This is a genomic window from Ralstonia sp. 22111 (genome assembly GCF_052045895.1).
Classification (GTDB): domain Bacteria; phylum Pseudomonadota; class Gammaproteobacteria; order Burkholderiales; family Burkholderiaceae; genus Ralstonia; species Ralstonia wenshanensis.
In genome coordinates, this window is sequence record NZ_JBQEPR010000012.1 from 57,355 (window position 1) to 115,025 (window position 57,671).

Below are 57,671 nucleotides of genomic sequence, written 5' to 3' on the forward strand. Positions count from 1 at the left end.
GGTCGACCAATGTCTACAGCTGGGACGCAACCCGCCAACTTTACGTTGCTGCAATGGCTGCCGGATCCGCGCTGGATACGATTAGCGCAAGCGGGACGGGGGCGTCAGCGGTCTACACCTGGACAGATGGTGCCACTGGGAGCACGGAGACGTACCAGGGCAGTGGAGCTGGCTTGCTCTTGTCCTCCGCCGATCTGAGCGGCAATACGCTGACCTACACCTACGATGCCAACAATCGGCTGATCGGTACGACAAACGCGGACGGCGAATCGATCAACTACACGTATTCGCCGGACGGTCTCCTCACAGCTGTCAGCACAACGCTGCAGTCGGGACAGGTCCTCTCCGAGGTGTCTTACACCTACGATGCGCTCAACCGGCTTCAAACCGTCAGCGTCAATCTGAACCCGACGGGCGACGTGCCCGGCGGCAGTGACGTGCTGGCAACGTACGTCACGACCTACAGCTACGATGGTGCAAGCACACGCGTGACGGGCGTGTCGCAGAGCGATGGCAGCAGCCTCGCTCTTACGTATGCGCTTGTCAATGGCGACTATCGTGTTGCCACCATGACCGACGGAGATGGTGGAGTCACGACGTTCTCCTACGACACGACCACCAATAGCACCACGGTGACGGATCCGCTGGGGGTGTCGACGGCCTATCAATACGACGCCAAGGGTCAACTCACGCAGATGCGTAGTGGTGTGACGGCAGCCAATTCTGCCGGTCTCACGCAGTTGAACTATACCTACAACGCGATCGGTGACGTTGCGACGGTAACGGATGGACTTGGCAACACGGTTACCTTTGAGTACGACGCGAACGGCAATCTCACAAGCCGGGTCGATAGCGCTGGCGACACACAGACGCGCACCTACAACGATCAGAATCAGGTTCTGACGGCAACGGTATATGCGACGCCCGCGAGCGGCGCGGTTGCTGCAAGCCAAGCACAAACGACGCGCTACGTGTACGACGCAGGTAACAAGAATCTGCTGCGCTTCACCATCAGCGCTGATGGTCGCGTTACTGAATACCGATACAACAGCCAGGGCCTGCGGATGGCTGCCATCGCGTACTCCGCAGCGACGTACGACACTTTGGCTCTCGCGCAGACTGCATCGCCAACCGAGGCGCAGATGCAGAGCTGGGCATCGGGCCAAGACCTGACGCAAAGCCAGCGCACCGACCTTGCGTACGATTTCCGGGGGCAGTTGCAGAGCACTTCCACCTACGCCAGCGTCGACGCTGCGGGCAATGGGGTGGCCAGCACTGCGGCGGTCACGCAGTACATCTATGACCAACGAGGTCTGCTGCTGCAAACCATGAGCCCGGACGGCCAGACCGTTAGCCAGGCGATTTACGATGGCTTGGGCCGCGTTGTATCGTCAACGACACGGTCCGCGGACGGCAGTCTTTCGGCTACGACGCTGACGCAGTATGACGATGCCAACGCCAGGACCAAGGTGACACTCGCCAACGGTCTGGCAACGACTTCGATCTACGACAGGGCGGGACGCCTGATCAGCGTGGTCCAGTCGTCATCTGCCGGTGATTTGCGCACGACGAACTACCTTTACGATGCGAACGGTCATCTGGTGATGACCCAGGATTCCACCTATCTGTACAGCTGGTTTTTGTACGATGCAGCAGGTCGCAAGGTCGCCGACATCGATGCAAACGGCAAGCTGACCGAGTACGTCTACAACGCGGACAATCAGCTTACCGAGACGATTGGCTACGCCACACGGGTTGACGTTACTAAGCTGGTCGATCCAGCTGGCCATCCAACGACAGCCTATAACGGCAATCCTGAAGCTGCACCTGCAGGCGTCACTCCTGTGACGCTGGATTCGATTCGGCCCGCTGCCAACGGTCAGGATGCACGTTCCTGGAACTTCTACGACACCGCCGGGCGTGTAGCCTGGCAAGTCGATGCGCTTGGAAATGTCACGCAGACGCAGTACGACGGCGCATCGCGCGTAGTTGCGGTGACGCAGTTTGCGACGGCGGTCGATACCAGCCAACTGGGCAACGGCACCAATGTTACGTTGGCGCTCGCAGGTAGCCCGAATGTAGGACAGCCGGGGGTTGTTGCCGTCAACCAGAATGCAGCAGACCGCAGCATCACGCGCATCTACGACAACGACGGTCTGTTGCGCGCCACCATTGACGGTGAAGGCTATCTGACGGAGGTGCGCTACAACGCCGCTGGGCAGCCGGTACAGACTATCGCCTATGCCAGCAAGGTGCCAGGCTTCACCGATGCAGCGAGTATTGCCGACGCCGTGGTTGCTGCACGCAACAGCGAATCACTTGCAGGTCTGCTGCCTGTTTCCAGCGCCACTGACATCTCGTCCTACGTCTTCTACAACGACCGCGGCCAAGTGGTAGGGGCGGTTGATGGCGATGGCTATCTGACCGAGACCGTCTACGACGCCAATGGCAACGTTGTGCAAACCATCCGCTACGCGAACATAGCCAATGGTCCCGTTACGATTGCGTCAACGCTGGTCAGCCTGCGCCCGGCGTCGAACTCGGAAGATCACGTTACCACCAGTACCTGGGACGCTCTCGGCCGCTTGGCGAGCCAGACCAATGCCGAAGGTACCATCACCCAGTACGGGTACGACAGTGTTGGTCACCTGATCAGCACCACGACGGCGCTGAATACCGCCGATCAACGTACCGTGCTGGCTCGCTATGACGTGCAAGGGCGCGTTGTGGCCGAACTCAGTGGTGTGGGGGCCGCACTCATCACCGGCAATCAGACACAGGCGCAGATCGATGCGATCTGGCAGCAATACGGCACCACATACACCTATGACGCAGTTGGGCGGCGCACCAGCCAAACGGATGCCAACGGCAATCGCACGGTGTTCTTCTACGACGATGTCGGTCGTCTGCGCTATACCGTCAACGCGGTCGGCAACGTCACAGAGAACAAGTATGACGCGCTGGGCCACTTGCTGTGCACCATCCAGTATGACAACTCGCTTGACTCGGTCACGTTGGCTGCGTTGCGGGGAGGGATACTGTCAGCCGTCGCGAATCAACCCGCAGCCGCAGCGCTTGATAGCGCGATGTGGGCTGGGGGCAGCAACAACAGCATTACCCAGTTCTGGTATGACGCCGATGGGGAGTTGATCCAGACGCAGGATGCGCTGGGTGGCCCCACCACGTTCAGCTACGACGCCTTCGGCGATCGAACTTCTACTACGCAGTTTATTGATGGCGCCAAGAGTGCGACCAAGACCAGTACGTTTGACCGTCGAGGCTTGCAAGTCGGTACGCTTGCGGATGCGGGTGACTGGAACTCTGCCTCTAGCGCGCAATACGATGCGTTCGGGCGTCTGGTAAGTTCGACCGATGCGAATGGGAACGTTGTTCAGCGACAATACGACCAGCTTGGTCGGCTGGTGAGTGTCACAGACCCCACTGGTGCCACGCGCGGTAGCACCTACGATGCCTTCGGTAGGGTGTTGACGCAAACCGATGCGCTGGGCAACAAGACAACATACAGCTACAACACAGCCCAGCGCAGCTTCACGGTGACCTCGCCGGACGGCGTCAGCATGACGACCGTGCAAAACGCCGAGGGCCAGACTGCCAGCGTGACGGATGGCAATGGGAATACGACCGCGTACGCGTATGACCAAGATGGCAACCTGCTGTCCACCACCACACCGCTGACCGTAACGGCCAATCAGTACGACGCGGCTGATCGGCTGATCCAGACCACCGATGCCAACGGCAATCAGGTGGCTTACACCTATGACGCGGCCAACCGGCTGCTCAGCCGGACGCTCGACCCCAACGGCCTGCATCTCGTTACCACGTACCAGTACGATTCCAAGGGACACCAGATCAGCACGACCGATGCCAATGGCATCGTTACCCAGACCACTTATGACCTGGCAGGCCAGGTCGTCAGCCAGACCGTCGACCCCAACGGCCTGAACCTCACCACGACTTACGCTTACGACCAGCGCGGCGAGTTGCTTACAGTGGTGAGCCCTGGCGGCACCACGACCCAATACGTATACGACAATCAGGGGCGTCGCACGCAAACCATTGCGGACCCGAATGGTCTGCATCTGGTGACTGGCTACACCTATGACAACGACGGCAATGTCGTTGCCAGGACTGACCCGCAAGGCAACGTCACGCGCTACGCATATGACGCGGACAATCGTGTTGTGTACGCGGTGGATGGTGTTGGTAACATCACACACACCACCTATGACGCCAACGGGCGCGTTGCCTCGCAAATGCGCTATGTGGTGCCCATCGACCTGACTGGTTTGGGCAACAGTGTCAGCGTCGCCGTGCTGGACAGCCGCGTGGCAGCCATCGCCGACGCCGACATGAACTACATGGCCGGCTGGGATGCTGTCCAATACAACGTCTACAACGCGAGCGGGCAGTTGACGTACAGCGTAGATGGCTTGGGCGATGTCACCAAGCTGGTCTATGACGGCAACGGCAATGTTGTCGATCGTGTCAGCTATGCAAATCAAGTTGATCTGACGTCCTGGACGCCGGGTACTGTGCCGTCGGTCGTTTCCGACCCGTCGCAAGACAGGGAGGTGCGCACTGCCTACGACGCCCTTAATCGTGCTGTTTACACGCTCAGCAGTACAGGCGATGGCAGCCAGGTTTCGGTGGTCGCGCAGACGTATGACAGCGTGGGCAATGTCGTTGGTCGTACGGCGTATGCCAATACAATTCCGGTCAGCACGCCGGCGACGGTTGGGGCGGTTGCCGCAGCGCTTGGCTCAGTTGCGGGGTCGCCTTCAGATGCCAGCGTGCGGAATGTCTTTGACGCAGCCAATCGGTTGATTTGGAGTGCAGACGGCACCGGTGCCGTGACCCAGCGCGTGTACGACGCGGCTGGCAATCTGGTCAAGTTGGTAGCCTATGCGACGCCGGTTGCGTCCGGGGCCGCACTTTCCAGCGTGGCGCCGAGCGGTGCAGATCGGGTCACTCTGATGGCCTATGATGATGCCGATCGGTTGACCTATACCGTTGACGCGTTGGGCAACGTGACGCAGGTGGTGTATGACGCAAACAGCAATGTCGTTGCGCATATCGCCTATGCCAACCCGGTCGCAGCGCCTACGGCATCTAGTGCGACGACAAGCGCTGCGGCTCTGGCTGCAGCCATCGTTTCGGATGCCAGCGCGGATCGTATAACGCGTGCGGCTTTCGATTTGGCGAACCGTCAGATCCTCACCGTTGATGCAAGCGGGGCGGTGACGCAGGCTACTTATGATGCGGATGGTCGAGTAATTGCCACCACTGCCTTCGCTAACCGTATCGCTACCGCATCCCTGCCGACCAGCGCAGGGGTTGAGGCTATTCAAGCACTGTTGACGCCGGACGCCTCCGCAGACCGCACCACGCTGAGCGCGTTCGATGCAGCAGGGAATAAGGTATACAGCGTCGACGCGCTGGGTTACGTCACGCAGAATGTCTTCGACGGGGTGGGGCAACTCGTCGCCACGACGTTGTATGCCCAGCAAACCACTGGCCTGACGGTGGGGGCTGACGCGAGCGTCATTGCCGCCGCCGTGGTGGCAAACGGGAACGCAGACGAAACCAATGCCTTCAGCTACGACGCAGCGGGCAATCTGCAGGATTCCACCGACGCGGAGAACAGTTACGAGGAATACAGCTACAACGGTCTCGGGGAAAAAGTGTCGTTCCGTAACAAGAGCGGCAAGCAGTGGACGTATACCTACGACGCGGCAGGGCGTCTGAGCAGCGAAACTACGCCCTCCGTTGGTGTGACGACGTTGGGCCGCGATGCAAATGGCAATCTGGTGCTGAGCGGCATGTTCGTGGACTGGATGAACGGTGGCCGCTTTGGCCAGGGTAGTATGCCCGGAGACGGCTCCGACGCTTCCGCTCTGGGCACTACGGTTTTCGTCAACCTCGTTACGAGCTTCACGTACGATGCGTTGGGCAACCTGACTGCTCGCACCGAGGCGGCCGGCACCAGCAGCGAACGCACCACGCGTTATGAGTACGACGCGCTGGGCCGGCAGACCAAGACAATCTACCCACCTGTGGGCGTGTACAACGCCAGCGACCTCAATAACCTGACGACGGACGGCGCAGGCGCTGGCGCGCGGTCCGAAACAGTGCAGACGCTGTCCACGCAGGTTGTCTATGACGCCTTCGGCGATGCGGTCGCCAACATCGATGTGGCCGGCAACGTCAGCACAAAAGCCTACGACAACCTTGGCCGTGTTAGCTACGACGTGGATGCGCTGGGCTATGTCACAGGGTATCAGCGCGATGCCTTTGGTGACGTCACGGCACTGACTCGGTACGCCAATGCCGTTGGAGTGAACGCCGGAGTGACGGCTTCTGGCGCCAATGTGCCGACGGCAACCCAGGTGGCACAAGCTTTGGTGCCTGGCGGGGCAGACCGCACTATCGCGACCCAATATGACCAATTGGGCCGGGCCACGCAGGTCACGCAGCCTGCAACGTGGGTCAACAACGGTGCCGGCCAAGGGTATGTGGCAGCGGCGGTGACGCGCAATGCCTACAATGCCTTTGGCCAAGTGGTGCAGGCGTCGGTGCTCGATGACGCGGCCAATGATGTCTGGGCCACCACCACAAACTACTACGACCAGCGCGGCCAGCAGATCGGCACGGTCGATGCTCTGGGTTACGTCACCACTCAGGATTTTGATGCGGCTGGCAACATTGTCAGCCAGACCCAATATGCGCAAGCCGTGGTGGGTTGGACCACGGCTGCGCTACCTGTCCCGGCCACCAGCGTTGATGATCGGACGGTGCTCTACACCTACGACGCGTTGAACCAGAAGACGAGTATGACGCGGGTAGGTGTCGAGCATTCCACTGTGCAGGCGACGGGTCCTGATGGTCAGCCTGCTGTGGGAACGAGCCGCTCGGATGTGACCACATGGTATAGCTACGATGCTGTTGGAAACCTCACGAAGGTGACTGATCCGCTGGGCAACACCACAAGTACCTACTACGACGCGCTTGGCCGCACGCTGATGGTGGTGGCGCCGCAACGTATGCTGTTCTCTGACTCCAGCTCGGATTCGTCCAATCCGACAGTGGGCTGGAGCTCGGCTTCACCGATTACCGTGTTTGAGCACGATGCCTTTGGCGACGTGGTGTCTCAGACAGAGTTCGAGAATGGCGTCGATACCAACTCGTACTATGGTGGCTCGTATGATGCGATTGTGATGAGCCTGTACTCGGGTGCCAGTGACCGGACGACGCTGACGCAGTACGACAGTCACGGTAAGGCTACGGAGACGACGGATGCCAATGGCCACAGCGTCTATATGTCGTATGACGCATCGGGGCATCTAGCCAAGACCTGGCAGACGATCACGGGCAACGATGGTGTGGGCCACACGCTGTACACCGCCTTCCAGTACGACGCGTTGGGCCAGCAGACGGCCATCATCACGCCGGCATCCACCAGCGTGGTGAACGGTGGCAACATCGTGACGGAGAGTCAGCAACAGGCCGGCTCCGTCACCACTGGCATGGCGTATAACGCCTTCGGTGAGGTGGTTGCGCAGGGAACCTTCACCACGGGCACGGGCCCGCAATATCAGGCCTACTTCAACTACGACAACGCTGGCCGCCTGTGGCGTACCAACAGTGGCGACGGCAATGTCAAAGTCATGTTGTATGACTTGCAAGGCCGGCAAACTGCACAGATTTCGAGCGCGGGCAGTACAGACCTGTCGCAGTTTGGCAGTGCGCAAAGCGTCGATCAGCAGGGCAGCAACGGGCTACGCCGCAACGACAGCCAACTGGATCTCTTGGGCCGTGCCACGCAGCAAACGCTGGCAGTGCGCTACGACAGCACCGACGCAGGTGCCTACCGCCCAGTGGTGTACCAGACCTTCGATCGCTGGGGCAACGTCATCACGCAGAGTGATGTTCGCAACGCGGCGTGGGTTACGCACTTCGAGTACAACGCCAACAATCAGGTTGTGCGCAAGACGCAGCCCGACGGCAACGGCAACTGGAGCAGCGAGAGCCCGGTCACGCAGATCTACTACGACGCGTTGGGGCGGCAGGTGGCTGTGCAGGATGCCAACGGCAACATCAACGGCCAAGTGTGGGATGGCGCCGGTCAGCTCGTGCAGGAACTACACGCCGACGGCGGCGTGGTGCAGCACGATTACGATGCGTTTGGCGACGAACTGCTATTGACCGACGCGCTCGGCAACATGACCGAGTACGGCTACGACCACCTGGGCCGCAAAACATCAATCACGTCCGGCAACATCACCAAAACCGGGGTTGTTGATTACCAATACACATCAAGTACATCGGCGCCGGTCGCTACGTACACGGTCGGCGCGGACAATTCCGTATCTCAGACCGCCAGCAAGTCACTAGTCACCACGCAGACGTATGACGAGTTAGGACACAAGCTCACTCAGACCGACGGTACGGGTGTCACCATGTTGTACACCTATGACCTGCGCGGCAACGTGGTTGGCGTAACGGATGCCGGCGGTACCAGCCGCACCGCTACCTTCAACGCCCAGGGCAAACAGACAGGCGCGCAAGATGCCAACGGCAAGCTGGCTACCTGGACCTACGATTCGTTCGGTCAATTGACGGGCCACACCGACATTGGTGGCGCCAGCTACCAGTTCGGCTATGACGCTGCGCGGCAACTAGTCGGCCAAACCAACAGCAGAGGACAGAACTTGGCGTACCACTACGACGCCGCTGGCCAGCTGATCGAGATCGACGACAACTCCCCACTCAACCAGCAGACCTATTACGCCTACAACGCCGCCGGTCAGCATGTGCGAGAGCAAACAGTGCAGGGCGGTGTTACCTACCAGAACCAGCTCGTCGCGTACGACACGCTGGGGCGTCTCGCCCATGTGGAAGGTATGGACGGCGTCAACCTGGATATCAGCTACGACAAGGTCGGCAATAAGCTACGCCAGACCACTACGTACAACACCGAGAGCCAGCGCACGGTGGCCGACTACGGCCAGGTGCTGCGGACCGACGAATCGGGCAACCCAGTGCTCGATGACTCGGGGAACCCCATCTACGACACCGTGCAGATTGGCAGCCACGTCGTGTATGACGCCGCGGCACATACGCAGGACCAGTGGTTCGCATATGACGCCATGAACCGCCAGATTCTGGTGGACGGCGCAGTCAACGGCAACGCGGGGGATCTGAACAACATCACGGCTGGCCAGGGCCACATCTTGTCGTACGACAAGAACGGTAACCGTGTCTCAGACGAGAGCTGGGGTACGTCTGTGGTGCCCGAATACAGCCAGAACACGGATGAATCGGGCGACCCGGTGGGTGACCCGTATCTGGCGGGGTACACTACGCGCACCGGGTTGACGACCACCTGGTACGGCTACGACAATCAGAATCGACTGTCCACGGTTTCGATTGGGGCCTACGGCCAGCAGCAGACGGGTACTGTGCAAGTGCCGAAACTCGACGCGTCCGGCAACCCCGTGCTGGATGAGTCCGGTAACCCGGTCACCATCACCAAGCCGGTATTCAGCGAAGTTGCGCTGGACCAAGCACACGCCGTCACGTTGGATGTGCGGCGGTACGACGGTGCCAACCGAGTGGTCTCCAGTGGCCCGGTGGGACTGCCGCCCGACGGCACGGGCGTGGCAAGCGGCACCATCGTGTCGAGCGGCAACACTGGCACGCTGCACGCGTCATATATTGAAGCACTGGCTGGCAGCAACACCAACCAGCCTGGCAGCACGGCCACCGTCACGCGCTATGACCCCGCAGGGCGGGTGCTGAGCCAGCACGTTGTCAACGAGGTGGACAGTACCCGCAGTTACGACGTCAGCTACCAGAAGACGGTGGTGACGGGCACGCACACGGTGCAGACTCCGATCCTGGACGAGTCCGGCAACCCGGTGCTCGATGAATCGGGCAACCCGACCTATACCACCCAAACGATCACTGACACGGCGGAAGTGTCCACCTACGACGCCGCCGGCAATGTACTGGGCTACCGCGTCACGCAAAACGGCACCACCACCGACTACACCTATAGCCAAGCACTGTACGAGGGCTACCAGGAAGGTGGCGTGAGTGCATCGAGCAGCGACGGTAGCAGCGGTAGCACGGCAGAGCAATACGACGCGAATGGCTTCCTTATTGGCCTGAGCGACAGCACCAAGGGTGCCAACAACCGCAGCTTCGTCAATGACGCCAACGGCCACATTCTGCAGAAAAACCAGCAAGGCAACCTGCTGAACCAGTTGGTGGTCAACGGCCAGGTGATGGGCACCTACGGCGTAGGAACGGACGCAGTGACGCCCACCAATGGTGACGGCGATCCGAACTACGTCACCCAAGGCAATTTTGATCTGGGTTACCAGCCGGTGACGAACAGCTACCCGGCGGCTGCCACAGGGCAATACCCGGTCAAGAGCGGCGACACGCTGCAGAGCATCGCGCAGGCTGCGTATGGCGACAGCCAGCTTTGGTACCAGATTGCGCAGGCCAACGGCTTGAGTGGTAACTCGGACCTGCGGGTTGGACAGATCATCAATATCCCGACGCGGGTGGGGGGTACGCACAACACGGCCAACACCTTTGCACCGTACGACCCGAGCAAGGTGGAGGGCAGCACCAGCCCGAACCTGCCGGCGCCGGCAGGCGACGGTGGTGATGATTGCGGGGCCCTGGGCATCATCATCACGATCATCGTGGTGGTGGTGACGGTGATCGCCCAGCAGTACGAGGCGCTGCCGGCTGAGGTTGGTTCGGAAACGGCCGCGGGCGGCGCGGCGGAGGTTGGCGCAGGAGGGGTGGCGGATGCAGGCGCTGCAGCCGAGGCCTCATCAAGCAGCCTCGGCAGTCTCGCGCTCCAAGGCGCAGTCAGGTCGATCGCCTTCCAGGCTTTAGGCAATCTCACCGGCGTGCAACACGGCTTCGACTGGAAGTCGGTTGCGCTGAGTGCGGTGAGCGCAGGCGTTGGCGCGGGTGTGAGTACGGTTGCCGGCAATGCCGTCGTCGGTGCCGCTCTGACCAGCGTTGTGACGCAGGGCATAGGCGTCGCGACTGGATTGCAGCACAGCTTCAGTTGGCAAGGAGTTGCGGCGGCGGCGGGCGCGGCGGTAGGGTCGGCAACGACTGCTGGACTGAACGCTGCCAGTGGCGGAGCCATTGAGGCGACGTCATCGGGAAGGTTTGTTGAAGGCATGTTGAGCGGTGTTGCTGCTGGCGCGACCACGGCGGCGATGCGCGGCGGACGCGTGGATATGCTCTCTGTGGCCACGGATGCGTTTGGCAATGCGCTGGGCAGTAGCCTTGCACAGGCTAATAGCGCGCCCGCGTCGCAGGCGTGGGATGGCCAACTGTACGGCTCGGCACCTAGCTACAACTATCTCGACAAAACGCCGGTTACTGGGATGTTCGTCGGGGCCGACAACACGGCAGTGCAATCGGCCTTGGGCGATGCGCCCGCTGGGTTGGTATCAGGAACGACCGTTGCAGGTATGAGCAGCATCTCTGCAGTTGCTGCAGCTCTCACCTCTACTGGTGGGGCGCCGTACGATTCCATTGCGACACAAGCAGCGAACGCATTGACTGCGTCCGGGCAACAGGGCGTGAATTCCGATGGAGGAGACGGTGGAGCTGCGGTTGTACATCTATTGCTGCCGGAAAGGGTGGTGACGCCCAATGGCTCGTACACCGTCAATCCTTTGACGGATGGTGCTGAAGTTGTGTCTCCGGGCTATGTGTCCGACGATGTGCGGACTTCGCTCAGCCATGTGTTTCGCGATGAAGTGCCTGATGGAGTTTACTCCGGGCTGGGGTTCGCCAGAAGCAACGCTGCACCCAGCGCTGCTGCGCCGATAGAGCCGCCAAGTGCCGCTGGCATCTATGACGAATTTGGCATTCTGACCAACCCGGACGCTGCCCCAATCGCGAACACATTGGGAGACGGATCGATCAGGTTTGGACAGTGGGCCGGCAGCGATGTAAGTGCCTTGGTGGCGCTCAAGCAAAGCGCGGGCACTTATACCAACTATATGGCCAAGAATCTGGACAGCATCGGACTGAACGGATTGGCCAGTCTGTACCGTTGGCAAGGTAACCTGACGCAGTCCATGGTGCCGACGACGCCGTTGGAGACTGTTGCTACCGTTGTCCCGTTTGCCGGGGAGGTTGGCCCGGCACTTCGACAAGGCATCACCGCGGCTCGCAACTTAGGTTTGGGGCTGGAAGCAGCACTTACCAGGCCGCTGAGCGGTCCGAGCACTACATTGCGCTATCAGCAGGGGATGGTGAGGCTGGGTGGGGAAGCTGATAGTACGGCGCTACGAGAGCCACTCGTCAGCACTGGTAATCCGCTCCTGCAACCGGCTGATCAGCCGCTATTGCTGACGTATACTCCGACAACAAACACGTTGTCTCAGATTCGGAACATGTCGGGGCCGGCTCGCTGGCAAGCGGCGGAGCAGTACGGTCAAGAGCTATATGGCTCGTCCGGTCAACAGTATTTCCCTGTGCCGGCAGGAGAGTTCAATGGGGAGCAAATCGTAGGCTCGGGTGGGCGTTATGTTGATGCTCCCGTACAGACGGAGGTCGCTGGGGTTACTGGAGTTCAGGCCAACGAAATCAAGATGTATAAGCAGTGGACGACGATCAACGGCCAGCCAACGCAACAATTTGTTCCATTGACTGAGCAGATACAACAGCAAGCTCTTAAAGATAGTTGGCTACAAACGAATGTTCGCGGCTATCAGCCAAATTGGCTCTTCCTGGACGCGCCTCCTTCGCCTGAGCTTTCACAGTACCTGACGGGCAAGGGCATTCCGCATGTGATTTACCATTGATGGTGTGCAATGACATCTGAAGAGATGCTTCTCTTAGAGAAGCGAAGAGCAGGATTTCAGCAGTTCTATCAAGAACTAATGCCTGTGCTGGTGGACTTTGCCGAGAAGCTGGGTATTAGCCCGGCACATGAGATTCTCAGGCATGCCGACCAGTTCGTGCCGTACTTGGACAAGGCGCTGCAATCGATGGCGGTAGCTGACGCGCAAGATAGGTCTTGGCTGCTTACCCGGATGGGGTACTTCATCGGCGAATATTTTGTGCAGAAGTATGGCGGCTGCTGGTACGTGAACGACATTCAAGGATCACGCTATTTTGGTCGTTACGTCGTGGGGCGGTTTGCCCGCCTCAACAGCTCGACTCCGATGCTTGATCCGTTCCTGGTCGCGCAGGACTACGTTGATGCCCCTGTTCCGAGATACTTGGAGAAGTGTTTAACGGAAGTCGACGTCGAGTTGGTGCAGGTGTCGAAAGGGAATCCTAGTTCCTAAGGTAAGCCTAATGTCTCGGGTGCGCTGGTGCCGCCCGATTTAGGTCCTTCACAGTCGGGTGCCGGTACAAGGCCGAGATCCAAAAAAATCCTCTGCGCCACCTCGCGGCGCACGTCCTCGTTCTCGTGCATTTGCTTGATTCGACCTGCCCCCGGAGATTAGTACTGAGCGTGCGCAAGCGGCGACGCAAGCGCATTGCTGCGGTCGAGCGCAAGCCGCTACCGATGCCAACGGGTCCGAACCAGAGCTGGTCGATGGACTTCGTGTCCGACGGGCTGGCCTATGGTCGTCGGTTCCGCTGCCTGAACGTGGTCGACGATTACACGCGCGAGTGCGTGGCCATCAATGTTGATATCTCGTTGCCGGGCTTGCGGATGAAGCAAGTGCTTGAACGGCTGAAGGAGATGCGAGGCTTGCCCGCGTCCATCACGGTGGACAACGGTCCGGAGTTCGCTGGTACTGGTCGCCACTGTGCGGGCTGGTATCGCAACTTCGTTGTTGGGTTCGCGTTGCTTGGAGAGGGGGCGCTTCGACGGAAGAGGGGCGTTGGGGGCAACTTCTGACTATGCCGACGGAGGGCTATCTAGAGGGGCCGGGTGGGCCAATTCCGCTTTGAGACATCGAATGGGTTGAAGTATCCACGAGCCTCATCAAGGACGGCATCGCGGGACGGCCCCGGGAGATGGTCGATGTAAAGGACGAGATCCTTGCGGCCTTACGTGGAACGCAGCTCAGTTGGGAGCTTCGTGAGAGCATGTGGTCGAGGGCAGGGGTCTTCGAGAATGAGCCCGTGCAAGTCGTCCGTATGGCGAACCCGTTCGGGCCGACGCTAAGGCCGTAACCCGAATAGGGCGCAGTGCGCAGCTCTATTTCGTCCATAGAGAATGACGTTGAGCATAGATGATCGAAGAAAGAATTTTTCAACAAGGGGTCTACCCATGCTAAGAACTAGCGCAATCGCAGTCCTCTGCACCATGCTTTTCGGTTGCGCAACCTCCGGCCGAATCGGCGAACTCCCGGCAATCGCCACCGGCGCGCCATCATCGCCGCTGGTGCTCATTCGCACGAGCAGCCTGGTCGGTGCGACGAATAGCTACTACGTTGCGCTTGACGGTAAGGATGTCTTTAGTATTCGCTCCGGCGAGAACACGCAGTTTCCGATTCCGGCGGGCGAGCACACAGTATCCGTGAAGTGTTTTGGAGGTTGGTCCCCGACGTGGAAAGAGGACGGCAAGCAATTTGTCGCAGTGGGCGGCCAAGCGAACTATTTCGAGATCAGTCCAAATATGACGTGCGCGAAGATCGAGCAGGTATCTCCTGAAAGCGCGAAGAAAAAACTTGCAGCGACAAAGATCATTAGTTCGGCGACTATGTCTAGCAAGTAGTTGATCGACAGGAGGCTCCACTAGGCGGCAACAAGGCAGGGCTCTCCATGCAGAAATGCCTTGGCGCGATGTGATCTAGGTAACTATCCGCTGCCGGCGACCAAGACTGCTGCAAATGCTCAGCCGGTCGCAAGCTCCACAACACACTAGTATTTCTTTAGGATGAAATGCGGGAAGGCGCCCGTTGGTACACAGGGCTGCCGGACTGCGTTCGCAGTCCGGCCAAGGATCGCGTGATAGGTGCCTATGGCGGCCGCCCGTGTGCCGCCATTCTGCCTAGTAGCGACGCAAGCCTTGTTCAACCGGGCGATTTATTTGTTGTCTGACGATTCTGGGCACTGTGTACCGTTTCTTGGTTTTGCCGATGCGTTGCGAAAATCTCGCCCAGCATCGCACCATAGACTTTCGGATGCACTACCGGATTGCTATTCATCTCCAGCAACCACAAGCGATCGTGGGCGTCTAGCACAGCATCCACTGTGAATAGTGTGTTGGCCCGCATCTGCTCGGGAACGCCGAGGTGCAGGATGCGTCCGATCTGCTGTGTTTGCGCTCGCGTGGCAGAGGCTGCATGTGAGAAGGATTCTTGATCTCGCAAAACAATGGGGTCGTAGGCCGATACGTGACGGAAATCGATCTGGGCTGCGGCCCCATCAGGCAAGATCGAGTCCGGTGTCAGGCGCTGCCAGTGCAGCACCCCTTGGGCGCTAGAAAGATCGTGTGCACGCTCAAAGGTGCCTCGCGGCTTGCTTGCGATTTCTTGCAGCGTTCGGCGGCCGTCGCCGTATAGCTTGGGTGGCGAGAACGCTTCCATTGCGTATGGCGCGCCGCTCCAATACCAGATCTTGGTGCTGCGCCCGATCACATATTCTTCGAAGTATTCGCCGTCGGCCAACGTACTGGCCACTTGATCGTATTCGTCTGCGCGAAACGGGCCGCGGATGCCTTGGCCAAACGAACCACGCGTGGGTTTGATGACGAAGTTCTCAGCTTGGCAGGCGCCGTCGAACCAGTGACGAGGCGTGGGCAATCCGTGCGTTGTTGCGTATTGCTTGAATGCCAGCTTCTCGGACGATAACTGCCAGCGCTTGGTGCTGTAGGGCAGCCATCCAACGAAACCACACTCTTGGTCGTGGTAGCTGCTGGTGTATCCCCATCGCCCGTTGATGAGTGCTACGAACCGCGGATTCATCAGTAGGTTGAGGCCATCTTTTTTCACCCCGAGAGAAAATGAGTCGGGGTACAAGATGGTGGAAGCTTGGTTGGCACGTGCCCACTTGGTGATGGGTTTCAAGTGCTCAAGGATCTGAGTAAAAAAGAACATGCTGTAGGCGTCTTGTAGCCGGGGTGGCGAGTATGTCAGTTAAATCGCAGCGAAGATTGCGACACTGCGTGCGGACGGTTAATCTTTGAACGCTGCTCGTTATAGAGTGTCGATTTGAATCACCCGCCATCCCAGTTTATGAACAGCCGCGCGTCTGGTATCGATGTCATTGATGACTTTTTCTCCTCGGAGCAACTCACGGAACTGCTTGATGTGGTTCAGTGGTTGCCCGCGTACTACATTAACCGCCAGGACCATGTGAAGGGTGCCCCAAGGTACGACATCCACTGGACATATCCTTTGGTCGAGCGTGATGACGCGCTCGAAGTGGATCGTGAACCGGAGCTGCGCGCGCTCGACGAAACACTGCATCCTATTGTTGAACTGTGGGACAGGCTAAAGGAAGTGCTGGGCGCATCGCCGATGCTCTATGAATGCATGCTGACGGCTAACCCTTACGGCTTGGAGGGCCGGCCGCACTATGATTGTCCCGACCCGGCGAAGCGGCCGAGCCACGTGACGATGCTCGTGTACTGCAATCGGGAGTGGGATTTGGCGTGGGGCGGTGAGACTGTGGTGTGCGATGAGCAGGGCGAAATTGCACGAGCGGTTTTGCCCAAACCTGGCCGAATCTCGATTCTTCTGGGCGATCCCTACCACGTGGCACGTGGTGTTTCGCGTTTCTGCTTGGCGGATCGTCGTGTCTTGACCTACAAAGCTTGGCTGCGATAGATCGCGGCAACCGAAGCATGAGGGAAGCGCAAACGGGTCGCTCCGTTCACGCTCCCGATTGACTGGTGTTACATCACGCAGTGCCGCCGTCAGAACTACCGCCGCTACCGAGCGGTACGCCAGGCTTGTGCGGCAGCCGGATACGCCGATTGGCCGACCACGGATCGCTCTTCGCTTTGAGTGTTACTGCTCGATGCGAGTTTTTCATCGGAGCGCGAGAATCCGCGTCCGCTAACGACAGATCGGTCTTGGTGTTTTCCTTCATGGCAAGCTCCTAGTTAAGGAAAGGGGTGAGGAAATTTGGAACTCGGGTGGACCTTGTCAAGCATGCCCTTCGGCTCGAGTCCATAACCGAATGACAGAGGGATCAGTTGCGGGATCAAGGCCTTGCACACGCGGATAACAGTGCGGCCCTGGTCGATATAAGGACGTTCTGGCGTGATATCGAAGAAGACGGGTGAGCGGTCTTCTTCGGCGAGCTTGCTGTATAGCTCGTCGATTGACGCGGGTGCCGTTTGCGCAACAGATGCAAAGTCCACACTGCGTTGAGCATGGAGAACGCCATCAGCCCGCCGGAAATAGCGCTTCTGGCCATATAGATTGGCGTGGTCAACCGGCTCGCGAACAGTCTCTGGCTTGGCTTTGTCTTTAAAGCCCTCATTGAGGTGCGCGAATACCAGCGTTTCGACCTCGCCTAAGGCAGAGTTCACGGCCGCTGCGGTGTCGAGCCCGCTGCCGCCGCCTACGGCAGTGAACCCCTGCTCTTCATGCTGGGCCCACGCCAAGAAGCAGGGGACATAGGGCGACTCCAGCCACAAAATTCCCGCTCGGCATCCCGCGTCCTGCATTGACGCAAGCCGTTGCTGAATTGATGCAGGGAGCGTATCGGGGATGACAGCAGTACCCGGTTGCTGTGTGAACCAGTGACGCATGATCGCATCGCGCTCGATTAGCTCGAGTGTTGCCCTCGCTTTGGCTTCATCCCAATCTGTGTGCGCTGCACATCCCGACGAGGTTGGAGCGGTAATCTTGGGGCCCAATACACCCTCATGCCGAACAGATTGGCGAGGGTGGACAAGGTCAGAAACGACGCGAACCTGCTCGCCGGTGGCTTGTCGGACCCCGGTGACCCATGCATACGATTGGTTCGTGTCAAAGGCCTGAAACGGAAACGATGGGGATTGCAGCTGCGTTTTGCTATACCGCACGAAACTGTCGGGGGAGAGCGCGTTGGCAACGGAGCCGATTTTCCCGAACACGAGAGGACTGGACTCGCGGAAGCCTTGGCGCTCTACCGCTTCTGCGGCTGATTTGATGTACGCCATCCAGGGATCAGTATCGCGTCCCCAGGTGGGCTCCCCATTATCATTGCCTTCGATGCGCGCGCGCCCGAGAAAGAAAGGCATGGTGAACAGCTCAGAACGTGATTCGGACCAACCGAACTCAATTTGGCGGCATCCGTCGGCCAACGCAAGCTGTGCTTCCGATGTGGCAACGCCGAAGATTGCAGAGCCCAGAACGACTTCGCCTTCCAGGCGGCAGAGTGCCTCAACGACCGATTCCTGATAGCCACCAAACGTTAGAAAGCCCAGTCCGAGTTTGGGGGCTACCAATCCGCCATTGTGTAGTGCGGCACCTGCCTCACAAAAAAGGTATTGCAGTGCTCGGTTGCGATAACGTATAGCGCCGACTGTCGCATCGCCGGAAAGGAAGACAGCGCCCGCCGCGAACGTCAGGAACCACGGTTTAATAAACGCACGCGGAAGTAGGGCGGCGTCGTCGGAAATGGCTTCGAAGTGAATCGTCTTCCGAGTGGGGAAGTGCACGCGATACACGCCGGGCTCAAGCGGGCCGGCCGGTTCGCGCAGCACGACAAACAATTTGAGCAAATGCATTGCACCGGCCGATGCCACTGTACGACGTGCAATAGACGAGCCGAGCCGCTCATGATGTGTCGAAACCACCCCGCACATCGACCACAGCATCGATTTCAGTGCCTCGAACGAAACGGGGCCGCCGGAGAAGGTGTGAGCGGAGACGCGCGATTCGAACAGTTCGTCCAGTGGGGTGACCCCTACCTTCTCGAACGCTGCGGTATCGTCATTGCGATCTGGCGAAAAGCGCCGAGCAATTCGTCCGGTCAGTGCCGACTGCGCCGACTTCCCGTAGGGGTTAAGTTGGCGAGAGAAGCGCAGTGCTGTTTTGCAAAAGTCATTGGCGTCAATCAGGACGCCCGCCTCGAAAAGGAACGACATGAAGCGCTCAAGCTCCTCCCGGTTCTTGGCGGCCGAGACATCCTCCAGGACTTCCTTCTTTGTGCGCGTTCCATCACATAGCCTCGTAATCTGTCGAAACAGACGACGTTCTGCCTGGATCGTGATGTCCCCATCGGGCAGATGCAGCGATAACTGATTTCCGTTGATTACGCAGGGGCCGCTCAGGATGGGGCTGATGCGGTCCGGGTCATCTAGGGTTGCGAGTATTTCAGCGGGAATCGAGGAGGAGAACTGATGCGGGTTCACACGAACGTCCTTGCGGCTTTTGGGTGGAGCGGCGGGATGTTTCGCTGCTTTCCCACCACGTCTACGAACTTATCCGCAGAATTCTGAATTTGTTTAGTGCGAAAGGGGCGATATTCGGTACTTGTCCAAGCAGCGGCGCCGATGAGCGCTGGAAAGAACAGGCACCGTAAGAACAGGCCGTTTGGGCCTATACCAAGAGGGAGTGCCGCTCAGAAGAGAGCTAGGCATGATTTCCGCGACTCGCCTATTGACGACCTGGTGGTCGACGTATCCCATCATCCATGTCCTGGTGGCCCAACCGTGACAGTCGACTAGGCAGTTCAACTGGTCCCCCGCAAATCCAGGCTCCCTGCTTCTGTCGCGGAACAGTCGACGTGACGCCCGACACGGGGCTGTGACTGACAGCGCTGCGTGGACGCGTTTAAAGGTGTGCTTGGTAAGACGCCTCGACGGACTTTATTTTCATCCGACAGACTTTATTTTTACGGATCACCAGCAAGCCATCCCGGATCCCGCTACAATATCGTTGACACATCAATCGTTGATGTATCATTTGTATTCCGCCCCGTCGCCATGGCCGTCCACACCGCGCTCCCGCATTCCCATACCCAGGTTCTGCCGTTCAAGGAATCGCTCTTGGCGATGATCGGCATCTGCTTCGTCGTCGTTCTGGTCGCCTTCGATCAGACCGTGGTGGGCACCGCGTTGCCGACCGTGGTGGCCGAACTCAAGGGCTTTGAGCTGTACGCGTGGGTGGCGACGTCGTATCTCCTGACCTCCGTTGTGACGGTGCCGATCTTTGGGCGCCTGGGCGATTTTTACGGTCGCAAGCCGTTTGTGATTGCCTCCATCGTGGTGTTCACGCTGGCGTCGGTCATGTGCGGCATGGCGGGCAGCATGACGTTCCTGGTGTGGTCGCGGGCGCTGCAGGGCATTGGCGGCGGCATGCTGGTCGGCACGGCTTACGCGTGCATCCCCGATCTCTTTCCCGATGCGCGTGTACGTTTGCGCTGGCAGGTGATGCTGAGCGCGTCGTTTGGCATTGCCAACGCCATCGGCCCGACGCTGGGCGGGTGGATGACGCAGGCGTTCGGCTGGCGGTCGGTGTTTTACGTGAACATTCCGTTCGGCGTGCTGGGGCTGTGGTTTGCCTGGCGCTTCCTGCCGCATCTTCGCCAGAACGTGCATACCGGGCGTATCCGGCTGGACTGGCAGGGCGCGGTGCTGATCACGGTGGCGCTTGGGGCCCTGCAGTTGTTCGTGGAATGGCTGCCGCGGCATGGCCTGTCGCTGCCGCTCTTCGGTTGGCCGGTGCTGTCGGCTGCGGCGTTCGTAACGCTGTGGTGGTGGGAGCAGCGTGCCGAACAACCGCTGCTGCCGTTCGACATGCTGCGCAATCCGGCGCTGGCTGCGCTCTTCATGCTGGCGTTGCTGTCGGGCTTTTCGATGTTTGCGGTGCTGTTCTATGCGCCGTTGCTGTTCCAGGGCGGGTTTGGCATGTCGCCGCAGCAAGCCGGCCTGGTGATCACGCCGCTCGTGGTTTGCATCACGCTGGGCAGCATCATCAACGGGCGCATTGTCACGCGCATTCCCAAGCCCAACGCCATGCTGTATGCCGGCTTCGCGCTGCTGACCGTGGCGGTGGCCGGCATGTCGGTGTCGTCCAAGGGCATGCCGCATGCGGTGCTGACGCTGCTGATGCTGCTGGCCGGTCTGGGCCTCGGTTTCGTGCTGCCCAATCTGACCGTGTTTGCGCAGCAGACGGCCGGCCGTGCGCATCTGGGCATTGCCACGGCGCTGCTGCAATCGCTGCGCATGGTGGGCGGCATGGTGGGCACGGCGCTAGTTGGCACGTTGGTGAGCGAGCGCTATGCCTCGGGCGTTGCCAATGCACTGAGGGCCGACAGTGCGATGCAGTGGCTGCGCCAGCTTGCCGATCCCGAAATTCTCATCGATCATGACGCGCAAGCCGCCTTGCTCTCGCAGTTGCATGCCGCCGGCCACGATGGGGCGGCGCTGCTCGAAGCCGCGCGACATGTGCTGGTGAGTGCCATCCATATCGGCCTGATCGTGGCGACGGTGGTGGCGCTGATTGGCCTCTGGTATGTGCGCCGCGTGCCGCCCGTGGTGCTGCATCATGTCGAGCCCGTGCAACATACGGAATAGGCGAGACACGCCGGAGCGGTTAGGATGCGCGGTTCCCCAGCAATCTCAGCCCTGATCGATGACCTCTGAACGCGAACGCTTCGCCGTCATGCACCAGTTCGGCCGCACCTATCGTGCGTTCATGGCCGCCTTCGAGGCGCATGTCGGCCAGCCCATGCCGCGCTGGCGCATCCTGCTGGCGCTGCACGACAACACCGGCGGCGGCATGGCCCAGAAGCAGCTGGCCGAGCGCCTGCAGATGGACCCCGGCGCGCTCACCCGCCAGCTCAAGGTGCTGGAGCAGCTCGGCTGGATTGAACGCACAACGGATGCGCGCGACAACCGCCTGACCAACGTGTCGCTGTCAGACGCCGGCTTGGCCATCGTGCTCGAATGCATGCCGCGCCGCATCGCCTTCATCAATGCCACGCTCGACGGGCTGCCGGACGATCTCGTTCACGCGCTGTCCGAAGCGCTGGCGCAAATCGAAACCCGCCTGGCCGAAGTGCCGGCGCTGGCCGCCGCGGCCTCCACCGCATCCGATATCAAGACCGCAGATCGCCCCGCAGACCGTTAATGCGCGCCGAATGTGTTCCGGAGACAACCATGTCCATGGTGATCAACAGCGCGCTGTATCGAAACGGCAAGCGCGAGCGTGACCTGTCCGTCGAGGCTATCAGCGACGTGCTGCACACGCCGGGCTCGTTTGTCTGGCTGGGCCTGCATGAGCCCGACAACGCGATGCTCGACCTCGTGCAGGAGGAGTTCGGTCTGCACGATCTCGCCATTGAAGATGCCCGCAACGCGCACCAGCGGCCCAAGTTGGAGGTCTACGGCGACGTGCTCTTCATCGTGCTGAACACCGCGCAGATGGAAAACGGCAACGTCGTCTTTGGTGAGACGCACCTCTTTGTCGGTCGGGACTTTCTTGTCTCGGTGCGGCATGGGCCGTCAGCGTCGTACTCGCCGGTGCGCGAGCGCTGCGAGCGCACGCCACAACTGCTGGCCAAAGGCGCACCGTTTGCGCTGTATGCGGTGATGGACTTTGTGGTCGACAACTATCAGCCCGTGCTGGAACGCCTGCAGGAAGAGTTCGAGCACATCGAAAGCCAGATCTTTGGCGACACGTTCGACCGCGCAGCCATCGAGCGGCTCTATACGCTCAAGCGCCAGCTTCTGCGCCTGCGCAATGCTGCGCTGCCGGTGGAAGACATCGCTGGTCAGCTCGTGCGCCTGCACGAAGACGTGGTGCCCAAAGAGCTGCGCGCGTATTTTCGCGATATCGCCGATCATGCGCACCGCGCGGTCGGCGCACTCGATGTGATTCGCGAAATGCTGACCACGGCCATCTCCGTGAACGTGGCGCTGGTGTCAGTCACGCAGAACGACATTGTGAAGCGCCTGGCGGGGTGGGGCGCTATTCTGGCAATTCCGACCGTGGTGTTCAGCAACTACGGCATGAACTTCAAGGGCATGCCGGAGCTGGAGCATCCGGCGGGGTATCCCATCGTGCTGGCGTGCACGGCCACCGCTTGCGTGTGGCTCTATCGCAAGCTGCGCAAGTCGGGCTGGATCTAGGAGACAAGAGATGGCGCGCTGCTGCTGGGCGGGCGAAGACCCGCTGATGATCGCGTATCACGACACCGAGTGGGGCGTGCCCTCGCACGATGATCGCCACCTTTACGAGATGCTCATTCTCGAAGGTGCGCAGGCCGGGCTGTCGTGGCAGACCATTCTTCGCAAGCGGGCGCGGTACCAGGAGGTGTTCGAGGGGTTTGATGCGGCACGCGTGGCGCGCTTCACGCCAGCGCGCATCGAAAAGCTGCTCGCTGATCCGGGCATCGTGCGTAATCGCGCCAAGGTCGAAGGCGCGGTCATCAATGCGCGGAAGGTGCTGGAGCTTCAGGAAGAAATGGGTTCGCTCGATGCATTCCTGTGGTCGTTTGTCGATGGCAAGACCATCGTCAACCGCTGGGACAGCTACCGCGACGCACCCGCTGCGACCGACGCTTCCAAGGCGATGAGCAAGGCGCTGGTCAAGCGCGGTTTCAAGTTTGTCGGCCCGACCATCTGCTACGCCTTCATGCAGGCCACCGGCATGGTCGATGACCACGAAGCCGGGTGCTTTCGCGCTGGGAAGGCATAACGCTCAAGGGCGCTTCTTGATCCGGCGATTGTCCGTTATTCTCGCCAGTCCCAACATTGACGGAGTCGTTCTTCATGTCGCTGAATTTTCTTGGCATTGCCGGCAGCCTGCGCCGCAAATCCACCAACCAAGGCCTGCTGCGTGCCGCGTCCGCCCGTCTGCCCGCCGGCGTTGAAATGGACCTGGCCGACCTGACCGATATTCCGTTCTACAACGCCGACATCACGGACAAGCCCGCTTCGGTGGTGCGCGTGCTCGAACAGATCGGGCGTGCCGATGCACTGGTGCTGGCCTGCCCTGAATACAACTACTCGCTGGCGCCGGCGCTGAAGAACATTCTGGACTGGGCCTCGCGCGAGCCCAACAATGCGCTGCTGGCAGGCAAGCCCGTCGCGATCCTGGGTGCGGGCGGCGGCATGGGCACGTCGCGCGCGCAGTACCACCTGCGTCAGGTGTGCGTGTATCTGGACCTGCATCCGCTGAACAAGCCGGAAGTGTTTGCCAACGCGTTTGCTGGCGGCTTCTCTGCTGATGGCGATCTCACAGACGAGCGCATCGCCGGCCTGATCACCGAGCAGATGCAGGCGCTGGCCAACTGGACGTTGAAGCACAAGGCTTGAAAGACGGCTTGCAGTAGATGAGTTACTCGCCGGCGTGCAGCGTGCGGTTGCGCCCGGCGAGGGAACCTGCCACAAGCGAGGCCAGCGCAATCGCGCTGAACAGCCAGCCCATCACGGCCCAGCTGCCTGTCAGATCGTGCAGCACGCCCATGAGATACGGCCCCGCAGCGGCCATGGTGTAGCCAATGCCCTGAGTCATCGCTGACAGGCTTGCCGCCACGCGCGCATCGGCCGAGCGCAGCACGATCAGCGACAGCGCCACGCTGAAGTTGCCGCCCTGGCCAAGCCCCAGCAACACCGCCCACCACCACAGCGTTGACAGCGGTGCATAGAGGCAGCCGATCAGGCCGGCCCAGCACATCAGCATCATCAGGAACACGGCGGGGCGTTGATCGCGCCCGAGCCGCGCCACGAACGGCCCGCCCAGCGCAGTGATGAGCTGCACAAGAATCGACACCGCCACCACCACGCCCGACTGCACGGCGGATAGCCCGCGGTCTTGCAGGATCACGGGCAGCCAGCCAAACACGCAATACGCCAGCGACGATTGCAGCCCCATGTAGAACGTCACCTGCCAGGCGATCGGTTTGTCCCACAGCGACACACGCTGCAGCCGAGTAGCCGCGCCCTTGCCGTGCGCATGCCGCATGTGCGGCCACCAGCCGACAAAAGCCAGCAGCGCGGGCAGGGCCCAGAACGCCAGCGCGGGCTGCCAGCCGCCCAGCCACGCCGAAAGCGGCGCGCTTGCCCCTGCCGCCACCGCGGCACCAAAGCACAGCGCCATGGTGTAGACGCCGGTCATCAGGTCAGCCTGGCGGCCGAAGTCACGCTTGACGATGCCCGGAAACAGAATGCCCGTCACACCAATGCAGGCGCCCGCCGCCAGCGTCCCGATGAACAGCGGCGCAACGCCGCCTGCGCTGCGCAAGGCAATGCCAGCCGCCAGCGCAATGAGCAGGCCGCCCACGGCGCGTTCTGCACCAAAGCGCCGAGCCAACACCGCGGCTGCTGGCGCAAACAAGCCCAGGCACAGCACGGGCAGCGTCGTCAGCAACCCTGCCGTGGCGCCCGACAGCCCCGTGCCGGCTGTCACTTGTTTCAACACTGGCGACAGGCTCGATAGCGCAGGCCGCAGGTTCACGCCCACCAGCACCAGCCCGACAACGAGCAGGATCAGCGCGCCGGGCGAACGGCGGTCTGCTGCGTCATGCGCGGCAGGAGAGGGCGAGGCGTGTGGACGTTGGGACATGGCAGAACAGGCGTGCGGGCGAGCTGACGATTGTAGGGCGCGCGCCGGATTGGTGCATGCGCGCAGTCCAATGCCAATGATGCCGACGACGCTATTCAGCAGCGCTGAGTCGCGTAGCGAGGTCGGCCAGCACGTCTGCGGAAGGTGCGCCGCGCTCGGCTGCCAATGCCAGTGCACGCCTTGTGAGTGCCGTGTACAGCGCGGCGTGATCGGCGCCCAGTGCTTCGAGCGCTTGCAGATGTTTGGCGATGACGCCGCCGTCTCCGCGCGAGACCGGGCCCGCCAATGCGCCCGCCAGGCCACGTGCGCGTGCCGCGGCCAGCGTGCCGTCCACCAGCGGCCACATGGCAGCCACGGCCGCATCTCGGTCGATGCCCGCGGCCTCCCACAACGTGGCGGCTTCCTGCAGCGCGCACAGCAGGAAGCTGGCAGCGTAATTGGCACCGGCGTGATACAGGGCACGTTGCCCGGCACGCACCTTCAACGGCGTGCAGCCGAGCCGCAGTGCAAAGCTGGCGAGCACCGCGTCGTGCGGCGCATCGGCATCAATGGCGATGGACGCCCCGCCCAGACGTTCGGCATCGTCCGGCAAACCGGCAAACAGAAACAGCGGGTGAAAGCTGGCGGTATCCGCGCCGGCTTGGCGGGCGGCATCCAGCATGTCGCGCTCGCCGGCGCCGCTGCAGTGGAGCACGAGTTGGCCGGGTCGCCAGCGCACGTTGCCCACCACGTCCGGAATGGCGTCATCCGGCACGGTCACAAACACCCAATCGGCGGCATCCGCCACGCCTTGCGGGTCGACCGCCTTGGCCCCGGTGGCTTGCGCGAGCCACGCGACGGGTGAGCTTGAGCGGTTGGCAACCGCCACGGTGCGTACACCTGCGCTGTGCGCCCGAGTGGCCAATGCCCGCGCCAGCCGCCCTGCGCCGATCCAGCCCACGGAGACTGGCGTTTCGATTGCAATAGACGTCATGGCAAACCTCGATTTTTCATGGTCCGCATCTTATAGCGAAGCCACTTCTGTAAGCCGCGTTGCGCCAATCAGGCGGTTGGGCGGTACGGCCGGTAAACTGCACGCCTTTGCCGGCAGCGTTGGGCCGGGCGTGAACAATCGGTTTTCTTCAGGCGGACATGTCAGTGCAGGCAGGCGTTATGCAAAGCAAAAGTCGGGCAACCCTCATCGGGCTTATTGCGGTGCTGTTATGGAGTTCGATCGTCGGGTTGATCCGGGGCGTGAGCCAGCATCTGGGGGCCGTAGGTGGCGCTGCCATGATCTATACCGTCGCGTCGGTGCTGTTGGTATTGACCGTTGGCTTCAATAACTTGAAGACGTTTCCGCGGCGGTATCTGCTGTGGGGCAGCCTCTTGTTCGTGTCGTACGAGCTGTGCCTCTCGCTATCGATCGGCTATGCCAACAGCGGGCGGCAGGCGATCGAGGTCGGAATGGTCAATTACCTGTGGCCGACGTTCACGATGCTGTCGGCCATTGCCTTCAACAAACAGCGGGCGAATGCGCTGATCGTGCCGGGTGTCCTGATGTCCATCCTCGGGATTTGCTTCGTGCTTGGCGGTGATCAAGGGCTCGATATCGCCGGCATGGCCGAGAACGTCAAGGACAACCCGCTCAGTTACGGATTGGCGTTCACGGGCGCGGTGATCTGGGCGGCGTATTGCACGGTCACCAGCCGCATCGCCGAGGGCAAGAACGGCGCAACGCTGTTTTTCATCCTGACGGCGCTGGCCCTGTGGATCAAGTTTCTTGCCACCGGCGGCGGGCCGATGCACTTCAGCGTGTCGGCGCTGGTCTACCTTGCGTTGGCCGCGTCAGCAATGGGCTTCGGCTACGCCGCCTGGAACGTCGGCATCCTGCACGGCAATGTCACGGTGCTGGCTGGCGCGTCGTATTTCATCCCCGTGTTTTCTGCTGCCCTGGCGGCGGCGCTGTTGCATGCCCCGCTGTCGCTTGCATTCTGGAAGGGCGCATCGATGGTGGTTGCAGGGTCGATCCTGTGCTGGCTGGCTACGCGCGGCGGTCGCGCAAAGACGTTGTCTTCGTCCAAGTCTTCCGCCTGACGTAAGAACGGGGCACACGGGGACCTCCGCCGTTTCCGCAAATTCGCAATTAACCGCCAGGAATTCGAGAAAACCGTACATAGAGCCAGCACGGGAACGGGGCGTGCTAGATGCCGGGTAAGCCGCTGCGCCAAGACGGAACGGCGGCATACCAACACAGAAACAGGAGGCATCATGTTGAGCACCATTCTCATCATCGTTCTCATCTTGCTGCTGATCGGCGCGCTGCCGTCGTGGCCGTACAGCCGAGGTTGGGGCTACGGGCCGACGGGCGGGCTCGGGCTGATCGTGGTGATCGTGGTCATTCTTGTGCTACTGGGCTATATCTGACGCCACGCGTCGATGCCGATGCGCGCATGCTTCTGAGCATCGCCTGACCGCTTGCCGAGGGTTGGCTGAGCACCATAGCGGGGCGAGTGTCTTGCAGGCGCTTGACTGGGCATAATCCCAGCTGCGTTCCCGAAGGACACTTCCCATGAAGACAGGTCGACACGCCGTTAGCCGCGCGCCCGGCGGTCGTGCCCGATTCGCTCCGCTGATGCTGGCGCTGGTGCTGGCCGGCTGCGCGGTCGGGCCCGATTACCACATGCCGCCCCTGAGCGGCACTGAAGCCCCGCAAGCCTGGCACGCCACGCTGCCGCACCACGGCAGCCGCATGGCGCTGGCGCACTGGTGGGAGCAGTTTCACGACCCCGTGCTGACACAACTGGTGGAGCAGGCAGACGCGAGCAGCCCGACGATCGCGCAGGCGGTCGGCCGCGTGCGCGAAGCGCGTGCGAGCGTTTCCACAAGCCAGGCGGCGCTATTGCCGCAGCTGAAAGGCTCAGGCTCCGCCATTCGGCAGGGCGGGTTTGGCGGCAGCCAGTTTGCCGGCGGTGCAGGTGGGCTGTCTGCCGGGGCGCTGAGCCCCACGCTGGGCCTGGGTACGATCACCACCTTGGCGGCACAGGCCGACGCGTCGTGGGAGATCGATCTCTTTGGCGGCAAACGCCGCAGCCTGGAAGGTGCCGATGCGCGCCTGACCGCCAGTGAAGCCGATTGGCATGACGCGCGCGTGTCGCTCGCCGCCGAGGTTGCCAACGCGTACTTGCAGCAACGCGAGTGCGAGGCGCTGGTCAACATCGGCGCGGCAACCCTGTCATCCCGGCAGGAAACGCTGCAACTGACCGAACGCAAATTCCGCGCGGGCTTCGTCGCACCGGCTGATTTTGCGCAAGCGCAAGCCACGGTGGGGGATGCGGTGAATGCGCTGGAAGGCCAGCGTGCGCAATGTGCGCAGGGCATCGACAAGCTCGTCACGCTCACCGGCATTGACCACGATGCGCTGAACGGCCTCCTGTCCAAGGCCAGTGCGCAGATTCCGGCACCGCCCGATGCCGGCGTGCCCGACGTGCCGGCGCAGGTGCTGTCGCAACGGCCGGACGTGTCGTCGGCCGAGCGCGCGGTGGCGGGGGCAAGCGCCGATATCGGTGTGGCGGTGGCGAGCCGATTGCCGTCGATCACGCTGGCGGGTTCCATCGGCATCAATTCGTACCGCCTTGGCGGGCAATCTTTGACGACCAAGTCCTGGTCGTTCGGGCCGTCGGTGTCGTTGCCGATCTTTGACGGCGGCTCGGGTGCGGCGCGCGTGGAAACAGCGCGCGCCCGTTATGACCAGGCGCTGGCCAGCTATCGCAGCAAGGTGCGCCAAGCGGTGCAGGAAGTGGAAGACGCGCTGGTGCGCCTGGACGCGTCGGACCGCCGTGTCGACGCAGCCACGATGGCCGATGCGCAATACGCAAAAGTGCTGGAAGCGTCCAACGCGCGCTACCGTCTAGGCGCCGGTAGCTTGCTCCAACTGGAAGACGTGCGGCGTACGGCATTGCAGGCCTCGCAATCGCTGGCGGCCGTCAAGCTCGAACGCGCGCAGGCCTGGGTGGCGCTGTACAAGGCCGTCGGCGGCGGCTGGCGCGACGATGCGCCCAATCCTCATCCCGATAACAAGACCACTGCGCCGACCGCACAGGGCCGCGCGCATACCGGAAGCGCTTCATGACAGGACAACGAGTTTGGATGGCCGCGCTGGCGGTGGTGCTGGCCGGCGCGCTGGCGGCGTGCGGCAAATCTGCGGAGAGCAAGAACAAGGAACAGCCGCCTGCCAAGCCGGCGCTTGCCGTCAACGTTGCGCATCTGGCACAGCACCTGTGGCCCCGCGCTGCGACGGCCAGCGGTGCCGTGCAGCCGTGGCAGGAAGCCAGCATTGGCGCCGAGGTGAACGGGTTGAAGCTGGCGGAAGTGCTCGTCAATGTGGGCGATGTGGTCAAGCAAGGCCAACTGCTTGCACGACTGTCGGATGAGACCGTGCGCGCCGATGTGGCCGCCCAACGCGCCAGCCTGGCCGAAGCCGAGGCCTCGGCCGCGCAGGCGGCCGGCGAGGCCCACCGCGCGCATGAACTCGACAAGAGCGGTGCGATCAGCCAACAGGATCTGATCCAGTACGACACGCAGGCCAAGACGGCGGCTGCCAAGCTGGCCGCAGCACGCGCGCAGTTCGAGAGCCAGGAATTGCGCTTGCGCTACACGCGCGTGGTGGCACCCGACGACGGCGTGATCAGCGCACGCACGGCCACCGTGGGCGCTGTGGTGTCGTCCGGCACCGAACTCTTCAAGCTCATCCGGAAGAACCGCCTGGAATGGCGTGCCGAGATGCACGGCGACGTTCTGCCCCGCATCCAGCCGGGACAGGCCGCACGCCTGCGCCGCATGGATGGCGGCGTGGTGAACGGCCGCGTGCGCCAGGTCGCTCCCACGGTTGACGCCAACACGCGCAATGGCCTCGTCTATGTCGATCTGCCGCCGGAAGCAGCAGCCTCGGGCGTAAAAGCGGGCATGTATCTCTCGGGCGATGTGCTGCTCGGCGATGCGCCGGCCGCGACATTGCCGGAGACCGCCGTGTTCTCGCGCGATGGCTACGACTACGTGATGGTGATCGGCCAGCAAGGCCGCGTGCGTCAGACCAAGGTGACGGTTGGCCGCCGCCAGGACGGGAAAGTTGAAATCGTGCAAGGCATCGGCGCGAATGACGGCGTGGTCGCCGCAGGGGCAGCATTCCTGAGCGATGGCGATGTGGTGCGTGTGGCCGCCGCCGGTGCAGCCGCCGCGCCCGCCGCATCGTCGCCCGCAGCCGGAGCCAAGCCATGAACTTTTCTGCCTGGGCGATCCGCAAGCCGATTCCGTCGATCCTGTTGTTCATCCTGATCACGGTGGCGGGGTTGGTGTCGTTCAAGATGCTGTCGATCCAGAACTTTCCGGACATCGACTTTCCTGCGGTTTCCGTGACGGCCAGCCTGCCGGGCGCCACGCCCACGCAGATGGAAACCGAAGTCACGCGCAAGATCGAAGACAGCATTGCCAGCATCGGCGCGATCAAGCACATCACGTCCACCATCAACGACGGCAGTTCGACCACGATGGTCGAGTTCCAGCTTGAGAAGGATGTGCAGGAAGCGGTAAACGATGTGCGCGATGCGGTCAGCCGTATCCGCGCGCAATTGCCGTCCGACGTGCAGGAGCCGGTCATCTCCCGCGTGACGTTCGCGAGCATGCCCGTGTTGACGTACGCCGTGGAAGCGTCTGACATGGATGCAGAGGACCTGTCCTGGTTCGTCGACAACACGGTCAACAAGCGGCTGCTGTCGGTGCATGGCGTGGCCAAGGTGACGCGCCAGGGCGGTGTGGACCGCGAAGTGCGCGTGCAGCTTGATCCCGTGCGTCTGCAGGCATTGAACGTCTCGGCGGCGGATATCAGCGCGCAAGTGCGCGGCATGCAGCAGGAAGCGCCGGGTGGGCGCGGCAACATCGGCGGGCAGGAGCAGGCGGTGCGCACGCTCGGCACCGTGAAGAGCGCGCGCGAACTGGCGCAGATGGACATCCCGTTGTCCGACGGCCGGCGCATCCGCCTGTCGGATGTTGCTGACGTGCGCGACACGGCGGCCGAGCCGCGCCAGATGGCGCTGTTCGACGGCAAGCCGGTCGTGAGCTTCCAGGTGTTCCGCTCACGCGGCGCAAGCGAAATCTCAGTGGCCAAGGGCGTGCGCGAGGCGCTGGGCGCATTGCAGGCCGAGCGGCCCAACGTGCATGTGACCGAGGTCTACAACATGGTCAAGCCGGTGTCGGATGCCTACACCGCGTCGATGCACGCGCTGTACGAAGGCGCCATCCTGGCGGTGATCGTGGTGTGGCTGTTCCTGCGCGATTGGCGGGCCACGTTCGTGTCGGCCGTGGCGCTGCCGCTCTCAATCATCCCGACCTTCGCGGCCATGCAGTTGCTGGACTTCACGCTCAACGGCATCACGCTGCTGGCGCTCACGCTGGTGGTCGGGATTCTGGTCGACGATGCCATCGTGGAGGTGGAGAACATCGTGCGCCACCTGCGCAACGGCAAGAAGCCGCTGGAGGCTGCCATGGAGGCGGCGCAGGAGATTGGCCTGGCCGTGGTGGCGACGTCGCTCACGCTGGTGGCGGTGTTTCTGCCGACGGCCTTCATGGGCGGTATCTCGGGCAAGTTCTTCAAGCAGTTCGGATGGACGGCGTCGCTGGCGGTGCTGGCCTCGCTGCTGGTGGCACGGCTGCTTACGCCCATGATGGCCGCGTACATGCTCAAGCCGCAGGACGAGCCCAACCGCGACGGCTGGATCATGACGCGCTACCTGCAGGCCGCACGCTGGTGTCTTGTGCATCCGTGGAAGACGGGGGGCATGGCGGCGGCGTTCTTCGTCGTGTCGGTCGCCATCATCGGCCTGATTCCGGCAACGTTCCTGCCGCCCGAAGACTGGGCGCAACTCCAGATGACGGTGGAAAGCCCGCCGGGCAGCACGATCGCCCAGACGCGCGACAACACCGAGCGCGTGCGCAAGATCGTGATGCAGCACAAGGAAGTCCGTCACGTCTATACGGCCATCGGCTCGGGCGTGATGGCCGGTGTGCCGGGCTCCAGCGGCGGCGAGGTGCGCACAGGCACACTCACGATTTCACTCACCGACCGGCATGATCGACACGTCAAGCAGCAGGACGTCCAACGCCAGTTGCGCGAAATGCTCGAAGGCGTGCCAGGCGTGCGGATCTCGTTCGGCGCGGTGGGCTCCGGCGAGCAACTCCAGGTGGTACTGACCGGCGACGACCCCGCCACGCTGCAGCAGGCCGCACGCGATGTGATGCGCGATCTGCGGACCGTGCCGGGGCTCGGTGCGGTGACCTCGTCCGCGAGTTTGCTGCGGCCCGAAATCGTCATCCGCCCGGACTTTGCGCGTGCGGCGCAGCAAGGGGTGACCGCCGCCGCCATCGGCCAGGCCGTGCGCGTGGCCACCGCCGGCGACTACGACGTCAACCTGCCGAAGCTGAACCTGCCCGAGCGGCAGGTGTACATCCGCGTTGAACTCGACCCGAAGGCGCGCAACCAGATCGACACGATCCGCCAGTTGCGCGTGCCGGGCCGCAACGGCGCGGTGCCGCTGGAGAACATCGCCGATATTTCCATTGGCAGCGGCCCCGCGCAGATCGACCGCTATGACCGCAGCCGCAACGTCACCATCAGCGTCGGGCTGGAGGGGCGCGCGCTGGGCGATACCAACATGGCGGTGGAGGCGCTGCCGTCCATCAAGAACTTGCCGCCGGGCGTGCGTCGCATTGCCTCGGGCGATGTGGAGGGCATGCAGGAGCTGTTCAGCAGCTTCTTCCTCGCCATGTTTGCGGGTGTGCTGTGCGTGTATGCGGTGCTGGTGCTGCTCTTCCACGACTTCACCCAGCCGGTGACGATCCTGGCGGCGCTGCCGCTGTCGGTGGGCGGTGCGTTTGGGCTGTTGGCGCTGTTCGGCTTCAGCTTGTCGCTGCCGGCGTTGATCGGCTTGCTGATGCTGATGGGCATCGTGACCAAGAACTCGATCCTGTTGGTCGAATACGCCATCGTTGCGCGACGCGATCTCGGCATGTCGCGCACCGAGGCGATCATCGACGCCTGCCACAAGCGCGCCCGCCCCATCGTCATGACGACGGTGGCCATGACGGCGGGCATGGTGCCGATGGCGCTCGGTCTCGAAGGCGATGCAGGCTTCCGCGCACCGATGGCGGTGGCGGTGATCGGCGGTCTGCTGACTTCTACGCTGCTGAGCCTGCTGGTGGTGCCGGTGGTGTTCGAGAAGGTGGATGACTTCAGGGAGTGGGCGCTGCGTAAGTTCCGTGGCGTGCGCCATCACGGGCGCAGTGCTGAGCCTGTACCACAGCAGGAGCAGCGGTAACGGCAGCGCCGTCCATGCCTCACGGAAGCCGCCGAAGCGACGGCCACTGGGGCGCTACAGGGAAGCGTCTCCGTCTTCGGCAATCGATTCCATGGGGTGGCGGCCCCGACGCGCGACGGCGGGCAGCGTCGAGGAAGTCAGCACTGGGCCTTGTTGTCGCGCCCAACGCGGCGCGCGCACTGCGTCAAATGCGGGGTTGTCCATGACCGCATCCTCGCGATCAACCGAAAAGCGTGAGAGCGCGGCCGCAAACTGATGTGCGTCGGCGTGATAGCCGAGTCCGGGCGGGCCGCTGGTTTGCGGGCGTTTGCCGTTGTACCCGTCGGTGTCGGTCAAGCCGAGCTTGAGCTGTACAAGCCCCGGGTACCGGTAACCGCCCGGGCCCTTCATGATCCCCATCAGCCCGCGATGTGGCGCGCGGGCATAGTCGAGGGTGACCGCAACGCCGCGGGGCTTGCCGTAATCGACATCGAGCGGGCCGCCCCTGGTGGCGCGGCGGCCCTGGTTATTGTTCAGGAGTTGCGGGTCCAGCAAGATCATGGACGGCTGCCTTGGCAGCAGAATACGGCTCTCAACCGTCGCGCGAAAGCTCTGCGCCATGGCTCCGCCCATAGAAGCGCCAGAAATGAAATCCAGTTCGACATGGTTGGGCCGGGACAGAATCTTCGCGAACAATTCACCGGCCCGCTTGGTCGCGCGGTCGACATCGCCAATCCGGCCGAAGGCGCTGCTGATGTCCTGGCGCACATCCCGGAAGTTCTGTGTGCCGCCGAAGAACATGCGCACACGCTGCGGCCCGTCGGCTCCATCGGCACGCGCAGGTTCCAGTGCGAGGCTGATGTGAGCGACTCGCATGGCGCTGACTAGTTCAGCGTGTTCAGCCTCCGTCAGGGCGCCGGATAAGGCGGGATGTTCTATCGCTGAAAGACCGTAGTTGCGGAAGTCGCCGCCGATTTCCTTGGCAAATTTCGAAAACGTTTCGCGTATGGCGTCCCGCTGCTGTCCGCGCACGTTCGCGTCTTCCGACGACAGGGCACCGAATCCCAATGCCTCAGAAAGCGCACTGGCGTCCCGGTCTGGCAATTCGTCGAACGTGCGCAGCGCGTCGTGGACGAGGTTGATCTTGTGCCCCGATTTCAGATTGTTGATTGCAGGCTTGGCCGCGCGTGCTGTCGCTGGCGGCACCCGGACGTCGGGCGCCACCCGCAACTCAGCCAACGGATTCGTGGGCAGCCCTGAGCGTCGCGTATTGGCCGTTGCTGCGTCGGAGGGCAGTGACTTTCGGTCACGAAGGTTGCCGATCCACGTCTCGCGTTTGGCAAGTTCCAGAAACGCCTTTGCCGCCACGCCCGTCTTGGGGATGGTGTCCGGCGATCCGCCAAATCGCATCGTCAACACGCGCGCGAACGTGCGGCCTGCTCCGTTTGGCGTGCGCAGATCAGGGTTATGCGCCAGCATGGCGAGCACCGTGTCTTTGTTCGCAGCCTGGGCGAGCCGCATGACCGCCGTATTGCCGCGCGCGTCTCGGGCATCGATTGGCGCGCCCGCACGGACGAGCATATCGACGGCTTGCGCAGAGCGCGCGTTAAACAGCGGTGTTGCGCCTTGATTGTTGGTCGCGTGCACATCGGCACCGGCTTCGAGCAATTGCTCCAAAAGCGCGGTGTCACGTCCTGCCACGGTATGCAGCGGCGTATTGCCAACGCTGTCCTGCGCGTTGACATTCGCGCCGTGCGTGACCAGCGCCTTGGCCAGCCGGAAGTTGTCGCAGCCCAGTGCGCTCACGAGCAGCGGGTCGCCATGGTGGTCAACGGCATTCACGAGGTCAGGATGCTTGGCGAGAATCTCTTCGAGCCGCTCGGACGAAAAATCGTGCTGCCAGACCATGTCGAGCACCTCTGCGCGATGCTCGGCCTGATGCAGGAATGTCATGCCCCAGCCATCGCCGGGTGGAATCGACGGTGCGGCGCCCTGACTATTGGGCGACGTTGCCGACGCTGTTTCCCGGCGGGTTGTGCTTGATGACCATTGCGCGCCTGCACGAATCGCCTTGATGGCGTCGTGTAGCTCCGGGTCGGCGGACGTGCGCCCCGAAACCTTTGGGCTGCTTGTAGAGGCGGCGCTGATGGCTGGCGGTGTTCCTGTGTGCCTGCGTGCGGGCAGCCGGCTAAGTTGAGGCGAAGCTTTGCGAGCGCTGCGCCCCGTGCTGCTCGTCTGCTCCGGTGCTTGCCGGACATCGGCAACGCGGTTTGTGGGCGCAGACGAAGCGAGCCAAGTGCGAACAAGGGAGACCGGGCTTTTCATGGGATCGTCCCATCGATATTAGAAAACACGAATCACTGGATTCAATAGTGTTTTCTGCACGTGTCAGCCGCGTACCGTGTTGCGAAATGGTGAGTGCGTGCGCGAAGCGGCGCTGCCTTGTTGGTTGACAATCGTCCCGCTGCAACAGCCCGGTGGCACCTGGCGCATGTTGTTGGAAGGGAATCAAAAAAAACGCCGGCTAGATGTCTCCAGCCGGCGTTTTTGTGGGGGAGGCGCGACGATCAGGCTGATGCGGTTTCTGTTTGCGCACGCTTGCTGCCAGCGTGCTGCGCATTCGCATGCTTGGCGCGCAAGCGGCGCGTGGCTTCCACCATACCTTGCAGCGCTGCTTCCACTTCCGGCCAGCCGCGGGTCTTGAGACCGCAGTCGGGGTTCACCCACAGGCGTTGCACCGGCACGACCTGCGCGGCCTTATCGAGCAGCGCTTCCATCTCTTCCACACGCGGCACGCGCGGCGAGTGGATGTCGTACACGCCCGGGCCGATCTCGTTCGGGTACGCAAACTTGCCAAACGCGTCGAGCAGTTCCATGTTCGAGCGCGATGTCTCGATGGTGATCACGTCGGCATCCATCGACGCGATGGCCGGCAGGATGTCGTTGAACTCCGAATAGCACATGTGCGTGTGGATCTGCGTGTCGTTGCGCACGCCGGAGGCCGACACGCGGAATGCACGTGCCGCCCATTCCAGGTAGCCCGGCACGTCAGACGCGCGCAGCGGCAGGCCTTCGCGGAAAGCCGGCTCGTCGATCTGGATGGCGGCAATGCCAGCGGCTTCCAGATCGCACACTTCATCGCGCAGGGCCAGGGCGATCTGCAGTGCGGTCTGCTCGCGCGGCTGGTCGTCGCGCACGAAGGACCACTGCAGCATCGTCACGGGGCCGGTCAGCATGCCCTTCATCGGCTTGGCGGTCAGGCTCTGCGCGTACTTGGACCATTCAACCGTCATTGCTTCAGGGCGGTACACGTCGCCGTAGATGACCGGCGGCTTCACGCAGCGCGAGCCATAGCTCTGCACCCAGCCATTGGCGGTGAAGGCGTAGCCCCACAGCAGCTCGCCGAAGTACTCGACCATGTCGTTGCGCTCGGCTTCTCCGTGCACGAGCATGTCGAGCCCCAGCGCTTCCTGGCGGCGTACGACGTCGGCAATTTCGGCGCGCATGCGTTGCAGGTAATCCAGTGCAGGGAGTTCGCCGCGCTTGTGTTGTGCGCGCGCCTGGCGAATCTCGGCCGTCTGCGGGAACGAGCCGATGGTGGTGGTCGGCAGCAACGGCAGGTTCAGGCGGGCTTGCTGCGCTTCAGCGCGCGTTGCGTAGGGCGCGGCGCGGTCGGCATCTTCTGCGCGGGTCGCGGCCACGCGTTTTTTCACGCTTGCGTTGTGCACGCGGCGCGATTCGGTACGCGATGCGATGGCGGCGCGGTTGATATCGAGCGCCTTCTGCACGGCAGCTTGGCCTTCGACCAGCGCGAGCTTGATGATCGCCAGTTCGTCCAGCTTCTGGCGCGCGAAGGCCAGCCAGCCCTTGAGTTCGTCGTCGAGCTTGCTTTCGGCTGACAGATCCACCGGCACGTGCAGCAACGAGCAGCTCGGCGCCACCCACAGGCGATCGCCAAAGGCTTCGGCCAGCGGCGCCACGCGTTCCAGCACGCGTGCCAGATCCGAGCGCCAGATATTGCGGCCGTCGACCACGCCAACGGAGAGCACCTTGTCTCCCGGCCATGGCGCGAAGGCACCAAGCTGCTCCGGTGCACGGACGAGGTCCAGGTGGACGCCATCGACCGGCAGGGATTTGATCAGTGCAGCGTGGTGGGAGGCGGCTTCAAAGTACGTCGCCAGCAGCAGCTTCGGGCCCTTGGCGGCGGCCAGCGCCTGGTAAGCGGGGCTGAATGCATCCACCCAGGCTTGCGGCAGATCCAGCACCAGCGCCGGTTCGTCGATCTGCACCCATTCCACGTTCAGTGCGGCCAGGCGTTTGAGCACGACCGTGTAGGCCTGCAGGATTTGCGGCAGCAGGGCGAGCTTGTCAGTCAGGCCGTTGCGCGCCTTGGCCAGATGCAGGAACGTCACCGGCCCGATGAGCACAACCTTCACGCGGTGCCCGGCGGTCTGAGCCTCGCGCACTTCGCCGAACAGCCATTCGGCGCCGGGCCCAAAGTGGAGGTCCGGCGTGAGTTCGGGCACGAGATAGTGGTAGTTGGTGTCGAACCACTTCGTCATCTCCATGGCCGCATGGTCGGCATTGCCGCGCGCCAGCACGAACGATTGCGCCAGCGTCAGTTGCTCGGCGTCAAAGCCATAGCGCGTGGGAAGGGCGCCGAGCAGGGCAGCCGTCTGCAGCACCTGGTCGTACCAGGCGAAATCACCCACGGTCACAAAGTCGAGGCCCGCGTCGCGCTGGGCAGTCCAGTGGCGCTCGCGCAGGGCACGGCCAGTAGCACGCAGGTCGTCTTCTGACGAGGCGCCCTTCCAGAACGATTCGAGGGCGAACTTCAGCTCGCGTTGTGCGCCGATGCGCGGGTAGCCGAGGGTATGGATGGTCGTCATGGTGGTCGCAGGAGAGGCGATTCGTTTTTCAGTCCTGCGATGATCGGCGACCCTCGTCCATGAATCAAATGATATTATTTTCGATAACGTTGAATCGTATTCATATATTGGAAGCCGCACCAACATGCTTGAAATCCGCCATCTGCGCACGCTGATCGCCCTGGCCGACGGTGGCTCCGTTTCGCGCGCTGCCGAGCGGCTGCACCTGACGCAATCGGCGTTGTCGCATCAATTGCGCGCGCTGGAGTCGCATTACGGGCTGGCCGTCGTGCGCCGCAAGGGGCAGACGGTGGAATTGACCGAGGCCGGCGAGCGCATGCTCGAACTCGCGCAAAAGGTCGTCGCCGATATCCAGACCGCAGAGCGCGATCTTGAGCGCATCAAGGGCCGCGCGGCCGGCACGCTGCGCATCGCGCTCGAATGCCACACCTGCTTTGACTGGCTGATGCCTGTGATGGACGCCTTCCGCCAGCGCTGGCCGGAAGTGGAAATGGACCTTGTGTCGGGTTTCCACACCGATCCGCTGGCGCTGCTCAAGGACGGCCGCGCCGACGTCATCATCGGCTCCGACGCCAAGATGCGGCGTGGCGTGGTGTTTGCTCCGCTGTTTCGCTTCGAGATTCTCGCCGTGTTGCCCGTTGACCACGCGCTGCGCAACAAGAAGTGGCTGGACGCGAAAGACTTTACGGACCAGACGCTCATCACGTACCCCGTGCCCGAAGAGCGCATCGATCTCATCCGCCAGGTGCTGACACCGGCCGGCATCGCCTTCAACCGCCGCACGGCGGAGCTGACCATCGCCGTGCTGCAGCTCGTTGCCAGCCGACGCGGGCTGGCCGCGCTGCCGAGCTGGGGCATCAAGAACTACGTCGATTACGAATACGTGGTGGCCAAGCGTGTCGGCAAGGAAGGCCTGTGGAGCGATCTCTACGCCGCCATGACGCGCGACTACGCACAGGCACCGTTTGCGCAGGACTTTATCGAGACGGCCAAGTCGATCTGCTTTGCGCAGTTGCCGGGGCTGATGCCGCTAGACGCGTAATCAGGCGCGTTCCTTCAGGGGCAGGCGCGGCAGCTTGCCTTGCAGCCCCTCTTTGAGAAAGTCCAACAAATGCCGCGTGGCCAGCGTCCGATACCGGCTTGGCATCGCCAGCATGTACAGCCGGCTGCCGAACACGCTGAATCGGTAGCCGGGCAGCACGCGTTTGACGTGCCCGTCGCGCAAGTCTTCGGCAGCGGCGTAATAGGGCAGGATTCCGAGTCCATTGCCCGAACGCACGGCGGCCTGCAGGAACAGGTAGTTGTCGGACGAGACGCCGGGGTCCAACGTGACGAGCGTCCGTTCATCGCCCAGTTGCGCCGATAGCCGCAACGGCTGCCCAACCGCAGGCGCGCTGACGATGGTGTGCTTGCCCAGCGCGTCGAGTGTTTTTGGCACGCCATGCGCGGCCAGGTAATCCGGCGCCGCGCACAGCACCCAGTCAACTTCATCAAGCAGCGTGGCGACGAGCGATTCCGGCGGGTTCGAGACGATGCGCAGCGCCACGTCCACATCTTCGCCAATCAGGTCGGACACGCGGTTGTCGAACCGCACATCAAGACGGATGTCCGGATACGCACGCTTGAATGCCACCAGCAGTGGTGACACCAGCAGGTGCCCCAGCCCCGTCGGCACCGACAGGCGCACGCTGCCTTGCAGCGACTTACCCAGCGACGAGACCAGCGCATCGGCGGCGGCCATTTCGCGCAGGATGCTGCGGCCGTGTTCGTAGATGCCGGCGCCCACCTCCGTCGGCTCCACGCGGCGGGTGGTCCGACGCAGCAGTTGCACACCCAGTGCGCGCTCAAACGCCTTCAGCCGGTGGCTCACGTTGGAGCGCGTGGTCTGCAGCCGGCGCGCCGCCGCCGACAGGTTGCCCGCGTCGACGATTTCCACAAACAGCTTGAGCGCATTCAGGTCCATGACGGCACGCCAGATTGGTGAATGAGACTCGACATTCTGTTGATGCCGGACCCGATTGTCAAAGCGTCCCAACCCGGTAACATCGGCCGGAATATCCCACAGGAACCAGCGACATGGCGCTCGACGACGAATCCTTCGGCCTGCTGCAGCAATCGGTGCAGCGCTTCATCCAGGAACGGCTCGTGCCGGCGGAAAACATCCTCGAGGAAGAGGATGACGTGCCCGCCGACATCGTTGCCGACATGAAAGAGATGGGCCTCTTCGGCCTGTCGATTCCGGAGGCGTACGGCGGCATTGGCCTGGCGATGGCCCAGGAGTGCGAGGTGGCGTACGACCTCGGGCACACCGCGCTGGCCTTTCGCTCGGTGTTCGGCACCAACGTAGGCATCGGCTCGCAGGGCATCCTGATGGACGGCACCGATGCGCAGAAGGCCGATTACCTGCCTCGCATCGCCAGTGGTGAGCTGATCATCTCGTTTGCCCTGACGGAGCCGAATGCCGGGTCGGATGCTGCATCGCTGCAAACGCGTGCCACGCTGGACGGCGATCACTACGTCATCAACGGCACCAAGCGTTTCATCACCAACGCGCCGCGCGCCGGGGCATTCACGCTGATGGCGCGCACGGGCGGCGAAGGCGCGGGCGGTATCTCGGCCTTTATCGTGCCAGCCGATACGCCGGGCATCACGCTCGGCAAGCCCGACAAGAAGATGGGGCAGCGCGGCACCAAGACGTGCGATGTGATGCTCGACAACGTGCGCGTGCCGGCGGTCAACATCATTGGCGGCGTGGCGGGCCAGGGCTTCAAGACGGCGATGAAGGTGCTGGACCGCGGCCGCCTGCACATCTCGGCGCTGGCATGCGGGATGGCGCACCGGCTGATTGCTGATGCGGTGGCGTATGCCAAGGAGCGCAAGCAGTTCGGCCAGCCCATCGCAGACTTTCAGTTGATCCAGGCGATGCTGGCCGACAGCCAGACCGAGCTGTACGCCGGCATGTCGATGGTGCGCGACTGCGCGCGCCGCTACGACGCCAAGCCCGTCGGCAAACAGGACCACGAAGTCAGCATGCTGGCGTCGTGCACCAAGATGTTCTGTACGGAGATGGTCGGTCGCGTGGCCGATCGCGCGGTGCAGATTCACGGTGGCGCGGGCTACATTGCCGAGTACAAGGCCGAGCGCTTCTATCGCGATGTGCGCCTGCTGCGCTTGTACGAAGGCACCACGCAGATCCAGCAGCTCATCATCGCCAAGAACCTGCTGCGCGACTAGGCTGGCTCTAATAATTCGCCTGAATTTGGCTCTGTTTTGGAGCCACGTTCTGGCTCAGAATGGGCGTTTTTCTGTTCGATTGCACGGTCGCTGCCGGAGTCGCCATGTACATTCCCGCCCATTTTGAAGAATCGCGCCCCAACGCGTTGCACGACCTGATCGCGCAGAACCCGTTTGGGACGCTCGTCACGCATGGCGAGCATGGGTTGGACGCAAATCACATTCCGTTCCTGCTGCTGCCGGAAGAGGGCGAGCTTGGCATGCTGCATGCCCACGTGGCGCGCGCCAACCCGGTCTGGAAAGACGTCGCCAACGGCGATGAGGTGCTCGTCATCTTCCGCGCGGGCGATGCGTACATTTCGCCGACGTGGTATCCGAGCAAGCAAGAAGCCCACAGGCAGGTGCCGACGTGGAACTACCGTGTGGTGCATGCGCATGGTCGCATCACCGTGCGGGACGATGAGCGTTTTGTACGCGGTGTGGTGGCTCGCCTGACGCGCACGCATGAGGCATCGCAACCCACGCCGTGGAAGATGTCCGATGCCCCGGCCGACTACACCGACGCGCTGCTCAAGATGATTGTCGGCATCGAGATCGAGATCACGCGCATCGAAGGCAAACTCAAGCTGAGCCAGAACAAGGAAACACGGGACATCGTGGGCGCCGGCGAGGCGCTCAAGGCGAACGGCGAGCGCGTGATCAGCGATGCGATGCTCGCTTGCGCCGCTGCCAAGACGGAATAAAAGAGGGAGCGACGGACTGCTCATCCGCCGCCCCGCACTGCGTTACTTCACGCCGCGCGCCGGCAGGATTTCGCCGCGCACTTCCCCAAAGCCCACCCGATAGCCATCGCCCTGGCACCAGCCGGTCATGATGACTTCGTCGCCGTCTTCCAGGAACGCGCGCGTGGTGCCGTTGCCGAGGTCCAGCGGCTGCTTGCCGTTGACGGTCAGCTCCAGCAGGCTGCCGTACGAATCCGGCGTCGTGCCGCTGATGGTGCCGGAGCCCATCAGGTCGCCCACGCGCACGTTGCAGCCGGATACGGTGTGGTGCGCAAGCTGTTGCGCCATCGTCCAGTACATCGCGCGGAAGTTGGTGCGGGCGATGGTGGTGCGTTCGCCGCCGTGGGGGCGCAGTGCAGTTTCGAGGGCGATGTCGTAGGCGTTCGGCCGGCTCTGCCGCAGGTATTCCAGCGGCTCAGGCGATTGCGCCGGGTTGGCCACGCGGAACGGCTCCAGCGCGTCCATCGTCACGATCCATGGCGAGATCGATGTACCGAACCCCTTCGAGTTGAACGGGCCGAGCGGCACGTATTCCCATTGCTGAATGTCGCGCGCGCTCCAGTCGTTGAGGAGCACGACGCCGAACATATGATCCGGTGCCGCGTCGACGGAAACCGGCTCACCCAGCGCGCTCGGCTTGCCGACCACAAAGGCCATCTCCAGTTCGTAGTCCAGCTTGCGGCATGCCGTGAAGATCGGGCGCGGCTGATCGGGCAGCTTGATCTGGCCCATCGGGCGGTGCAGCGGGGTGCCGCTCACCACCACGGAGCTGGCGCGGCCGTTGTAGCCGATTGGGATTTCCAGCCAGTTGGGCAGCAGCGCGTTCTCGGGGTCGCGGAACATGCGGCCGACGTTGGTGGCGTGTTCCTTCGATGAATAGAAATCCGTGTAGCCCGGGATGTCGATGGGCAGATGCATCACCGCATGCGCCTGCGGCACGAGCGCGCGAGTGTGCAGCGTGGCGTTGTCGCGCACGTGGGTGTCGTTCACGCTGAATAGCGCTTGCAGCTTCTTGCGCGTTTCTGCCCACACGGGCTTGCCGAGGGCGATGAAACTGTTGAGCTTGCCGGTGCGGAACGTGCCGCGTGTGGATGCGGGCAGCAGGCCGGCGTCATCCAGCACGCCGAGATCGATGACTTGATCGCCCAGCGCGACGCCTGCGCGTGGCGACGGGTTTTCTTTGGTGGAGAAGATGCCGAAGGGCAGGTTTTCCAGGGGGAAGTGCGTGTCGGGGGTGTTGGCGGATTCTAGCCAGCTTAGTTGTCGGGTGGTCATGATGGGGGCGATGGTTTGTTTGTTGAGTCGGTTGTTGCTTGACGTTGCTGGCGCATCTGCTGTTTCACCCCCTGCCGGGGGCGACTCACTTTCTTTGTCTTGCCAAAGAAAGTAAGCAAAGAAAGGCGCGCCCGAGATGGCGAAAGATTCCTTGAATTTCCGTAACCGGGCGGAGAAGGACCGAAACTCGCTGCGCTCAGACAGCGGTCCTTCTTTTTTCCGCCCGCTTACGAAAATTCAAGGCGCCATCTAGGGCAGGGTACGGCCACACCTTCTGGATGCTCGCCTTGGCGTCAATGTGAATTCGTCGATTGTGCTTAACGCTTGGTCGGGTCGAAATGTTTCTTCAGGCCTTGCCAGCATTCGAAGTACTTGGCCTGCAGTTGCGCCGATTCCGCTGCGAAGCGCGTGGGGCGGATCACGGCTGGTGTCTCGAACATGAAGGCCATCGTTGCGTCGACCTTGTGCGGCTTGGTGGTGTCGCCGTTGCTGGCTTTCTCGAACGTGTCGGCGTCGGGGCCGTGGCCGCTCATGCAGTTGTGCAGGCTGGCGCCGCCGGGCACGAAGCCTTCGGCCTTGGCGTCGTACACGCCCTGGATCAGGCCCATGAATTCGCTCGCGACGTTGCGGTGGAACCAGGGCGGGCGGAACGTGTTTTCGGCGGCCAGCCAGCGCGGCGGGAAGATCACGAAGTCGATCGTGTCCACACCCGGCGTGGCGGACGGGCTTTGCAGCACCAGGAAGATCGAGGGGTCCGGATGGTCGTAGCTGATCGAGCCGATGGTGTTGAACAGGCGCAGGTCGTACTTGTACGGCGCGAGATTGCCGTGCCAGGCTACGACGTCCAGCGGCGAGTGGCCGATCTTCGCGGTCCACAGGCTGCCCTGGAATTTCGCGACGAGTTCGAAGTTGCCCTCGCGGTCTTCGTACCACGCGTGCGGGGTGAGGAAGTCGCGCGGGTTGGCCAGGCCGTTCGAGCCGATGACGCCCAGGTCCGGCAGGCGGAAGAGCGCGCCGAAGTTCTCGCAGATGTAGCCGCGCGCGTCGCCGTCGGGCAATTCGACACGGAAGCGCACGCCGCGCGGGACGACGACAATCTCCAGCGGCTCGACATCAACCACGCCCATCTCCGTCAGCAGGCGCAGTCGGCCTTGCTGCGGGACGATCAGCAGCTCGCCGTCGGCGTTGTAGAAGAAGCGGTCGGTCATCGACGCGTTGGCTGCGTACAGGTGGATGCCGCAGCCGGTTTGCGCGTCGGGCCCGCCGTTGCCGGCGAAGGTGACGATGCCGTCGATGAAATCGGTGCCGGCCGCCGGGGCGGGCAGCGGATCCCAGCGCAACTGGTTGGGCGAGGGCGGCACCTCGTTGAAGTTGCTGTGGAAGCGGCTTTGCGCCATGGCCTCGAACGGCAGATGCACGGCGCCCGGGCGAATGCGATACAGCCACGAGCGGCGGTTGTGCGCGCGCGGGGCGGTGAACGCCGTGCCGGAAATCTGTTCCGCATACAGGCCATACGGCGCCTTCTGCGGGGAGTTCTGGCCGTGCGGCAGCGCACCGGGCAACGCTTCAGTGGCGAACTCGTTGCCGAAGCCGCTCTGGTAAGCGGGCCGGTCCAGCGACGCGGGGGTGAATGCGTTCTTGGCCGTCGGGGCGAGCATGTTCATGGTGAAGTCCTTGGAGAAAAAGTCAGGAGCGTCTTCAGGGAAAGCGTAGTCGTTACCGGGCCATCAGGCGGGCTTGCCGGTTGGGCGACCCGAGGCAAAGCGAGCGGCGTCCGGGCCACTGGCGGCCAGCGTAAGCGCCAGCACCATGCCGAACGACACCATCGCCGGCACCGCAGCGGCCGAGAACAACGCGGGGCCGCTCCACTGCATGGCAATCAGTTGCCCGCCAATCACCGGGCCGATTACGGAGCCGATACGGCCCACGCCCAGGCTCCAGCCGATACCGGTGGCGCGCAGCGTGGTGGGGTAATACGTGGCGGCCAGCGCATTTACCGCCGGCTGCCCGCCGACGATGCAGAAGCCGGCTACGAACACCACCGCCACCAGCATGGGCAGCGCAGCCGCCACATGGCCGATCAGCCCAACGGTGACGCAGGCGATCAGGAAGCACACGGCCAGCACGCGCACAAAGCCCAGGCGATCGATCAGCCGGCCCAGCGTGAGCGTGCCGATCACGCCGCCCACCTGCAGCGCGGTCGCCACCAGCACAGCGGTATCCGTCGGATAACCGGCATCACGAATCAGCGTTGGCAGCCAGTTCGAGAGGAAATACAGGTCGATCAGGTTCATGAAGTTGATGACCCACAGCACCAGTGTCACCTTGGCGCGGCCTTCCGTGAAGAGCGCGGAGACCGGCATGCCACGCGCGGCCGCCTCGGGCACCACGAATTGCGTTTGTGCGTTCACCTGCAGTTGCGGGGCGAGCTTGCCCAGCCAGCGAGCCAGACGTTGATGGCGCGTTTGCTGCATTTGCCCATGGCCCTTGAGCACCAGGTATTGCAAGGATTCCGGCAGCCACAGCACCATCATCACGCCAATGGCGAGGGGTACGAGGCCGCCCACCAGAAACACCGACTGCCAGCCGAAGCGTGAAAGCAGCGCCGCGCTCACAAAGCCGCCCAGTGCCGCGCCCACGGTAAAGCCGCACGACACCAGCATCATCCACGTCACGCGGGAGCGCGCGGGGCTGAATTCGCCGGCCAGCGCCATCGCATTGGGCATGATGCAACCCAGCCCCAGGCCCGTGATAAAGCGCAGCACCAGTAGCGCCTGCACCGTTTCCACCTGCGTGGTGGCCAGCATGCACGCCGCAAAAAAGAACGTCGCGACGATCAGCACCGGCCGCCGCCCGAAGCGGTCGCCCAGCACGCCAAACACCAGCGAGCCGACCAGCATGCCGAACAGCCCCGCGCCGAATACCGGCCCGAGGCTCGCCTTGGTGATGTTCCAGTCCTTGATGATGGCGGGCGCTACATAGCCCATGGCCTGCACGTCAAAGCCGTCGATGATCAGGCACAGCCCACAGATGGCGAGCAACAGGATCTGGAAGGCGCCGACCTTGCCTTGGTCGATCAGGCGGGCGAGGTCGATGGGCGTGGATGGCGCTTCATGAGCAGCGGGAGCAGGGCACATGGTGGTCTCCGGTGGCGGCGTTGCCGCTCTGTTCTGGATTTTTGGTATGCGCGTATTGTCCGGATTGGGTGAAAATTTGAAATATCAATGCGAGAATGCACGCTATTGATACTGTGAATGTGGGGCGACCGCCATGCTGAACCTGCGGGATGTCGACCTGAACCTGCTGGTGCTGTTTCAGGAAATCCTGCGCGAAAAGCGCATTTCCATCGTGGCCGAGCGGCTGGGCCTGTCGCAACCGGCGGTGAGCAACGCGCTGTCGCGCCTGCGCCAGACCTTCGACGACGAACTCTTTGTCCGCACTCCGCGCGGCATGATGCCGACGGCATTTGCCGAGCAATTGGCTGAACCGGTGGCCACCGCGCTCGACACGCTGCAACGCGCCTTCGGCCAGCGCACGCACTTTGATGCGGCCACTTCCACGCGTACCTTCACCGTTGCCATGAGCGACGTCGGCGAGGTGTATTTCATGCCGGTGCTGGCGCAGTTATGTGCCGAGCAGGCGCCGGGCGTGCGCATCGACACCCTGCGTGCGGGCGGCTTCGACATGAAGGCGGAGATGGAGGCCGGTGCCATTGACCTTGCCATCGGCGCGTTCGATGATCTTTCCGGCGAGAGCCTCTTCCAGCGCCGCCTGTTCCGGCAGGATTACGTGACGATGTTCCGGCGCGGCCATGCGCTGTCGGAGGGCAAGCTGACGCTGGAGCGCTTTCGCGCAGCGTCACACCTGGTGGTGGCAAGTTCGGCGAGCCCTTACAACGCGATCGGGCCGCTGCTCGACAAGGCGGGCATCACGCAGTCGGCGCGCTTTTCGGTGCCGCACTTCGTGGCGGTGCCGTACATCGTCAGCACGACCGATCTGGTGGTGACGGTGCCGCGCAAGCTGGCCGAGCGCGCGGCGCCGCCGTTCGGGCTGGAGTTCGTGGCGCCGCCGCTCAAGCTGCCCGCGTTGCAGACCAATGTGTTCTGGCACCGGCGTTTCCATCAGGACGCCGGCAACCAGTGGCTGCGCAACCTCGTCGCGCAGCGCTTTGCCGAGTTGGAACGCTAGCCGTCAGCCGGCTGAGACCGTGCGCTGCAATTGCTCGCCCAAGCCGGCGATGCCCAGGCGCATGGTCTGCCCAGGCTTGAGGTAGACCGGGTTCGGCTTGATGCCCAGGCCCACGCCAGGCGGCGTGCCCGTCGAGATGACATCGCCGGGCTGCAGGCTCATGCAGCGGCTCAGATATGCCACGAGTTGGGCCACGCCAAACACCATCGTCCGCGTATTGCCGTTCTGATAGCGGTGGCCGTCCACCTCCAGCCAGAGGTCCAGCGCCTGCGGGTCGGGCACCTCGTCGCGCGTGACCAGCCACGGGCCCAGCGGGCCGAACGTATCAAAGCCCTTGCCCTTGTCCCACTGGCCGCCGCGCTCGATCTGCCATTCGCGCTCGGAAACGTCGTTGACGATGCAGTAGCCGGCCACGTAGTCCAGCGCGTTGGCTTCGTCGATGTACTTGGCGGCCTTGCCGATGACCACGCCCAGCTCGACCTCCCAATCGGTCTTGACGGAGCCGCGCGGGATTTCGATGTCGTCATTCGGGCCGCAGATGGCGCTGGTCCACTTGTTGAAGACGACCGGCTCGGCCGGCACCGGCAAGCCGGATTCCGCAGCGTGGTCGGCGTAGTTCAACCCGATGCAGATGAACTTGCCGACACGCCCGACGCACGGGCCAATGCGGGGTTGGCCGCTGACGGCCGGCAGTGTGGCAGGGTCCACGTCGCGCAGCTTGGCGAGTGATGCGTCCGACAGCACATCGCCTGCAATGTCGTCAACGATGCCGGACAGATCGCGAAGGGTGCCGGTTGCGTCGAGCAGGCCCGGTTTTTCTTGGCCCTGGGGGCCGAAGCGCAGCAGTTTCATGAAAGGCTCAAATCGGTTGGGGGAAAGGCATCAAGGTATCAATTTGACCAGCCGCCGTCGATCAGGTGGACTTGCCCCGTCGTAAAGGCGGCTTCGTCGGAAGCCAGATAGGCGGCCAGCGCGGCAATTTCTTCCGGCTGGCCGAGGCGCCCCATCGGCTGGCGTGCAACAAACGCCGCTTCGACTTCCGTGCGCGATTTTCCCTGCGTGCGGGCTTGTTCATCGATGCGCTGGGTGAGGGATGGCGACACCACCGTGCCCGGGCAGATCGCATTGCAGCGGATGCCGCGCGCCACAAAGTCTGCCGCCACGGATTTGGTCAGCCCGATCACCGCCGCCTTCGATGCGCCATACACAAAGCGGTTCGGCACGCCCTTGATGCTCGACGCGGCGGACGACATGTTGATGACACTGCCGCCACCGCGTTCCAGCATGCCCGGCAGGAACGCGCGGATGGTGCGGTACATCGACTTGACATTGAGGTCGAACGAGAAATCCCACGCATCCTCATCGCACTCCAGCACCGAACCGGCGTGCACGAAGCCCGCGCAGTTGAAGAGGATGTCGATGCCGCCAAGCTCGGCGGCGAGCGCATTGACCTGCTGGGTATCGCGCACGTCGAGCCGGCGGACGTCGAACGGCACATCGTTCAACGCGTCGATGCGCAGATCGGTGGCGATGACGTGGGCACCTTCGCGGGCGAAGCGCTCGGCGCAGGCGCGGCCGATGCCTTGCGCGGCGGCTGTCACGAGCGCAGTCTTGCCCGCCAGGCGCCCGGGGGAAGCAGCGCCCCTCATTGCTTCGGAAGCAGATAGGCCTGGCGCGCAAACAGGCGCCAGCCGTCCGGATGCTTCTTCCACACCTGCAGCACGCCGATATGCGCGGTGCTGGTCTTGCCGTCGGGCAGGTTGTTGACGGAGTCGAACACGTGGCGCACCCAGGCGTTGTCGCCGTTGACCTGCACGGTCTGGTTGGTCAGCGCAATCGACTTGAATGAATTCGTGCCGTCCAGCGCCTTGAGGAAGGCTGCGTGGTCTTCCAGCTTGCCCGACGAGTGTCCGTAGGTCAGGTCGTTCTCGATGAGCTTGGTGAGCGTGGCGCCGTCGCTGGCCACCATGGCAACGCGCATGCGCTCGACGGCTTGCGCAACCGTATCGGCATCGGTGGCGGCATGGGCGAGGGTGCTGCCGGCAGCGAGCGCGGCGGTCATTGCAACGCCCGCAATGCGGCGGAAAAACGTGTGCAACAGCATGGGCAATCTCCTCTCTGAGGGTGTGTGCGGTGCATCGCAGGCGTGGTCAGAAATGGGCTTCGCGGTGCGCGGCCTGTGGTGGCAGGCTGGCGGTTTCCGGCTCGGGCAATGGAGCAGCGCGACCCACACGCCGCACCCATATCGCGGTCAGGATCGGCACGAGAATCGCCGTGACGAGGCAGGCCGTGGCGACGAGCGCCGTGGCGGCCGGCACCAGGGGTTTGAACCGGGGAATCATCTCGCCGATGATGGCCGGGTTGGCGACCGCCGCTCCGGCTGTGGACGATGCCGCCAGCCCTGCGGCGCCATTGCCGCCCGCAATGAACTTGTCCGCCAGTATGAGCGGCACGCCGGTAATGACGATCACCGTAAGGCCGAGCAAGAGGCCAGGGAGGCCGCTCTTGGCAATCACGTGCAGGTCGATGCCGTTGCCCAGCGCAAAGCCGAAGAACGGAATAAGCGGATGCACGCAGCGGCCGAACAGTTCGCGCAGTTCACTGTCGAGATTGCCCAGCGTAAAACCGATCAGGAACGGCAGCACCGCGCCCACGAACAGCCTGGGCTCAAACACCGCGATGCCCGTTGCGCCGAGGATCAACATGCTGACCAGCGGGCCCGATTCGACCGACATCAGCACGAATGCGCTGGCTTCTTCCTTGGTGCCGTACTGCTGCATGACGGCGGCGTAGAGCCCGCCGTTGGTCATGTCCATCGACGTGGTGATCGCCAATACCGACAGTCCGGCAAGGATGCCGGTCTTGATGCCTTCGTCCGGAATGAACTGTGCAGCCACCAGCGTTGCCAGCCACGCCACGGCAATCTTGGTGACGAGCAGCGTGCCGGACTTGCGCAGCACCACGCCGGTGGCATGCAGGTCGATGGTCGCGCCCATGCAGAAGAACCACACCGCCAGGATCGGTACCGTGCCGGTGATCAGGCCGTTGGTGAACGAGCCGAAGTACTTCCCCGCGTCCGGCGCGAACGTATGCACGCATGCACCGAGCAGCAGCGGCACGAGCATCAGGCCGCCCGGAATGCGGTCAATCGCCTTCTTGATCTTCACGTCTCCTCCATGAGCCTCTATGGGCTCGGTTGGTCAGGGTCCAACATCGTGGAGTGACTATAGCGGATGAAGTGGAACGATGTTCCATAGTTTTTGATTTCAGGGATTTATCGTTTACCCTGGGGCGCAAATGTGTGCGGTACAGTGTGATCCCGCTTGATCTGGTCTCATTCGAAAAATGTGGATCGACGTTCCGTGTTTGCGTTTTTTGTGCTTCAATCCAACCCAGAACAGCCGGCAGCGCGATGAATGCCGGTGCATTCCCTACGGAGAAACGGCATGGAAGTGCGGCAAGGAATCCACAGCGAACACGCAAAAACTCTCGACACGGCCGGGCTGCGCCGCCAGTTCCTGGTGGAACAGGTGTTCGAGCGCGATGCGCTTCAGTTCACGTACAGCCACATCGACCGGATCATCGTGGGCGGTGCGTGGCCGGCGACGCGGCCGGTGGAGGTGCCGGCATCGCTTGCCAAGTCGATGGGCGTAAGCCATCTGCTGGAGCGCCGCGAGCTGGGCGCGATCAACATTGGCGGTCCGGGCTGGGTGGAGGTGGATGGCACACGGCACGCCGTCGGCAATGAAGAGGCGATCTACATCGGCCAGGGCGGCCAGAACGTCGTCTTCGGCAGCGACGATGCGGCGCGGCCCGCCAAGTTCTACATCAACTGCGCGCCGGCCCATACGGCGTATCCCACGCGCACGATCACGCTGGCGCAGGCGTCTCCCGAAACGCTGGGCGATCCGGCCACCAGCAACCGGCGCACGATCTACAAGTTCATCGTGCCGGACGTGCTGCCCACCTGCCAGCTCTCGATGGGCATGACCAAGCTCGAGCCCGGCAGCCTGTGGAACACCATGCCGTGCCACACGCACGAGCGCCGCATGGAGGTGTATTTCTATTTCAACCTGCCGGACAACGCCGCCGTGTTCCACATGCTCGGCGAGCCGCAGGAGACGCGTCACATCCTCGTCCACAACGAGCAGGCCGTGATCTCGCCCAGCTGGTCGATCCACTCCGGCGTCGGCACGCAGGCGTACACCTTTATCTGGGGCATGGTCGGCGAGAACCAGGTGTTCCACGACATGGACCACGTCGCCATTGCCGACCTGCGCTGAGACCATGCGGCTCGAGAATCCCTATCTCCAGAGCGCAAGCCTGTTCGACCTGACCGGCAAGGTGGCCATCGTCACCGGTAGCAACACGGGGTTGGGCGCGGGCATGGCGACGGCGCTCGCGGCAGCTGGTTGCGACATCGTCGGCGCCAACCGCTCCGACCCAGCGGAGACGGCCGCGCGCGTGGAAGCGGCCGGCCGCCGATTCGTCGACGTGCGAGCCGATCTGTCTTCGCTGGAGCCGATCGGCAGTATTGTCGAAGCTGCGATGGACACCTTCGGCCGCGTCGACGTCCTCGTCAACAACGCGGGCATCATCCGCCGCTGCGATGCGCTCGAATTTTCCGAAGCCGATTGGGATGCAGTCATCGACGTCAACCTCAAGGGCGTGTTCTTTCTCTCGCAGGCGGTGGCGCGGCAGTTCGTGCAACAAGGCGGGCGCGGCAAGATCATCAACGTGGCATCGATGCTGTCGTTCCAGGGCGGCATTCGCGTGCCGTCTTATACGGCATCGAAGAGCGGTGTGCTGGGGCTGACCCGGCTGCTGGCCAACGAGTGGGCGGGGCGCGGCATCAACGTCAACGCCATCGCGCCCGGTTACATGGAAACCGACAACACAGCGCAATTGCGTGAAGACCGGCAGCGCAGCGAAGAGATCCTCGCGCGCATTCCGGCCGGGCGCTGGGGCGTGCCGGACGACTTGGCGGGCGCGGTGGTGTTTCTGGCTTCGGCCGCATCGGACTACGTGCACGGCCACACGCTGGCGGTGGACGGCGGCTGGCTGGCGCGATAGTCAAGTCGGCAAGTGGATAGGTGGAACGCGGTATGAGACCGGTTATGCTCTCTCCAGATTTTGAAATCACGGAACCACGAGAGATGAAAGCCACGCCCCGGCAACGCAAGCCGGAAGACCCGTCCGACAATGAACCCGTTGATGCCGGTGCCGATAAGGCCGAGTCGGTCTCTGCGGTCGACAAGGTGTTCACCATCCTGGCCGCGATGGGCGAGCTTGGCGCCGTCGGCCCGAGCGAGTTGTCGCAGCGGTTGGGTATGTCCAAGACGACCGTGCACCGCTTCCTGCAGACGCTCAAAGGCCTCGGCTATGTCGCGCAGGAAGGCGACACCGATCGATACCGGCTGACCATCCGCCTGTTCGAGCTTGGCGCCAAGGCGCTGGAAAACGTCGACCTCGTCCGTGAGGCTGACACCGAGATGCGGCGCATCGGTCAGCTCACGCGCGAGGCGGTCCACCTGGGCGCCTTTGACGAAGACGCCATCATCTACATCCACAAGATCGATGCCGATTACGGCTTGCGCATGCAGTCACGCATCGGCCGGCGCAATCCGCTGCACAGCACGGCCATCGGCAAGGTGCTGCTGGCATACATGCCGCCGGAAGAGGCGCGCGAGGTGCTGTCGAAGGTGGAGTTCAAGAAGTCCACGCAGAAGACGCTCGCCTCCGCCGAGGCCGTGCTGAGCATCCTGCCGCGCGTGCGCCAGCAAGGTTTTGGCGAAGACAACGAAGAGCAGGAAGACGGTCTGCTGTGCATTGCGGTGCCGGTGTTCGATCGTTTTGACCGCGTGATTGCGGGGCTGTCGATCTCGTTCCCGACCATGCGTTGCGGCGCCGACACCAAAGCGCACTACGTCGCGCTGCTGCAGCAGGCCGGTGCGGCCATCTCTTCGCGCCTGGGCCACCATCCTGCGTCCCACTGAGGGCGCTGCAGGATTAGCCAGTCCGTCCTATCCTCTGCGTTGTTTCCCGCATCTGAGCCTGTGCGCTCAGCATTCCATTCCCACCGTATTGGAGTCGATCACATGCGTTACAACCAACTGGGCCGGACTGGCCTGTTTGTATCGGAGCTGTGCCTGGGCACGATGACCTTCGGCGGCAACGACGGCATCTGGCAGCACATCGGTGATTTGCAGCAAGCCGACGCTGAGCGCCTGATCGGGCGCGCGCTCGACGCCGGCATCAATTTCATCGATACGGCCGATGTATACGCCAACGGCGTCGCTGAACAGATGACGGGGCAGGCGCTCAAGAACCTGAAAGTGCCGCGCGACAGCGTGGTCGTCGCCACCAAGGTGTTCGGCCAGACCGGCGACAGCGTGAACGCACGCGGCGCCTCACGCCTGCACATCATGGACGGCATCAAAGCGAGCCTGAAACGGATGCAGCTCGACCATATCGATCTCTATCAGATCCATGGTTTCGACCCCGCTACGCCCATCGAAGAAACCGTGCGAGCGCTCGACACGCTTGTCCAGCATGGCCACGTGCGCTATGTGGGCGTATCGAATTGGGCGGCCTGGCAGATCGTCAAGGCGTTGGGGATTGCCGAGCGGCTGGGCTGCGCACGTTTCGAAAGCCTGCAGGCGTATTACACGGTCGCGGGCCGCGACCTCGAGCGCGAACTGGTGCCGATGCTCAAAAGCGAAGGCCTCGGCCTGATGGTATGGAGCCCGCTGGCTGGCGGCCTGCTCAGCGGCAAATACACGCGCGAACAGCACGGCGAGCAAGACAGCCGCCGCAACAAGTTCGACTTCCCACCGGTGGACCGTGCGCGTGCCTACACCTGTGTCGACGCCATGCGCGTCATGGCCACTGCGCGCAGTGTGTCGGTCGCGCAGATTGCGCTCGCCTGGCTGCTGCATCAGCGTGCGGTGACGACAGTGATCGTCGGCGCCAAGAAGATCGAGCAGCTCGACGACAACATCGCGGCCACCAAGGTTGAGCTGACGGCGGACGAACTGGCGCAGCTCGATGAGCTGAGCAAGCTGCCGCCCGAATACCCGGGTTGGATGCTGGAGCGGCAAGGTGAGTACCGGCGTGGCCAGCTTGCCGGAATGCGGCAGGCCGGTCGCTAGTCTGCCGGCTCAAAACGTTCGCCTTTGAACACACGGTGCGGGTTGCCGCGCTCCACCTGATGATGGAGCGCGCGCCGTTGCGCACGCTGTGCCGCATCGGCAGCCGCATCGTGGTCCGCCAGCTTGTGAGCGAGCAGCAGCACGGCCAGCCGTTTGTTGGCGTACTGGCTGCGCTCCGTCTGCACCTTCACGCTGATGCCCGTGGCGATATGGGTGGCCCGTACGGCCGACTCCGTCTTGTTGACATGTTGGCCGCCGGGGCCCGACGAACGCGTGGTCTCGAAGCGGATCTCGCTCGGCAGCGTTGCCGATGGCGCCGCACAGCGCGCCACCCCAAAGAACCAGTTCTTGCGCGCGTGCCGTGGCCGATACGGGCTCGGGCATGTCCACTGGATCGTGCCTTCCCATGCTCGCGCCACGGCGTCTTCAGTGTCACCTTCCAGGCTGATCAAGGCTGAACGCAGCGTACCAGCGCGCTCTCCATCCTCCTGTTCCAGCAGCTCGAGTTTGACGCCAGCGTCTGCGGCTTCGCGTTGCAGTTGCGCGAGCGCTTTCACCACAGCCAGTTCGCATTCGGCCGGACCTTGCGCAGAAGAGAGTTGCAATAGCACCATCAGCAGCACTCCCCGCGCGTCTTGTACGTCAGCACCGGGCGCAGGCGCGCGAGCACCTTGACCAGGCCGGCATCCACCAGCGGCGCGATGACGCTGTCGATGGCCTTGTAGGCCTCGGGCGCCTCTTCGTAGATCAACTGCTTGTCTGCGCAGATGACGTGGCCGCCGAGCTTGGTGCGGTTGAGCTGCGCCGGCGTGAAGCGGCGGACGAGCCGGTCTTTGCACTCGCTGCGCATCCATTTGCGGCCCGCGCCGTGAGCGAGCGAAAACAAGCCGTGCTCGCTCGGGCGTGGCGCGACGAGGTAGCTGTAATCGCCACGCGAACCGGGAATGACGACCACGCCGGCATCCGACGGCGTCGAGCCCTTGCGATGCAGCCAGCCGTGCTCGCCAAACACCGTGGCCGGTGCGACAAAGTTGTGATGCACGTCGAGCAGCGCTTTACCGTGCGCGTGCAGGCGGTCGAGCATGCGGCGTGCGATCAGTTCGCGGTTGGCCCTCGCAAAGCGCAGCGCCGTCTCGTGGCGCGTCAGATAGGCGCCGCACGCCGCATCGTCCTGTGCGAGCCCGGCATGCCCATATGCGCGCACGTGCTCATCGAGGATGGCCTGGCCAAGCCCACGCGAGCCGCTATGCACAAGCAGCAGAAGCTGGCGCGGGTCGAGCGGCAGTTCCTCTGCGTCGTAGATCTCGTCAATGCGCTGTAGCTCGGCAAAGTGGTTGCCTCCGCCGATGGTGCCAAGCGCGGCATCGAAGCCGGTGCCATGCGGCGCCAACGAAGCAGCCAGTTCGCTCCAGCTTTCGTCCAGCGGCCCGTCGATGTTTCCAAGACGCTTTTCAAGCTTGTCCAGGCTGATCTTGTTGGCGTCGAGATCGGTGGCCCACAGCGTCATGCCGCACCCGATGTCATTGCCGATCAATGCCGGATACAAGCGGTCGACCGAGAAAAACGCAGCGCCGACGGGGTAGCCGCGACCCGGATGCAAGTCGGGCATGCCTGCCACGTGACGCATGCCGTCGAGTGCTTTGGCTGTTTGAAGTTGTCGGATCGCGTCGCCTTCGATCCAGGTGTCGTCCGAGGCGATCAGGGAGACGCCGTCGAACAAATGCAAGATGCAATTGCCCATGAATGGTCCATATCAGGTTTGAAAAAAAACTGATGTGGCAGGCCGTAGGCCGGGGCAATGCGAAGACGCTGCGAACTACAGCGCGAGAGGTTCGATCAACCCAGGCAAGGGCCTGCAAAGGGGAAGGCAAGGTGACGCATGATGTTTTTTCCTCCTATGCAAAATGGTTGATCGGTAAGCGGGGCGGATACTAGCACCGCGCTTTGCGCACTCGCAAGTACGATCAAACGTAAGTGTTGGATTGTTGAAACGCGACAGCGCTCAGGTGGCGGCGGCTGGCAATGCAAGTCGCGCGGCTTTCAGCGCTTCGCGCAATACCGCCATGTCGCCGATATGGTTTGCGAGCAGCAGGATGAGCTGCGCGTTGAGCATCGCGCTGTGCTCATCGTTCAGGTTGCGATGCGCGTCGATCAGCGCCTCGTAGAAGTCATCGGGGCGCGGTAGGTTGGGTTGCGTGTTCAGCGGCATGGCGGTCGGCATTCAGCTCAGGCAGAGACAGTGGCGTGCGGCGTTGCCGCAGGCGCAGTTTGCCCGGTGGCACGAAGCAACGCAGCGGCCAGCTTGGCAGGCTCAAGCGCGCGCCAGCGTGCACAGACGTGCTGG

Annotated in this window: 41 protein-coding genes and 1 pseudogene (2 of these 42 only partly in view); 23 read left to right on the plus strand and 19 right to left on the minus strand. The window is 62.8% G+C overall.

The genetic code is table 11. The features are described from left to right. The 4 genes and pseudogenes from ACTJK4_RS23180 to ACTJK4_RS23195 form a co-directional block, all read left to right on the plus strand. Window positions 1–12,872: the 3' portion of a LysM peptidoglycan-binding domain-containing protein gene (locus ACTJK4_RS23180; protein ID WP_440819091.1), read on the plus strand. The gene continues 316 nt to the left of window position 1, outside the view; the window shows 12,872 of its 13,188 coding nt (coding positions 317–13,188); its start codon lies beyond the left edge, outside the window; it ends in the stop codon at window positions 12,870–12,872. A gap of 9 nt (window positions 12,873–12,881) precedes the next feature. After that, entirely contained in the window at window positions 12,882–13,361 is a 480-nt protein-coding gene (locus ACTJK4_RS23185) for a hypothetical protein (protein ID WP_433868145.1), read from the plus strand. A 164-nt stretch (window positions 13,362–13,525) separates the two neighbouring features. After that, window positions 13,526–13,813: pseudogene (locus tag ACTJK4_RS23190) on the plus strand (DDE-type integrase/transposase/recombinase); the annotation flags it as partial. 522 nt (window positions 13,814–14,335) lie between these two features. Beyond that, complete coding sequence (locus ACTJK4_RS23195) at window positions 14,336–14,746, plus strand: hypothetical protein (protein WP_433868144.1); 411 nt, start codon at window positions 14,336–14,338, stop codon at window positions 14,744–14,746. A gap of 298 nt (window positions 14,747–15,044) precedes the next feature. Here ACTJK4_RS23195 and ACTJK4_RS23200 read toward each other — a convergent pair whose 3' ends face one another. Further along, a complete protein-coding gene (locus tag ACTJK4_RS23200) occupies window positions 15,045–16,070 on the minus strand; it encodes a hypothetical protein (protein WP_433868143.1) in 1,026 nt (341 codons plus the stop codon). A gap of 138 nt (window positions 16,071–16,208) precedes the next feature. Here ACTJK4_RS23200 and ACTJK4_RS23205 point away from each other — a divergent pair, with 138 nt between their 5' ends. After that, window positions 16,209–16,802, plus strand: a complete 594-nt coding sequence (locus tag ACTJK4_RS23205) for a 2OG-Fe(II) oxygenase (RefSeq protein ID WP_433868142.1) — start codon at window positions 16,209–16,211, stop codon at window positions 16,800–16,802. Window positions 16,803–16,875: 73 nt separating this feature from the next. Here ACTJK4_RS23205 and ACTJK4_RS23210 read toward each other — a convergent pair whose 3' ends face one another. Continuing rightward, window positions 16,876–17,067 (minus strand): hypothetical protein, encoded by a 192-nt coding sequence (locus tag ACTJK4_RS23210; protein ID WP_433868141.1) that lies wholly within the window; start codon window positions 17,065–17,067, stop codon window positions 16,876–16,878. A gap of 13 nt (window positions 17,068–17,080) precedes the next feature. Beyond that, window positions 17,081–19,324 carry a YcaO-like family protein gene (locus ACTJK4_RS23215; RefSeq protein WP_433868140.1) on the minus strand — a complete coding sequence of 748 codons (2,244 nt, stop codon included), beginning with the start codon at window positions 19,322–19,324 and terminating at the stop codon, window positions 17,081–17,083. Window positions 19,325–19,897: 573 nt separating this feature from the next. Here ACTJK4_RS23215 and ACTJK4_RS23220 point away from each other — a divergent pair. From ACTJK4_RS23220 to ACTJK4_RS23240, 5 genes are all read left to right on the plus strand, one after another. Next, a complete protein-coding gene (locus ACTJK4_RS23220) occupies window positions 19,898–21,490 on the plus strand; it encodes an MFS transporter (protein WP_433868102.1) in 1,593 nt (530 codons plus the stop codon). 58 nt (window positions 21,491–21,548) lie between these two features. Further along, entirely contained in the window at window positions 21,549–22,046 is a 498-nt protein-coding gene (locus ACTJK4_RS23225; protein ID WP_232039267.1) for a MarR family winged helix-turn-helix transcriptional regulator, read from the plus strand. 29 nt (window positions 22,047–22,075) lie between these two features. Continuing rightward, on the plus strand, window positions 22,076–23,047 hold the full coding sequence (locus tag ACTJK4_RS23230; protein WP_232039268.1) for a magnesium and cobalt transport protein CorA: 972 nt from the start codon (window positions 22,076–22,078) through the stop codon (window positions 23,045–23,047). A 10-nt stretch (window positions 23,048–23,057) separates the two neighbouring features. Next, window positions 23,058–23,615: a DNA-3-methyladenine glycosylase I gene (locus ACTJK4_RS23235; RefSeq protein ID WP_322018949.1), complete on the plus strand. Its 558-nt coding sequence runs from the start codon at window positions 23,058–23,060 to the stop codon at window positions 23,613–23,615. Window positions 23,616–23,689: 74 nt separating this feature from the next. Beyond that, window positions 23,690–24,235 carry an NADPH-dependent FMN reductase gene (locus ACTJK4_RS23240; protein WP_232039270.1) on the plus strand — a complete coding sequence of 182 codons (546 nt, stop codon included), beginning with the start codon at window positions 23,690–23,692 and terminating at the stop codon, window positions 24,233–24,235. Window positions 24,236–24,257: 22 nt separating this feature from the next. On the opposite strand, the gene ACTJK4_RS23245 is transcribed toward ACTJK4_RS23240, so the two are convergent. Then, a complete protein-coding gene (locus tag ACTJK4_RS23245) occupies window positions 24,258–25,484 on the minus strand; it encodes a CynX/NimT family MFS transporter (RefSeq protein ID WP_433868101.1) in 1,227 nt (408 codons plus the stop codon). Window positions 25,485–25,575: 91 nt separating this feature from the next. Then, the gene (locus tag ACTJK4_RS23250; RefSeq protein ID WP_433868100.1) at window positions 25,576–26,457 is read right to left on the minus strand and encodes a Rossmann-like and DUF2520 domain-containing protein; all 882 of its coding nucleotides are present in this window, start codon (window positions 26,455–26,457) and stop codon (window positions 25,576–25,578) included. Window positions 26,458–26,636: 179 nt separating this feature from the next. On the opposite strand from ACTJK4_RS23250, the gene yddG reads away from it, so the two are divergent. The 5 genes from yddG (at window position 26,637) to ACTJK4_RS23275 (ending at window position 33,829) form a co-directional block, all read left to right on the plus strand. Beyond that, the gene (gene yddG, locus ACTJK4_RS23255) at window positions 26,637–27,557 is read left to right on the plus strand and encodes an aromatic amino acid DMT transporter YddG (RefSeq protein ID WP_433868099.1); all 921 of its coding nucleotides are present in this window, start codon (window positions 26,637–26,639) and stop codon (window positions 27,555–27,557) included. A gap of 174 nt (window positions 27,558–27,731) precedes the next feature. Next, window positions 27,732–27,887, plus strand: a complete 156-nt coding sequence (locus ACTJK4_RS23260) for a DUF3309 family protein (RefSeq protein WP_004634893.1) — start codon at window positions 27,732–27,734, stop codon at window positions 27,885–27,887. A gap of 145 nt (window positions 27,888–28,032) precedes the next feature. Next, a complete protein-coding gene (locus ACTJK4_RS23265; protein WP_414562467.1) occupies window positions 28,033–29,592 on the plus strand; it encodes an efflux transporter outer membrane subunit in 1,560 nt (519 codons plus the stop codon). Next, a complete protein-coding gene (locus tag ACTJK4_RS23270; RefSeq protein WP_316871955.1) occupies window positions 29,589–30,737 on the plus strand; it encodes an efflux RND transporter periplasmic adaptor subunit in 1,149 nt (382 codons plus the stop codon). The genes ACTJK4_RS23265 and ACTJK4_RS23270 overlap by 4 nt, the downstream gene beginning before the upstream one ends. Next, window positions 30,734–33,829 (plus strand): efflux RND transporter permease subunit, encoded by a 3,096-nt coding sequence (locus ACTJK4_RS23275; RefSeq protein WP_316871954.1) that lies wholly within the window; start codon window positions 30,734–30,736, stop codon window positions 33,827–33,829. The genes ACTJK4_RS23270 and ACTJK4_RS23275 overlap by 4 nt, the downstream gene beginning before the upstream one ends. Window positions 33,830–33,883: 54 nt before the next feature. Here ACTJK4_RS23275 and ACTJK4_RS23280 read toward each other — a convergent pair whose 3' ends face one another. Both ACTJK4_RS23280 and metE read right to left on the minus strand, forming a co-directional pair. Continuing rightward, the gene (locus tag ACTJK4_RS23280; protein ID WP_316871953.1) at window positions 33,884–35,614 is read right to left on the minus strand and encodes an ankyrin repeat domain-containing protein; all 1,731 of its coding nucleotides are present in this window, start codon (window positions 35,612–35,614) and stop codon (window positions 33,884–33,886) included. Window positions 35,615–36,375: 761 nt separating this feature from the next. Further along, window positions 36,376–38,697: a 5-methyltetrahydropteroyltriglutamate--homocysteine S-methyltransferase gene (gene metE / locus ACTJK4_RS23285; protein ID WP_316871951.1), complete on the minus strand. Its 2,322-nt coding sequence runs from the start codon at window positions 38,695–38,697 to the stop codon at window positions 36,376–36,378. A gap of 124 nt (window positions 38,698–38,821) precedes the next feature. On the opposite strand from metE, the gene ACTJK4_RS23290 reads away from it, so the two are divergent. Beyond that, on the plus strand, window positions 38,822–39,739 hold the full coding sequence (locus ACTJK4_RS23290; protein ID WP_316871950.1) for a LysR family transcriptional regulator: 918 nt from the start codon (window positions 38,822–38,824) through the stop codon (window positions 39,737–39,739). Here the strand turns inward: ACTJK4_RS23290 and ACTJK4_RS23295 are convergent, their stop codons facing one another. Further along, complete coding sequence (locus tag ACTJK4_RS23295) at window positions 39,740–40,660, minus strand: LysR family transcriptional regulator (RefSeq protein WP_316871949.1); 921 nt, start codon at window positions 40,658–40,660, stop codon at window positions 39,740–39,742. It lies immediately after the preceding gene. Window positions 40,661–40,773: 113 nt separating this feature from the next. Here ACTJK4_RS23295 and ACTJK4_RS23300 point away from each other — a divergent pair, with 113 nt between their 5' ends. Both ACTJK4_RS23300 and ACTJK4_RS23305 read left to right on the plus strand, forming a co-directional pair. After that, the gene (locus ACTJK4_RS23300; RefSeq protein WP_433868098.1) at window positions 40,774–41,931 is read left to right on the plus strand and encodes an acyl-CoA dehydrogenase family protein; all 1,158 of its coding nucleotides are present in this window, start codon (window positions 40,774–40,776) and stop codon (window positions 41,929–41,931) included. Between the two features lie 104 nt (window positions 41,932–42,035). Then, window positions 42,036–42,674, plus strand: a complete 639-nt coding sequence (locus ACTJK4_RS23305; protein WP_433868097.1) for an FMN-binding negative transcriptional regulator — start codon at window positions 42,036–42,038, stop codon at window positions 42,672–42,674. A 42-nt stretch (window positions 42,675–42,716) separates the two neighbouring features. Here the strand turns inward: ACTJK4_RS23305 and fahA are convergent, their stop codons facing one another. The 3 genes from fahA to ACTJK4_RS23320 form a co-directional block, all read right to left on the minus strand. Continuing rightward, window positions 42,717–43,988, minus strand: coding sequence for a fumarylacetoacetase (gene fahA / locus ACTJK4_RS23310; RefSeq protein WP_260804186.1), 1,272 nt, complete (start codon window positions 43,986–43,988; stop codon window positions 42,717–42,719). A 317-nt stretch (window positions 43,989–44,305) separates the two neighbouring features. Continuing rightward, window positions 44,306–45,652, minus strand: coding sequence for a homogentisate 1,2-dioxygenase (gene hmgA, locus ACTJK4_RS23315; RefSeq protein ID WP_433868096.1), 1,347 nt, complete (start codon window positions 45,650–45,652; stop codon window positions 44,306–44,308). 63 nt (window positions 45,653–45,715) lie between these two features. Then, window positions 45,716–47,125, minus strand: coding sequence for an MFS transporter (locus tag ACTJK4_RS23320; protein ID WP_316871945.1), 1,410 nt, complete (start codon window positions 47,123–47,125; stop codon window positions 45,716–45,718). A gap of 133 nt (window positions 47,126–47,258) precedes the next feature. Between ACTJK4_RS23320 and ACTJK4_RS23325 the strand changes: the two genes are divergently transcribed. After that, window positions 47,259–48,176 (plus strand): LysR family transcriptional regulator, encoded by a 918-nt coding sequence (locus ACTJK4_RS23325; protein ID WP_316871944.1) that lies wholly within the window; start codon window positions 47,259–47,261, stop codon window positions 48,174–48,176. Window positions 48,177–48,179: 3 nt separating this feature from the next. Here ACTJK4_RS23325 and ACTJK4_RS23330 read toward each other — a convergent pair whose 3' ends face one another. Genes ACTJK4_RS23330 through kdgT form a run of 4 tightly spaced genes read right to left on the minus strand, consistent with a single transcriptional unit; the run spans window position 48,180 to window position 51,343 of the window. Then, window positions 48,180–49,028 (minus strand): ureidoglycolate lyase, encoded by an 849-nt coding sequence (locus ACTJK4_RS23330; protein WP_433868095.1) that lies wholly within the window; start codon window positions 49,026–49,028, stop codon window positions 48,180–48,182. 38 nt (window positions 49,029–49,066) lie between these two features. Then, window positions 49,067–49,825 carry an SDR family oxidoreductase gene (locus tag ACTJK4_RS23335; RefSeq protein WP_433868094.1) on the minus strand — a complete coding sequence of 253 codons (759 nt, stop codon included), beginning with the start codon at window positions 49,823–49,825 and terminating at the stop codon, window positions 49,067–49,069. Further along, the gene (locus tag ACTJK4_RS23340) at window positions 49,822–50,280 is read right to left on the minus strand and encodes a nuclear transport factor 2 family protein (protein ID WP_433868093.1); all 459 of its coding nucleotides are present in this window, start codon (window positions 50,278–50,280) and stop codon (window positions 49,822–49,824) included. The genes ACTJK4_RS23335 and ACTJK4_RS23340 overlap by 4 nt, the downstream gene beginning before the upstream one ends. Before the next feature lie 46 nt (window positions 50,281–50,326). Continuing rightward, window positions 50,327–51,343, minus strand: a complete 1,017-nt coding sequence (gene kdgT, locus ACTJK4_RS23345) for a 2-keto-3-deoxygluconate transporter (protein ID WP_343621343.1) — start codon at window positions 51,341–51,343, stop codon at window positions 50,327–50,329. 279 nt (window positions 51,344–51,622) lie between these two features. Between kdgT and kduI the strand changes: the two genes are divergently transcribed. From kduI to ACTJK4_RS23365, 4 genes are all read left to right on the plus strand, one after another. Next, entirely contained in the window at window positions 51,623–52,459 is an 837-nt protein-coding gene (kduI, locus tag ACTJK4_RS23350; protein ID WP_433868092.1) for a 5-dehydro-4-deoxy-D-glucuronate isomerase, read from the plus strand. Between the two features lie 4 nt (window positions 52,460–52,463). Continuing rightward, entirely contained in the window at window positions 52,464–53,249 is a 786-nt protein-coding gene (gene kduD / locus ACTJK4_RS23355) for a 2-dehydro-3-deoxy-D-gluconate 5-dehydrogenase KduD (protein ID WP_433868090.1), read from the plus strand. An 83-nt stretch (window positions 53,250–53,332) separates the two neighbouring features. Beyond that, window positions 53,333–54,172 carry a DNA-binding transcriptional regulator KdgR gene (gene kdgR / locus ACTJK4_RS23360; RefSeq protein WP_322018967.1) on the plus strand — a complete coding sequence of 280 codons (840 nt, stop codon included), beginning with the start codon at window positions 53,333–53,335 and terminating at the stop codon, window positions 54,170–54,172. 102 nt (window positions 54,173–54,274) lie between these two features. Beyond that, entirely contained in the window at window positions 54,275–55,327 is a 1,053-nt protein-coding gene (locus ACTJK4_RS23365) for an aldo/keto reductase (RefSeq protein WP_414562443.1), read from the plus strand. On the opposite strand, the gene prfH is transcribed toward ACTJK4_RS23365, so the two are convergent. From prfH to ACTJK4_RS23385, 4 genes are all read right to left on the minus strand, one after another. Then, on the minus strand, window positions 55,324–55,941 hold the full coding sequence (prfH, locus tag ACTJK4_RS23370) for a peptide chain release factor H (protein ID WP_316871935.1): 618 nt from the start codon (window positions 55,939–55,941) through the stop codon (window positions 55,324–55,326). The two genes, ACTJK4_RS23365 and prfH, sit on opposite strands and share 4 nt — an antisense overlap. Further along, window positions 55,941–57,068, minus strand: a complete 1,128-nt coding sequence (locus ACTJK4_RS23375; RefSeq protein WP_316871934.1) for an RNA ligase RtcB family protein — start codon at window positions 57,066–57,068, stop codon at window positions 55,941–55,943. Before ACTJK4_RS23375 ends, prfH begins: the two co-directional genes overlap by 1 nt. Window positions 57,069–57,329: 261 nt before the next feature. Next, window positions 57,330–57,536: a DUF2783 domain-containing protein gene (locus ACTJK4_RS23380; protein ID WP_232039297.1), complete on the minus strand. Its 207-nt coding sequence runs from the start codon at window positions 57,534–57,536 to the stop codon at window positions 57,330–57,332. Window positions 57,537–57,553: 17 nt separating this feature from the next. Next, window positions 57,554–57,671: the 3' end of an FAD-dependent oxidoreductase gene (locus ACTJK4_RS23385; protein ID WP_433868089.1), read on the minus strand. It continues 1,562 nt past the right edge of the window; 118 of the gene's 1,680 nt are visible here — the last part of the coding sequence; its start codon lies beyond the right edge, outside the window; it ends in the stop codon at window positions 57,554–57,556.

What these genes read in the sequence shown, in the direction of transcription:
- ACTJK4_RS23230 (WP_232039268.1), top strand. Translation starts at nt 22,076, where the DNA reads ATGTCCATGGTGATCAACAGCGCGCTGTATCGAAACGGCAAGCGCGAG.
- ACTJK4_RS23325 (WP_316871944.1), top strand. Translation starts at nt 47,259, where the DNA reads ATGCTGAACCTGCGGGATGTCGACCTGAACCTGCTGGTGCTGTTTCAG.
- ACTJK4_RS23305 (WP_433868097.1), top strand. Translation starts at nt 42,036, where the DNA reads ATGTACATTCCCGCCCATTTTGAAGAATCGCGCCCCAACGCGTTGCAC.
- ACTJK4_RS23335 (WP_433868094.1), bottom strand. Translation starts at nt 49,825, where the DNA reads ATGAGGGGCGCTGCTTCCCCCGGGCGCCTGGCGGGCAAGACTGCGCTC.
- ACTJK4_RS23245 (WP_433868101.1), bottom strand. Translation starts at nt 25,484, where the DNA reads ATGTCCCAACGTCCACACGCCTCGCCCTCTCCTGCCGCGCATGACGCA.
- ACTJK4_RS23225 (WP_232039267.1), top strand. Translation starts at nt 21,549, where the DNA reads ATGACCTCTGAACGCGAACGCTTCGCCGTCATGCACCAGTTCGGCCGC.
- ACTJK4_RS23380 (WP_232039297.1), bottom strand. Translation starts at nt 57,536, where the DNA reads ATGCCGCTGAACACGCAACCCAACCTACCGCGCCCCGATGACTTCTAC.
- ACTJK4_RS23270 (WP_316871955.1), top strand. Translation starts at nt 29,589, where the DNA reads ATGACAGGACAACGAGTTTGGATGGCCGCGCTGGCGGTGGTGCTGGCC.
- ACTJK4_RS23365 (WP_414562443.1), top strand. Translation starts at nt 54,275, where the DNA reads ATGCGTTACAACCAACTGGGCCGGACTGGCCTGTTTGTATCGGAGCTG.
- ACTJK4_RS23220 (WP_433868102.1), top strand. Translation starts at nt 19,898, where the DNA reads ATGGCCGTCCACACCGCGCTCCCGCATTCCCATACCCAGGTTCTGCCG.
- ACTJK4_RS23235 (WP_322018949.1), top strand. Translation starts at nt 23,058, where the DNA reads ATGGCGCGCTGCTGCTGGGCGGGCGAAGACCCGCTGATGATCGCGTAT.
- ACTJK4_RS23290 (WP_316871950.1), top strand. Translation starts at nt 38,822, where the DNA reads ATGCTTGAAATCCGCCATCTGCGCACGCTGATCGCCCTGGCCGACGGT.
- ACTJK4_RS23330 (WP_433868095.1), bottom strand. Translation starts at nt 49,028, where the DNA reads ATGAAACTGCTGCGCTTCGGCCCCCAGGGCCAAGAAAAACCGGGCCTG.
- ACTJK4_RS23295 (WP_316871949.1), bottom strand. Translation starts at nt 40,660, where the DNA reads ATGGACCTGAATGCGCTCAAGCTGTTTGTGGAAATCGTCGACGCGGGC.
- ACTJK4_RS23195 (WP_433868144.1), top strand. Translation starts at nt 14,336, where the DNA reads ATGCTTTTCGGTTGCGCAACCTCCGGCCGAATCGGCGAACTCCCGGCA.
- yddG (WP_433868099.1), top strand. Translation starts at nt 26,637, where the DNA reads ATGCAAAGCAAAAGTCGGGCAACCCTCATCGGGCTTATTGCGGTGCTG.
- ACTJK4_RS23300 (WP_433868098.1), top strand. Translation starts at nt 40,774, where the DNA reads ATGGCGCTCGACGACGAATCCTTCGGCCTGCTGCAGCAATCGGTGCAG.
- ACTJK4_RS23250 (WP_433868100.1), bottom strand. Translation starts at nt 26,457, where the DNA reads ATGACGTCTATTGCAATCGAAACGCCAGTCTCCGTGGGCTGGATCGGC.
- ACTJK4_RS23275 (WP_316871954.1), top strand. Translation starts at nt 30,734, where the DNA reads ATGAACTTTTCTGCCTGGGCGATCCGCAAGCCGATTCCGTCGATCCTG.
- kduI (WP_433868092.1), top strand. Translation starts at nt 51,623, where the DNA reads ATGGAAGTGCGGCAAGGAATCCACAGCGAACACGCAAAAACTCTCGAC.
- kduD (WP_433868090.1), top strand. Translation starts at nt 52,464, where the DNA reads ATGCGGCTCGAGAATCCCTATCTCCAGAGCGCAAGCCTGTTCGACCTG.
- kdgR (WP_322018967.1), top strand. Translation starts at nt 53,333, where the DNA reads ATGAAAGCCACGCCCCGGCAACGCAAGCCGGAAGACCCGTCCGACAAT.
- ACTJK4_RS23210 (WP_433868141.1), bottom strand. Translation starts at nt 17,067, where the DNA reads ATGAAGGAAAACACCAAGACCGATCTGTCGTTAGCGGACGCGGATTCT.
- ACTJK4_RS23340 (WP_433868093.1), bottom strand. Translation starts at nt 50,280, where the DNA reads ATGCTGTTGCACACGTTTTTCCGCCGCATTGCGGGCGTTGCAATGACC.
- ACTJK4_RS23265 (WP_414562467.1), top strand. Translation starts at nt 28,033, where the DNA reads ATGAAGACAGGTCGACACGCCGTTAGCCGCGCGCCCGGCGGTCGTGCC.
- ACTJK4_RS23240 (WP_232039270.1), top strand. Translation starts at nt 23,690, where the DNA reads ATGTCGCTGAATTTTCTTGGCATTGCCGGCAGCCTGCGCCGCAAATCC.
- ACTJK4_RS23185 (WP_433868145.1), top strand. Translation starts at nt 12,882, where the DNA reads ATGACATCTGAAGAGATGCTTCTCTTAGAGAAGCGAAGAGCAGGATTT.
- ACTJK4_RS23375 (WP_316871934.1), bottom strand. Translation starts at nt 57,068, where the DNA reads ATGGGCAATTGCATCTTGCATTTGTTCGACGGCGTCTCCCTGATCGCC.
- hmgA (WP_433868096.1), bottom strand. Translation starts at nt 45,652, where the DNA reads ATGAACATGCTCGCCCCGACGGCCAAGAACGCATTCACCCCCGCGTCG.
- ACTJK4_RS23320 (WP_316871945.1), bottom strand. Translation starts at nt 47,125, where the DNA reads ATGTGCCCTGCTCCCGCTGCTCATGAAGCGCCATCCACGCCCATCGAC.
- ACTJK4_RS23260 (WP_004634893.1), top strand. Translation starts at nt 27,732, where the DNA reads ATGTTGAGCACCATTCTCATCATCGTTCTCATCTTGCTGCTGATCGGC.
- metE (WP_316871951.1), bottom strand. Translation starts at nt 38,697, where the DNA reads ATGACGACCATCCATACCCTCGGCTACCCGCGCATCGGCGCACAACGC.
- prfH (WP_316871935.1), bottom strand. Translation starts at nt 55,941, where the DNA reads ATGGTGCTATTGCAACTCTCTTCTGCGCAAGGTCCGGCCGAATGCGAA.
- ACTJK4_RS23200 (WP_433868143.1), bottom strand. Translation starts at nt 16,070, where the DNA reads ATGTTCTTTTTTACTCAGATCCTTGAGCACTTGAAACCCATCACCAAG.
- fahA (WP_260804186.1), bottom strand. Translation starts at nt 43,988, where the DNA reads ATGACCACCCGACAACTAAGCTGGCTAGAATCCGCCAACACCCCCGAC.
- ACTJK4_RS23205 (WP_433868142.1), top strand. Translation starts at nt 16,209, where the DNA reads ATGAACAGCCGCGCGTCTGGTATCGATGTCATTGATGACTTTTTCTCC.